Annotated in this window: 61 protein-coding genes and 3 tRNA genes (1 of these 64 cut by a window edge); 8 read left to right on the top strand and 56 right to left on the bottom strand. The window is 43.6% G+C overall.

Features of this window, described 5'->3' with window-relative positions; genetic code table 11:
- The 3 genes from mdh to G457_RS0103535 form a co-directional block, all read left to right on the top strand.
- Positions 1-644 carry the 3' portion of a malate dehydrogenase gene (gene mdh / locus G457_RS0103545; RefSeq protein WP_024284817.1) on the top strand. 292 nt of this gene lie to the left of the window's left edge, so 644 of the gene's 936 nt are visible here — the last part of the coding sequence; its start codon lies off the left edge, out of view; the stop codon is at positions 642-644.
- 93 nt (positions 645-737) lie between these two features.
- Positions 738-3,434: a hypothetical protein gene (locus G457_RS0103540; RefSeq protein ID WP_026945232.1), complete on the top strand. Its 2,697-nt coding sequence runs from the start codon at positions 738-740 to the stop codon at positions 3,432-3,434.
- A gap of 35 nt (positions 3,435-3,469) precedes the next feature.
- Positions 3,470-5,128, top strand: a complete 1,659-nt coding sequence (locus tag G457_RS0103535; RefSeq protein WP_026945231.1) for a mechanosensitive ion channel family protein — start codon at positions 3,470-3,472, stop codon at positions 5,126-5,128.
- Here G457_RS0103535 and G457_RS0103530 read toward each other — a convergent pair.
- From G457_RS0103530 to G457_RS20970, 4 genes are read right to left on the bottom strand one after another with little or no spacing between them, the layout of a single operon-like run.
- Positions 5,125-6,744, bottom strand: a complete 1,620-nt coding sequence (locus G457_RS0103530) for a TonB-dependent receptor plug domain-containing protein (RefSeq protein WP_026945230.1) — start codon at positions 6,742-6,744, stop codon at positions 5,125-5,127. The genes G457_RS0103535 and G457_RS0103530 overlap by 4 nt on opposite strands.
- On the bottom strand, positions 6,744-7,901 hold the full coding sequence (locus tag G457_RS0103525; RefSeq protein ID WP_026945229.1) for a DUF4249 domain-containing protein: 1,158 nt from the start codon (positions 7,899-7,901) through the stop codon (positions 6,744-6,746). The genes G457_RS0103530 and G457_RS0103525 overlap by 1 nt, the downstream gene beginning before the upstream one ends.
- The gene (locus tag G457_RS0103520) at positions 7,901-10,645 is read right to left on the bottom strand and encodes a TonB-dependent receptor (RefSeq protein WP_155847072.1); all 2,745 of its coding nucleotides are present in this window, start codon (positions 10,643-10,645) and stop codon (positions 7,901-7,903) included. The genes G457_RS0103525 and G457_RS0103520 overlap by 1 nt, the downstream gene beginning before the upstream one ends.
- Complete coding sequence (locus G457_RS20970) at positions 10,642-11,355, bottom strand: hypothetical protein (protein ID WP_051260689.1); 714 nt, start codon at positions 11,353-11,355, stop codon at positions 10,642-10,644. Before G457_RS20970 ends, G457_RS0103520 begins: the two co-directional genes overlap by 4 nt.
- Before the next feature lie 115 nt (positions 11,356-11,470).
- Here G457_RS20970 and G457_RS0103510 point away from each other — a divergent pair, with 115 nt between their 5' ends.
- Complete coding sequence (locus tag G457_RS0103510; protein ID WP_026945227.1) at positions 11,471-12,382, top strand: sugar phosphate isomerase/epimerase family protein; 912 nt, start codon at positions 11,471-11,473, stop codon at positions 12,380-12,382.
- Between the two features lie 348 nt (positions 12,383-12,730).
- On the opposite strand, the gene cysM is transcribed toward G457_RS0103510, so the two are convergent.
- The 4 genes from cysM to G457_RS0103485 are packed head-to-tail and all read right to left on the bottom strand — an operon-like array spanning position 12,731 to position 15,278.
- Positions 12,731-13,609 (bottom strand): cysteine synthase CysM, encoded by an 879-nt coding sequence (gene cysM / locus G457_RS0103500; protein ID WP_026945226.1) that lies wholly within the window; start codon positions 13,607-13,609, stop codon positions 12,731-12,733.
- 1 nt (position 13,610) lies between these two features.
- Entirely contained in the window at positions 13,611-14,441 is an 831-nt protein-coding gene (locus G457_RS0103495) for a serine O-acetyltransferase (RefSeq protein WP_026945225.1), read from the bottom strand.
- A gap of 20 nt (positions 14,442-14,461) precedes the next feature.
- A complete protein-coding gene (locus G457_RS0103490) occupies positions 14,462-15,010 on the bottom strand; it encodes a hypothetical protein (protein ID WP_026945224.1) in 549 nt (182 codons plus the stop codon).
- Positions 14,991-15,278, bottom strand: coding sequence for an FtsB family cell division protein (locus tag G457_RS0103485; RefSeq protein WP_026945223.1), 288 nt, complete (start codon positions 15,276-15,278; stop codon positions 14,991-14,993). Before G457_RS0103485 ends, G457_RS0103490 begins: the two co-directional genes overlap by 20 nt.
- Before the next feature lie 192 nt (positions 15,279-15,470).
- Here G457_RS0103485 and G457_RS0103480 point away from each other — a divergent pair, with 192 nt between their 5' ends.
- The 4 genes from G457_RS0103480 (at position 15,471) to G457_RS0103460 (ending at position 22,369) form a co-directional block, all read left to right on the top strand.
- Entirely contained in the window at positions 15,471-16,349 is an 879-nt protein-coding gene (locus tag G457_RS0103480; protein WP_026945222.1) for a sugar phosphate isomerase/epimerase family protein, read from the top strand.
- A 54-nt stretch (positions 16,350-16,403) separates the two neighbouring features.
- Positions 16,404-17,762 carry a Gfo/Idh/MocA family oxidoreductase gene (locus G457_RS0103475; RefSeq protein ID WP_026945221.1) on the top strand — a complete coding sequence of 453 codons (1,359 nt, stop codon included), beginning with the start codon at positions 16,404-16,406 and terminating at the stop codon, positions 17,760-17,762.
- A gap of 3 nt (positions 17,763-17,765) precedes the next feature.
- Entirely contained in the window at positions 17,766-18,824 is a 1,059-nt protein-coding gene (locus G457_RS0103470; RefSeq protein WP_081701373.1) for a DUF6807 domain-containing protein, read from the top strand.
- 299 nt (positions 18,825-19,123) lie between these two features.
- Positions 19,124-22,369, top strand: coding sequence for a sialidase family protein (locus tag G457_RS0103460; protein ID WP_026945219.1), 3,246 nt, complete (start codon positions 19,124-19,126; stop codon positions 22,367-22,369).
- Between the two features lie 145 nt (positions 22,370-22,514).
- Here the strand turns inward: G457_RS0103460 and eno are convergent, their stop codons facing one another.
- From eno to G457_RS0103220, 48 genes are all read right to left on the bottom strand, one after another.
- Complete coding sequence (gene eno / locus G457_RS0103455) at positions 22,515-23,798, bottom strand: phosphopyruvate hydratase (protein ID WP_026945218.1); 1,284 nt, start codon at positions 23,796-23,798, stop codon at positions 22,515-22,517.
- A gap of 18 nt (positions 23,799-23,816) precedes the next feature.
- Positions 23,817-24,914 carry a glutamine-hydrolyzing carbamoyl-phosphate synthase small subunit gene (gene carA, locus G457_RS0103450; RefSeq protein WP_026945217.1) on the bottom strand — a complete coding sequence of 366 codons (1,098 nt, stop codon included), beginning with the start codon at positions 24,912-24,914 and terminating at the stop codon, positions 23,817-23,819.
- Positions 24,915-25,027: 113 nt separating this feature from the next.
- Complete coding sequence (gene rplQ, locus G457_RS0103445; RefSeq protein WP_026945216.1) at positions 25,028-25,594, bottom strand: 50S ribosomal protein L17; 567 nt, start codon at positions 25,592-25,594, stop codon at positions 25,028-25,030.
- 5 nt (positions 25,595-25,599) lie between these two features.
- Positions 25,600-26,589: a DNA-directed RNA polymerase subunit alpha gene (locus G457_RS0103440; RefSeq protein WP_026945215.1), complete on the bottom strand. Its 990-nt coding sequence runs from the start codon at positions 26,587-26,589 to the stop codon at positions 25,600-25,602.
- A gap of 36 nt (positions 26,590-26,625) precedes the next feature.
- Entirely contained in the window at positions 26,626-27,234 is a 609-nt protein-coding gene (gene rpsD, locus G457_RS0103435; RefSeq protein ID WP_026945214.1) for a 30S ribosomal protein S4, read from the bottom strand.
- A gap of 18 nt (positions 27,235-27,252) precedes the next feature.
- Positions 27,253-27,651, bottom strand: coding sequence for a 30S ribosomal protein S11 (gene rpsK / locus G457_RS0103430; RefSeq protein WP_024284790.1), 399 nt, complete (start codon positions 27,649-27,651; stop codon positions 27,253-27,255).
- Positions 27,652-27,666: 15 nt separating this feature from the next.
- Complete coding sequence (gene rpsM, locus G457_RS0103425) at positions 27,667-28,044, bottom strand: 30S ribosomal protein S13 (RefSeq protein ID WP_024284789.1); 378 nt, start codon at positions 28,042-28,044, stop codon at positions 27,667-27,669.
- Positions 28,045-28,048: 4 nt separating this feature from the next.
- Positions 28,049-28,165, bottom strand: coding sequence for a type B 50S ribosomal protein L36 (gene ykgO, locus G457_RS22495; protein WP_081701372.1), 117 nt, complete (start codon positions 28,163-28,165; stop codon positions 28,049-28,051).
- A 63-nt stretch (positions 28,166-28,228) separates the two neighbouring features.
- The gene (gene infA, locus G457_RS0103420; protein WP_008202999.1) at positions 28,229-28,447 is read right to left on the bottom strand and encodes a translation initiation factor IF-1; all 219 of its coding nucleotides are present in this window, start codon (positions 28,445-28,447) and stop codon (positions 28,229-28,231) included.
- A gap of 1 nt (position 28,448) precedes the next feature.
- Entirely contained in the window at positions 28,449-29,222 is a 774-nt protein-coding gene (gene map / locus G457_RS0103415; protein ID WP_026945213.1) for a type I methionyl aminopeptidase, read from the bottom strand.
- 1 nt (position 29,223) lies between these two features.
- Positions 29,224-30,543 (bottom strand): preprotein translocase subunit SecY, encoded by a 1,320-nt coding sequence (secY, locus tag G457_RS0103410; protein ID WP_026945212.1) that lies wholly within the window; start codon positions 30,541-30,543, stop codon positions 29,224-29,226.
- A 4-nt stretch (positions 30,544-30,547) separates the two neighbouring features.
- Positions 30,548-30,994 (bottom strand): 50S ribosomal protein L15, encoded by a 447-nt coding sequence (rplO, locus tag G457_RS0103405; protein WP_024284786.1) that lies wholly within the window; start codon positions 30,992-30,994, stop codon positions 30,548-30,550.
- A gap of 2 nt (positions 30,995-30,996) precedes the next feature.
- Positions 30,997-31,176 carry a 50S ribosomal protein L30 gene (gene rpmD, locus G457_RS0103400; protein WP_024284785.1) on the bottom strand — a complete coding sequence of 60 codons (180 nt, stop codon included), beginning with the start codon at positions 31,174-31,176 and terminating at the stop codon, positions 30,997-30,999.
- A 4-nt stretch (positions 31,177-31,180) separates the two neighbouring features.
- Entirely contained in the window at positions 31,181-31,699 is a 519-nt protein-coding gene (rpsE, locus tag G457_RS0103395; protein WP_024284784.1) for a 30S ribosomal protein S5, read from the bottom strand.
- A gap of 6 nt (positions 31,700-31,705) precedes the next feature.
- Positions 31,706-32,056, bottom strand: a complete 351-nt coding sequence (rplR, locus tag G457_RS0103390; protein ID WP_026945211.1) for a 50S ribosomal protein L18 — start codon at positions 32,054-32,056, stop codon at positions 31,706-31,708.
- A gap of 6 nt (positions 32,057-32,062) precedes the next feature.
- Positions 32,063-32,620, bottom strand: coding sequence for a 50S ribosomal protein L6 (rplF, locus tag G457_RS0103385; RefSeq protein ID WP_026945210.1), 558 nt, complete (start codon positions 32,618-32,620; stop codon positions 32,063-32,065).
- A 9-nt stretch (positions 32,621-32,629) separates the two neighbouring features.
- Positions 32,630-33,025, bottom strand: coding sequence for a 30S ribosomal protein S8 (rpsH, locus tag G457_RS0103380; protein ID WP_026945209.1), 396 nt, complete (start codon positions 33,023-33,025; stop codon positions 32,630-32,632).
- Positions 33,026-33,107: 82 nt separating this feature from the next.
- A complete protein-coding gene (rpsN, locus tag G457_RS0103375) occupies positions 33,108-33,377 on the bottom strand; it encodes a 30S ribosomal protein S14 (protein WP_024284780.1) in 270 nt (89 codons plus the stop codon).
- A gap of 1 nt (position 33,378) precedes the next feature.
- The gene (gene rplE, locus G457_RS0103370; protein WP_026945208.1) at positions 33,379-33,939 is read right to left on the bottom strand and encodes a 50S ribosomal protein L5; all 561 of its coding nucleotides are present in this window, start codon (positions 33,937-33,939) and stop codon (positions 33,379-33,381) included.
- Positions 33,932-34,276: a 50S ribosomal protein L24 gene (rplX, locus tag G457_RS0103365; RefSeq protein WP_024284778.1), complete on the bottom strand. Its 345-nt coding sequence runs from the start codon at positions 34,274-34,276 to the stop codon at positions 33,932-33,934. The genes rplE and rplX overlap by 8 nt, the downstream gene beginning before the upstream one ends.
- A gap of 2 nt (positions 34,277-34,278) precedes the next feature.
- Positions 34,279-34,647, bottom strand: coding sequence for a 50S ribosomal protein L14 (rplN, locus tag G457_RS0103360; protein WP_024284777.1), 369 nt, complete (start codon positions 34,645-34,647; stop codon positions 34,279-34,281).
- Positions 34,648-34,649: 2 nt separating this feature from the next.
- Positions 34,650-34,913: a 30S ribosomal protein S17 gene (gene rpsQ, locus G457_RS0103355; RefSeq protein ID WP_024284776.1), complete on the bottom strand. Its 264-nt coding sequence runs from the start codon at positions 34,911-34,913 to the stop codon at positions 34,650-34,652.
- Between the two features lie 18 nt (positions 34,914-34,931).
- On the bottom strand, positions 34,932-35,114 hold the full coding sequence (gene rpmC, locus G457_RS0103350; protein ID WP_024284775.1) for a 50S ribosomal protein L29: 183 nt from the start codon (positions 35,112-35,114) through the stop codon (positions 34,932-34,934).
- 8 nt (positions 35,115-35,122) lie between these two features.
- Positions 35,123-35,542: a 50S ribosomal protein L16 gene (rplP, locus tag G457_RS0103345; RefSeq protein WP_026945207.1), complete on the bottom strand. Its 420-nt coding sequence runs from the start codon at positions 35,540-35,542 to the stop codon at positions 35,123-35,125.
- 23 nt (positions 35,543-35,565) lie between these two features.
- On the bottom strand, positions 35,566-36,291 hold the full coding sequence (rpsC, locus tag G457_RS0103340; protein ID WP_024284773.1) for a 30S ribosomal protein S3: 726 nt from the start codon (positions 36,289-36,291) through the stop codon (positions 35,566-35,568).
- Positions 36,292-36,300: 9 nt separating this feature from the next.
- Positions 36,301-36,693 (bottom strand): 50S ribosomal protein L22, encoded by a 393-nt coding sequence (rplV, locus tag G457_RS0103335; RefSeq protein ID WP_024284772.1) that lies wholly within the window; start codon positions 36,691-36,693, stop codon positions 36,301-36,303.
- Between the two features lie 2 nt (positions 36,694-36,695).
- Positions 36,696-36,974 (bottom strand): 30S ribosomal protein S19, encoded by a 279-nt coding sequence (gene rpsS / locus G457_RS0103330; RefSeq protein WP_024284771.1) that lies wholly within the window; start codon positions 36,972-36,974, stop codon positions 36,696-36,698.
- Between the two features lie 2 nt (positions 36,975-36,976).
- Positions 36,977-37,801: a 50S ribosomal protein L2 gene (rplB, locus tag G457_RS0103325; RefSeq protein ID WP_024284770.1), complete on the bottom strand. Its 825-nt coding sequence runs from the start codon at positions 37,799-37,801 to the stop codon at positions 36,977-36,979.
- 13 nt (positions 37,802-37,814) lie between these two features.
- Positions 37,815-38,102, bottom strand: coding sequence for a 50S ribosomal protein L23 (gene rplW / locus G457_RS0103320; protein ID WP_026945205.1), 288 nt, complete (start codon positions 38,100-38,102; stop codon positions 37,815-37,817).
- 4 nt (positions 38,103-38,106) lie between these two features.
- Entirely contained in the window at positions 38,107-38,736 is a 630-nt protein-coding gene (gene rplD, locus G457_RS0103315) for a 50S ribosomal protein L4 (protein WP_026945204.1), read from the bottom strand.
- 3 nt (positions 38,737-38,739) lie between these two features.
- Positions 38,740-39,372, bottom strand: coding sequence for a 50S ribosomal protein L3 (rplC, locus tag G457_RS0103310; RefSeq protein ID WP_026945203.1), 633 nt, complete (start codon positions 39,370-39,372; stop codon positions 38,740-38,742).
- 246 nt (positions 39,373-39,618) lie between these two features.
- Positions 39,619-39,924: a 30S ribosomal protein S10 gene (rpsJ, locus tag G457_RS0103300; RefSeq protein ID WP_024284766.1), complete on the bottom strand. Its 306-nt coding sequence runs from the start codon at positions 39,922-39,924 to the stop codon at positions 39,619-39,621.
- A 12-nt stretch (positions 39,925-39,936) separates the two neighbouring features.
- Positions 39,937-42,060, bottom strand: coding sequence for an elongation factor G (fusA, locus tag G457_RS0103295; RefSeq protein WP_026945202.1), 2,124 nt, complete (start codon positions 42,058-42,060; stop codon positions 39,937-39,939).
- A gap of 6 nt (positions 42,061-42,066) precedes the next feature.
- On the bottom strand, positions 42,067-42,534 hold the full coding sequence (gene rpsG, locus G457_RS0103290) for a 30S ribosomal protein S7 (RefSeq protein ID WP_024284764.1): 468 nt from the start codon (positions 42,532-42,534) through the stop codon (positions 42,067-42,069).
- A 19-nt stretch (positions 42,535-42,553) separates the two neighbouring features.
- On the bottom strand, positions 42,554-42,943 hold the full coding sequence (gene rpsL, locus G457_RS0103285; protein WP_009034221.1) for a 30S ribosomal protein S12: 390 nt from the start codon (positions 42,941-42,943) through the stop codon (positions 42,554-42,556).
- Positions 42,944-43,041: 98 nt separating this feature from the next.
- A complete protein-coding gene (locus G457_RS0103280; RefSeq protein ID WP_026945201.1) occupies positions 43,042-43,356 on the bottom strand; it encodes a DUF3467 domain-containing protein in 315 nt (104 codons plus the stop codon).
- 62 nt (positions 43,357-43,418) lie between these two features.
- On the bottom strand, positions 43,419-47,729 hold the full coding sequence (gene rpoC / locus G457_RS0103275; protein WP_026945200.1) for a DNA-directed RNA polymerase subunit beta': 4,311 nt from the start codon (positions 47,727-47,729) through the stop codon (positions 43,419-43,421).
- Positions 47,730-47,779: 50 nt separating this feature from the next.
- A complete protein-coding gene (gene rpoB, locus G457_RS0103270; protein ID WP_026945199.1) occupies positions 47,780-51,655 on the bottom strand; it encodes a DNA-directed RNA polymerase subunit beta in 3,876 nt (1,291 codons plus the stop codon).
- Between the two features lie 155 nt (positions 51,656-51,810).
- Entirely contained in the window at positions 51,811-52,194 is a 384-nt protein-coding gene (gene rplL, locus G457_RS0103265; protein ID WP_026945198.1) for a 50S ribosomal protein L7/L12, read from the bottom strand.
- A gap of 43 nt (positions 52,195-52,237) precedes the next feature.
- Entirely contained in the window at positions 52,238-52,777 is a 540-nt protein-coding gene (gene rplJ / locus G457_RS0103260) for a 50S ribosomal protein L10 (RefSeq protein WP_026945197.1), read from the bottom strand.
- Positions 52,778-52,780: 3 nt separating this feature from the next.
- Positions 52,781-53,479, bottom strand: coding sequence for a 50S ribosomal protein L1 (gene rplA, locus G457_RS0103255; protein ID WP_026945196.1), 699 nt, complete (start codon positions 53,477-53,479; stop codon positions 52,781-52,783).
- 10 nt (positions 53,480-53,489) lie between these two features.
- On the bottom strand, positions 53,490-53,933 hold the full coding sequence (gene rplK, locus G457_RS0103250) for a 50S ribosomal protein L11 (RefSeq protein ID WP_024284757.1): 444 nt from the start codon (positions 53,931-53,933) through the stop codon (positions 53,490-53,492).
- A gap of 3 nt (positions 53,934-53,936) precedes the next feature.
- A complete protein-coding gene (gene nusG, locus G457_RS0103245) occupies positions 53,937-54,494 on the bottom strand; it encodes a transcription termination/antitermination protein NusG (protein ID WP_026945195.1) in 558 nt (185 codons plus the stop codon).
- Positions 54,495-54,512: 18 nt separating this feature from the next.
- Positions 54,513-54,701, bottom strand: a complete 189-nt coding sequence (secE, locus tag G457_RS0103240) for a preprotein translocase subunit SecE (RefSeq protein WP_024284755.1) — start codon at positions 54,699-54,701, stop codon at positions 54,513-54,515.
- A gap of 17 nt (positions 54,702-54,718) precedes the next feature.
- Positions 54,719-54,789 (bottom strand) — tRNA-Trp (locus tag G457_RS0103235).
- A gap of 111 nt (positions 54,790-54,900) precedes the next feature.
- Entirely contained in the window at positions 54,901-56,088 is a 1,188-nt protein-coding gene (tuf, locus tag G457_RS0103230; protein ID WP_026945194.1) for an elongation factor Tu, read from the bottom strand.
- 59 nt (positions 56,089-56,147) lie between these two features.
- Positions 56,148-56,219, bottom strand: a tRNA-Thr gene (locus G457_RS0103225).
- A 32-nt stretch (positions 56,220-56,251) separates the two neighbouring features.
- Positions 56,252-56,324: transfer RNA gene (locus G457_RS0103220), tRNA-Gly, on the bottom strand.
- Positions 56,325-56,343 lie beyond the last annotated feature (19 nt).

The following is a 56,343-nucleotide window of genomic DNA, read 5'->3' as shown; positions in this document are numbered from 1 at the left end:
GGATCGTGAAGTCTGTAACAGAAAACGTAATCAAGCATTCACCTGACGCCATCATCATCGTAGTATCTAATCCACTCGATGTGATGACTTATCAGGCACACCTCTCTTCCAACCTTCCACGTACCAAAGTGATGGGTATGGCTGGAATTCTCGATACAGCACGCTACAGAGCTTTCTTGGCAGAGGAGCTGAATGTTTCTGCAAAAGAGATTCAGGCTATCTTGATGGGAGGACATGGCGACACGATGGTTCCACTTCCTCGCTACACCACTGTTGCTGGTATTCCTGTGACAGAGCTAGTAGCTAAAGATAAATTGGACGCAATCATCGAGCGAACAAAATTCGGTGGCGGTGAATTGGTAAAATTGATGGGAACTTCCGCATGGTATGCACCTGGTTCTGCTGCTGCTCAGATGGTAGAGGCAATCCTCAAGAATCAGCGTCGCGTATTCCCAGTCTGCATCAAGCTTGATGGCGAATACGGTATTGATGACTGCTATCTTGGCGTACCGGTCATCCTCGGCAAAAACGGAATCGAAAAAGTAATCGAATTGGATCTCAACGAAGAAGAAAAGGCTCTTTTGGAAGTTTCCAGAGGCCACGTGAAAGAAGTAATGCATGTACTTGACAATTTGTCTAAGTAATTTGAACTTCTAAATTCAAAGACCCGGGATCTAGTTTGAAAAAGCTGCATTCCGGGTCTAATTTTTGTACCTTAACCACAAAATTCCAGCCCCTTGAATATTGGTAAAAGTGCATTGATTCTCGCCATTATCCTGGTTGCCACAGTTGCGGGCTACCTGCTTTATTCCGATTATTTTTCCTCATCTACGCTGGAAAACAAACAGTTGATCAGTGATAATGCCGTTTTTGTTCTAGAATCAGATCAAGCTGATCAAAGCTGGAATAAGCTGGTCAATCACCCACTTTGGGAAAAAATCAAAACCATCCCAAGCTTTGAAAAAATCGCCACTAATCTCTCGACCTTAGACAGCCTCACAGGATTCCAGGGTCAAATATCCCGATTACTCAATGGAAACAACCTAACCATCTCCTACCATCCCACAGGAGCTGAAAGCTTTGATCTACTCTATATTTTACAATTGGATAAATCCTCTCTTGAAAACCTTTTATCAAGTATCAAATCCAATATTTCGGGAGAAACCAAACTGGTAGCCAGAACTTATTCTGAAACTGAAATCACTGAAGTCACCCAAGGCCCCGACTCCCGACTGATGAGTTTCACCTATTTAAATGGACTCCTTGTCCTTTCCGAATCATCATTTCTAGTGGAGGAGGCAATTAGAAAGTCTCAGGTTCCCGCAGAGGAATTGATCCCGGCTGACTTGACAGCTTCTGGCGAAAAAGGTTTTGCTACGCTTTGGCTCAGAGGAAAAAGCCTTGCAAGCTTTCTGAAAGGAGTAAGCAAGGAAAGAGAAAGTCAGCAAATTCGGGCCTTGGAAAATCTTGATGCATCTGTCGCTTACGAACTCTTTTTGGATGCTAATCAAATCAGATTTGAGGGGAATTTGGATTACAGCGAAGCACCTTCCTTCACCCCTTCCCTTGCTGCGAATATTTCTGAAATTCAGAAAGCTATCTCTGCCAGAACGGTCTCTCTAACCCAATTCAATTTACAAGGGATAGCAGAAATTCAGCAGCTAGAAAATCGAGGTTTCGTCCCAAAATCCACTATCCAAGCCGAAGTGCAGCAAAACTTAATTGATCAAGGATTTTTGGATGGGTTTGGTGGGGAATTTTACCTACAAGAACTTGAAGCAAGAGCTGATGGCAGCTCAAATCTAATCTTGGTAGCGAGACTGCTCAACGACAATGAACCCCTCGAGATTCTAAAAAACTACTTACAAAAAGAAAGTGAAACCTATTCTGATTTTTATGGAAATGATGAAGTTTTCTACGTTCCCACGGAGGAACTTCCCGCTTATCTTTTTTCAGGAAAGTTTGTGGGCTTTCCACAGACTTTTGTGATTCGTCGAGCTAATATCATTCTATTTGCCAATTCGCAAGAAGCGGTCAAAATGCTTCTTGACGATCTTAACAGAGGCTATACCTGGGATAGTAATGCGATTCAAGATTATCTGAGGGCAGCATTAAGCCCAAGTGCTGGTTTCTCGCAGACCTATCGAATCAAGGAAATCTGGAATAAATGGACCACTTTAACCAACACTTCCTGGAGTTCCTATTTCCAAAAATACAGACCAGTATTTAGTGCATTCCCTTATCTGACACTCCGGGTAAATCAAATCGGGGAAGAATCTAAAAGCAGCATTTTGATCACTTTTGATGAGACAGCACCAGAAATAGAAATCGCCGAAAATCAAGTGAATCTCCAATCAGATCAGATCTTGAGATTCAATCAAAGGCTAATTTGGGGACCAAAGGAGATCATCAACTTTCAGGACAACTCAAAAGATTTGATCCTTCAGGACCAGGACCATACGCTATACCTCATAAACTCAGCTGGAGATATAGTCTATCGGTATCCACTATCCGGCCCTATAATCAGTGATGCTTTTCAAGTTGACTATTTCAAGAATGGAAAACTCCAGCTGCTTCTTGCCACCAAGGATAAAATTTACGGAATTGACCGGCTTGGAAATCCATTGACCGGCTATCCTTTTGATCTCAAAGAATCGATTACTCACTTGCAGTTGGTTGATTATGACAATACCCGAGACTATCGGTACTTTGTAGCAACGGAGTCTGCGAACCTCCTTTTACTGGATAAAACCGGAAATAAACTGGAGGGATGGAACCCAAATCCAATCTCGGAGAATAGCCTTCAAAGTCCGCGACACTACCGTGTACCGGGCGTAGGGGACTACATGGGCACGCTCACTTCATCAGGCAAGCTTCATCTTTTCAATCGAAGAGGGGAAAAGCAATCCGGATCGCCTTTCGACCTTAGCGCGAGCTTCCAGTCTGAATTATTCTTTGGAAAATCTACCACCACCAATCGATTTGTCCTCACCGGAGTCAGCACAGATGGCCAGGTAATGGAAGTGAACTTCAACGGAGAAGTGGTCAATCGAAATCAACTGGAAAAAGATGATCGAGACAGCGAATTCAAGTTAATCCCTGATCAAAATCAGAATCAGTTTATCATCCTTTCCAAAACCTTCAACCAGCTCAAGGTCTTCAATTCCAAGCAGGAGGTTTTGTTTAATATCCGCGTCTCTGAAGAAAGACTTGTGTATCAATATTTTGATTTTGGATCGGATAGACAGATTTTTGCAGTGACAGACCCTCTGCAAAACTTCACTTATCTCTATGATCTTTCGGGTAACCTACTGACCAACTTGCCGTTGGATAGTTCAGGTCCGATTCAGATTAGTTTTGACCAAAGGGCAAATCAGTACGCCATACACACCATCATGGGTGATCAAATGATCACTTATTTCCTTTCGGCCTAGTTGATTGGATTTTACATTAGAACTAAACCGGAGCTATGTTTCGCAAAATATTTATAAGTTTTCCCCTTCTATTTGCTATTTCCCTACAGATTCAGGCGCAGTTGATTCGGGATAATACGGCAGCTATCACCGATCCTGCAAGGTCCAACCTGAGTACGCCTTATCATACCACACTGACCTTTTTCTACAATCTGGAGGATTCCAATTTTGCTCCTGAGCAGGCTGCAAAAGCTCTAAATCTCTCGGATGTTTCAAAGGACGAAGGGGAAAGTCTAAGTATCAAGCTTAAGCAGATTTTTGAGGGGCAAGGGATCATTATCCGAGCAAGTCAAATCCCAAGAATCGCCGACTATCAGGACACAACAGGAATAGTCGCAGAGAAAATCTACTATTTTGACCGCAATAAGCTTCCGGGAGTATTCCTGGAAAAAGTAGGCTCTCAGTGGCAGTTTTCAGCATTTACGGTCAGTCAGATCGAAGAAATGCACAAGAGTACCTACCCTTACGGTACGGATCGATTGCTCAACCTTCTACCTAAGATTGGAAATGAAAAATACCTGGGCTTCTATCTCTGGCAATTAGCAGGGCTCTTTTTCATCATCTTATTTGTTTTTATAGCCCATTTCTTTTTCACCTTTTTGGTTGATAAAGGCCTAGTTTTCTTATTCAGAAAACTAAATATTCAAAAACTCGGAGAGAGTTACCTCCTTCCTGTTGCGAAGGTGGTCAGTTACTTTTTGATAGTTCAAATCCTATCTCTTCTACTTCCGGTGCTACAGCTTCCGGTAGAGATTTGGTCATGGCTCGTGGTGATTCTACGGACGCTTAGGCCACTTTTGATCACCTTGATATTTTACAAGTTGGTCAATGTCCTGGCCATGTACTTTGCCCGATTAGCTACCAAAACAGAGTCCACGCTCGATGATCAGCTCGTTCCGCTTTTGAGAAAAACCCTCAAAGCATTTGTGGTCCTCATTGGTACACTTTTCATCCTAAAAGATGGGTTTAATCTCGATATCATTCCTTTCTTGACCGGTCTTTCCATTGGTGGTGTAGCCATTGCACTTGCCGCCCAAGACACCATCAAAAACTTCTTTGGTTCTGTCATGATCTTTATCGATAAGCCCTTTCAAGTGGGGGATTGGATCACATCCGGAGAAATTGACGGTACGGTTGAGGAAGTAGGATTTCGATCCACCCGGGTTCGAACCTTCCGAAATTCCGTGATGTACGTTCCAAACGGGAAAATGGCTGATGCCATCCTTGATAATCATGGACTTCGCGTCTATCGAAGATTTTACACCACTTTGACTGTCACCTACGACACCCCGCCGGAATTGATCGAGAAGTTTGTCAAAGGGCTTCGAGAAATCGTTTTAGCTCACCCTGATACCCGGAAGGACTATTTTCATATTTACTTCAATAACCTTTCGGCGTACAGTCAGGACGTGATGCTCTACATTTTCTTTACAGTTCCTACCTGGCCGGAAGAGCTCAGGGCTCGGCATGAAATCCTGATAAGCACCGTCAAACTAGCCAATGCGCTTGGAGTTCGATTTGCATTTCCTACTCAGACTCTCCACATGGAAAGTTTCCCCGAGAAAAAATCCTTGGTACCCGAAAATCCGGATGAGGCTACTTACCAAAAGAAGTTGGGCGATTTCCTATCGAAGGAATTGAAGAAAAAGGATTAATCAGGAGACTGAACCCGGAAGTAAGCCCTTCGGATCACTTCCCCATTTTCCCTCAATTCCACTTCAAAAGGCAAGGACAAATCCGGGATTTTAAGGTTTAGTGCATCACCATTCAATTTTGAAGCCTTCGGATCATTTGACCAGAAAAGGACGGATCTAAAATCACCGCGATTTATGCTTGAAGCTCCGAAGGTCTCTTGCTCCAATTGAACCGGCACTTGTATGCCAGGTGTCTGCTTGAAGAAGGCGTTGGTAGGTAAGGGGAAGCCTCCTACATTACTTTGATAGGAAGAGAAGCTCATCACCCCCTCGTAACGCTGATCATTGAGATAGAAGACTCGAGACAGAACCTCCAGCTTTTCAAAGTTCTTAGGATTAAAAGCCGCAAGCTGATCCGAGTCAAAAACCGGCATACCATCTACAAGCATCAGGGGATTTCCGGAGAAGGTATTTCCAAACTCATTAACTGATCGAAACTCCTTTTTTCCCTGCCTAGTCCGAACTGAAACCATCGGAACGTATTCTTTAATGACTGTTTCTACCGATTCAAATCGCGTGTAATCATCCAAGAGAAAAGTCCGATCTGCCACAAAGCCTGTCACGACCGGTATGGGTTCTTGCTCATACTTTTCGGTGTAAAATGTCTGTACTCCACTACTGATCAACAAATCCTGAAGGAAAGGCTGATCATTGGGACTGATTTTCAATTCTGGAAAAGAAAACCCACTCGCAAATTCAGTTCTCACAGCAGGGCTAAGGAATTCAAAGTCTAGCATTTCCCCATTTTGATCTGCCTGAGCAATCATAAAATCCCAATGCTTCAATCCCCCAATATCGAAATACAATTTCCCCTTTTCATCAGGTCTATCCGTGTACAAAGCAGACTCCCTTCCATGCACTGAAAGGAAATAAACCTTCGTCGTATCGACCGTTCTCGGATCAATCTGAGCAGCTACTATATGCCCAAACAACTCAGGCAAAAATTCACCTTGAGCCTTTCCGGAATAAATGGCTGAAGAAGGCAACCCGGCAGAATATTTCAGGTAGGGATTGTAAACTTTCACAAAAAGTTTCGTGGATTCTTTGAAAGCATTTGATCGAATACTAAGCTCCTCTCCTGCTTTGGCAAGAGGCTTCGAAAGGCTGAGATCGGTATCAGATTTAGGCAGATTTTCAAAAAACCCGGGATGATCTTCCGCTATCGCTGGTGGGATTTTTGGATTGAAAATGGTTACAAACTGCTGTTTGAGCCCCTTTTCCAAGTCCACCAAAGGACTAATTCGGGTAAACACCCGCAAAAGATAATGGTCAGAAGGAATATCCTTCGGGATTTCTAAGAAATGAAAAAGCTCCCCCTTTTCAAGTAAGAATTTAGACAAGTAAACGGATTGATTTTCCCGATTGAGGAGCTCCACGTAGAGAACCTGTGAGGTACTTGGCTTATCGTTTTGATACGCCGAAGCTTGAATCCAAACTTTCTCCCCAGTGAAGAAAATATTCTTGGGAACTGAAAAATCTACTGTTTCAGGTACGGCATTTTGTGCAAAAAGAGAAAGCGGAAGGAAAACCAAGCAGCAAATAGGTGCGAAATATTTCAAGCGATAGAATCTATTCATCAGAAGTCCTCCCAAAAATCAGGTTTCACATTTGACCCTCTGCGTGTACAGTCTACACAGGAAGCCCGCGCATAGCGGTAGCCGATCGGAATGAAGCCATTTTCAAGATAGACTGGCGTGGTAGGAATATTTCCTCCAGTTCTAAAATACTGGTCATAGTTAGCAACCAAGACTGTATCCGGCTCCAAAACACATCCAAAATATTCCTCCACTTCTGCTGGCCACGGAGCTACCTCCCGAATATCGATGTAAAGACGTTTTTGCTTAACCACTCCCAAACTGACCTGTCCGATGACTGGCGCATCTGGATTTTGATCCATGGTGATATTCCCCCCGATGATGGATGGAAGCGGGCTGAAAATAGACCCCAAATCATCCGAATTTTCCTTCAAAATCTCCCAAAACTCCACATCATCCTTGCTGATTGCTTTCTGGGAAATCAAAATACTATAGCGAAGCGAAAGTCGCTCGTCTCCCTGATTGATCTGTCGGATAGCCTGCCGGAAAACAAACTGATCCTCGAATCGGGAAGAAGTTTCCAACAAAAGATCCGAATTGGGACGACTCAAGTAGCAACGGTCAATTCGCTCCTCATCCGTACGAGGCACGATCTCTTGGGTCTCTGGCACATATTTGTCTAAAGATGTAAAGGGAGGCCTGAAAGCCCATGTTTCCTCGTAAGTCCAGAGAAAGTCATCGGCATTTTCATCACCCTGTGTGGTCAGGAAAATCTCCACCCCATCTTCATTCTTATCAAATCCCACATCGATGATATCAGGGGTGATAATGGGTCTTAGTTCCTCCGAGGTATAGCTTGCTCCGTTTTGCAAAAAGATCCGAAGCCGATAGACATCCGATTCTGAAATATCATGTGCAAATTCATACTTACCATCTCCCAACTCAGTGAGCGAGAAACGAGCCCCCGAGGTATTTTCCAAATAAATGGTTGCTCCATTGACCAAGTTATTGGTGAATCCATCACTCTGAATATTGGAGGTCAAGCTTAGAGACAGCTCACTGGGAATCCCCTCTGAGTCCAGGTATCCTTCCACCACGAGAACATCCAGATCGACCGGATCGATCTCGGGCTCGAAAGGCTCCCGACAGGCCGAAAACAGTCCAAGGAAAAATAAAATATATAGAAAGTTATACCGCATCAGAATTTGAAATTGTAGGTAATAAAAGGAATAGGTCGGGCGAAAATAGAAAGCTGATAGCCTTGGAGCTGCCCTTCTACTGCTGTGTAATAAACCGAGTAAGGATTGCTTCTTCCTAGCAAATTATAGACACCCAAGGACCAGGAAGAATGTGCCAGTTTCTTAACCTTATGATTTCCCTCCAAATTGACTGAGGCATCCAGTCGAAAGTAATCAGGAATCCGGTAAGCATTTCTTTCGGAGAAATAAACTCGCTCCGAACCGGCGTATTCAAACTTAGCAATCGGCAAAGTCACCGGTCTGCCTGTGCTGTAATTTCCATTCAAGGAGACATTGACCCGTTTGCTTAGCTCATAATTTGTCACCAAGACCACATGATGGGGTTGGTCAAAATTACTGGAGTAAAATTCCCCATTATTGATCTTTTCGATACTTGGTTCATCGGAAGTCCTCAGCAAAGAACGGGAGTAGGTATAGGCCAAGGAGCCTGTCAAAAGGCCGGAAGTCTTTTTCATCAAAAGCTCCACTCCATAGGCTTTACCGATAGAATTCAGGACATCCTGCTCAATATTTTCATTCAGAATCAAATCTGCCCCAGACCGATAATCCAGCAGATTATTCATGTAGCGATAATAGACTTCACCGGAAAACTCCAAGGTATTTCGCGCCATGTTTCGATAATAACCTACAGAAGCCTGACCTCCGGTTTGAGGTTTTAGATAGCGGTCACTCAGCTTCCAGCTATCTGTCGGTGCAATCGCTGAGGTATTGGACAGCAGGTGAAGGTTTTGCCGCATGGTGGTAAAGCCTGCCTTGATTGAGGATTGATTATCCAAGGTGTATCGACCCGATAGTCTAAACTCCGGACCATGATAGGTCTGAACTACCTGACCTGACCCGAAAGTCTCCTCCCCTATCACATTGCTCTCCGTGATTGGAGCTCCAGGCACATATTGATTGACTGTCAAAGGTCCAAGAAGCTGATAGAGCATATAGCGTCCACCATAGCTCAGGGAAAAGCGCTCATTGATCGTCCATTCATCTCCGAAATACACCGCAATCTCCCGCGCATTTTCATCTTCCAAATCCTCCGGGATCACGATAGACTCCGAGCCGAAAGGTAGATTGGTACCGGGATTGAGTTGATATTGAATACCATGCACCCCAAATTTATACAAGTGGTCCTCTCCTTTTCTGTATTCAAAATCCGCACGTAAGTGCCATTGCTTGACATCGAAGCTGAATTCGTAGGCGTTCAGAGGATTGTCTTCTCCGATGATGCCAAACTCATAGCCATCGTAGCCCACTGTAAATCTACCTTCCAGTTGATCATTGAAGTAGTGTCTCCAGGTCGCAGCCAAGTTGGTATTGCGATAGGAATAGGTCGTATCCGCGTCAAAAGCAAAATCATCCTGAGAGATATAGGAAGTGATTTCGAGTTGATTCTTGTCATTGAAGGTATGACGGAGATTGGCATTCAAATCATAAAAGGAAGCATTCGATCCTTCCAAGGCTGCTTCATCCTCCAGGAGATTCAAAGCCCAATCCGAGTAAGTAGTTCTTCCTCCCACTATGAAGGTGGTATTCTCTCCAAGGGGTCCTTCCAAACTCAGTCTACCGGTCATGATCCCAATGCCTCCACTTCCTCCGATTTTATCAGTTCGCCCAAATTTGGGTTCCACCTGAAGCACGGAAGAAAGCCTTCCTCCATAATTGACAGGCACTGAGCCCTTGTAAAGCTCCACCCCTGAAACCATATCGGGATTGAACGCTGAGAAAAAGCCAAAAACGTGTGCAGGATTGAAGACCGTGGACTGATTGTAAAGTATCAAGTTTTGATCGGCCGCACCACCGCGGACATTGAAGCCGACGCTGGCTTCTCCGACGGTATTCACACCCGGCAGGGTCAAAACACCTCTCAAAATATCCACCTCTCCCAGAATCGCAGGTAACTTCCGGACATCGGCTATGCTGATAGCCTGCACGCCCATATCCAATTTATTGATATTGTTCAAAGCACCCGAACTCACGACTACTTCGTCAAGGGAAAGGAAATTCTCCTGCACCTCCATATCCAATACTCCATCCCCAAAGAGCTCGATTTGACGTTGCTCTTGATAGCCTCCTGGATTTTGGACGATCAAGGTATGTCGACCCTTCGGCAGCTCCAGTCGGTACATTCCATTTTCGTCGGTAATGGCTTTCTGGTAATCTACCTTTTCGAAGATCACTGTCCCCAACATCGGTTCACCATTGTCGATATTGGTGATTTTCCCTCGTAAGACGGCCGTCCTCTTTGCTGGATCTTCATTTTCCTTACCAATTTCAAAGCGCATATTTCGGGCAAAGGCACCCATGGCAGAAGCATTCTTCCCGGAGGTACTTTCCACATCTACTTTCGGGTCAAAATATCCTCTAGCGAAGTCCACAGTGAGCTTTTCACCTTTGGTTATAAAAACCTTTCCATCAGGAGAAATAGAAAATTCCAAATCCGTTTCTTCCAAAACGCTACTCAAAAGATCCGAAAGCCCGGTTTCATTTACCTGAATATTGACCGTAATTCCTTCCACCAGCATGGGGTCGAAATAAAAGCGAAAATCGCTCTCGGACTCGATCTTTTCGGCAAATCGCTCAAAGCTCAAGCCTGCGTAGAAACCGGTAAACTTTGCCGAAGTCTGTGCCCAAACCTGCGTCACAGCGAGTCCAATAATTAAAATAAGTGATATTCGTATCGCTTTCATCATTGATCAGTTCTGGGTGAGTTGGCGAGCTGGAGCAAAGCGGTCAGATACTTTCTTCGATCCTTATTGTAATAGATTCTTTGGCGAGTAAGATTTTCGCGAATCGCCTTTTTTTCTACTCCGAGCACCTTGATCGCATCTTTCTTTTTCTTGACTGGGTAAAAAGTTCCTGCTTTGTACAAAAAGAAATCTTCGTACTCATCGTAATAGCCAATATAATCCCCCAATTCCCTTGCTCGTCTATCTAGTTTGTAATGCTTGGACAGAAGCCTGAAATCCCCGGAAGCAATCACTTCATAAAAACCATTTTTGTCATACAGATATCCTTCATTCCCGCTCAGCTGCACAAACTCTTTCCCGTCAGACAGGACAAAGCCGTCAATTTTGGAGGGCTTGATCAAAAGCTTCTGCGAAAAGAGGGGATGAAAAGTGATCACCTGATCATAGCGAATATCATAAAGCAAAGGTACATCGGGATAAAAAACCCGATTGATGGTCAGTCCCCCATTTTCGAAAGAACGGGTATCCAAAAAAGGAAACCCATCATAATTCCTCGGAGGCTCCGGATACTGCGCACCAGTGATGAGCTCCTGAAAGAAAGGAAGCTGCTCCTGGTACTTATCCAGATTTTGAAGATTCTCGCTGACAGCTTGACCGAATGACGAAACCGTCAAAAATACCCAGCTACCTAAAGAAAAAATTATTTTACGCATGGTCGAAATTACAAGAGTTTCTAATCCGAGATTTTCTATTTTTAAAAATATCTTTAAGTGGCTTCCTTTATCGATAGAAGGGAAAATGCCTCCACCAAATTGTTAAAAACCTATTATGACCAATCGCCGACAAGCCCTCAAGACCCTCGCCCTTACCTCCCTAGCCGCAACAGCACCACTGATACAGACGAAGGCAAAAGACAAAAAGCTACAACAGTTTCGATTTTCATTGAACACCTCCACTATACGGGGGCAAAAGCTGAGCCTCTCAGAAATGATTACTATCACCGCGCGGGCAGGCTACGATGGAATCGAACTGTGGATGATGGAAATCGATGCCTATTTGGAGTCTGGAAAAAGTCTCCAAGCCTTGAAAAAGGAATTGGACGATGCGGGAATAGAAGCGGTGAATGCCATTGGATTTGCGACATGGATGGCGCAGGACCAGGAGAAAAGCAAAAAAGGCTTTGCCCAAATCGAAAAGGAAATGAATCAGCTCGCAGCCATTGGTTGCAAGCGCATCGCCGCTCCTGCAATCGGTGCAGAAGCGCCGGTGGACTTATTTGAAGCTGGAGAAAAGTATGCTCAACTTCTGGAGCTTGGCCGCAAAACCGGCTGTATGCCACAATTGGAGTTTTGGGGAGCCTTTCCACCTTTCTATCAGTTGGGGCAGGCTCTGGCAGTCGCAGCCATGGCCAATGACCCGGATGCCCGATTGCTGCCGGATATTTATCATCTTTTCCGTGGAGATTCCGGTTTTGATGGGCTCAAACTTCTCAGTGGGAATGCAGTAGAAGTCTTCCATATGAATGATTTCCCCGGCACCCTGGCCCGAACAGAGCAAGAGGACAAGCATCGGGTATATCCTGGGGATGGTGTGGGGCCTTTGGCGGAAGTGGCACAGACCTTAAAGAATATGGGCGGAAATAAGATTCTCTCCCTTGAGCTCTTCAATCCAAGTCTATATGCCATGGATGCCGATGTCGTCGCCCGGACAGGTTTAGAAAAAATGAAGCAGTTTTTTTAAAAAGCACCAAGCCTTGGGGTTTTAAAAAGCTCGAGGGTATACTATGTTTTTCTTTTTATCCTTGATCATGCATTTGCCATATTTTCTTTGCTTGGCTTGTTGGAAGACCGATGACCGGTGACCGAAGTCCCAGCCACGGCTGGCAGGCGAAGCTTACGGATTCGGATCTTTTCAGCAGAAAACAAGCCTTCTTTTTGTCAATTCTGATAAGAAATCCGATAGCCTTTCGCCGATGTGAGTATCTCCACTCACGTGGACGTAAATAGGAAGTTTATCGGCTCGTGAAGACGCGAACCTGGGCATGGAGCTTTCCAAAAATTTTTCAATCTTCTAATTTTCCAATTCCCCTCACCCAAACAAATCCGAACTCAAATACCGGTCTCCACGGTCGCAGGTGATGCAGACAATTAGGCCTTCTTCGAGTTCTTCGGAAAGTTTGATAGCCGCGGTCAAAGCTCCTCCGCTACTCATGCCGGCTAGAATTCCTTCTTCCTTAGCCATTCGACGTGTCATTTGCGTAGCCTGTTCTTGGGACACATCGATCACCCGATCTACCCGTTCCTTTTCAAAAATTGCCGGCAAAAACTCTGGTGACCATCTTCGGATGCCGGGGATACTGGATCCATCCGTTGGCTGCGTACCTACGATCTGAATAGCTGGATTTTTTTCTTTCAAAAAGCGAGATACTCCCATGATAGTCCCGGTCGTCCCCATTGCCGAAACAAAATGAGTAACTTTTCCATCGGTATCATTCCAGATTTCGGGTCCAGTGGTTTTGTAGTGAGCTAGGTAATTATCCGGATTGGCAAATTGATTGAGCATGAAATATCCCTCTTTCTCGTTCATCTCTTCTGCAAGGGTACGGGAATACTCGATGGTTTTGGCAGCAGGTGTCAAGATGACTTTCGCTCCGTAAGCTTCCATGGAAAGTACCCGCTCCCGGGTAGAATTATCGGGCATAATCAGGGTCATATCCAGACCCAAGACCTTTGCCACCATCGCAAGGGCAATTCCGGTATTTCCGCTGGTAGCTTCCACCAATTTATCGCCCTTTTTGATCTCCCCTCTATCCAAGGCAGATTGGAGCATATTAAAAGCAGCTCGGTCCTTCACACTTCCTCCAGGGTTTTGACCTTCCATTTTGCAGAGGATCTTGACCTTGGGATTGACAGGAATATGCTGGAGCTCCACCAGAGGTGTATTTCCAATTAATTCAAAAAGCTTCATACTAGTCGTTTTTAAAGATATACAAATCCGTTTTGGATGAGTCGGCGTGGTGCATTTGGGCTTGGTAGTAAACCTTTGAGCCCGGATCAACTGACTTGGTAAGCCAGACATTTCCACCAATCGTACTGCCTTTTCCGATGACGGTCTTCCCTCCCAAAATTGTCGCCCCTGCATAGATCACCACTCCGTCTTCAATGGTTGGATGTCTTTTGCTATCGGCATCGGCCTTGTCCACACTCAATGCCCCAAGGGTAACGCCCTGATAGATTTTGACATGATTTCCGATAATCGTTGTTTCTCCGATCACCACTCCTGTCCCGTGATCGATACAGAAGTGTTGCCCAATTTGAGCTCCCGGGTGAATATCAATTCCGGTTCGGCTGTGAGCGATCTCCGTGATCATCCGAGGAATCAGTTTAATCCCCAAAAGATGAAGCTCATGGGCGATTCGATAGGCAGCAATGGCATAAAACCCTGGGTAGGACCTCAAAATCTCTGTTCGGGACTTGGCTGCGGGGTCACCTGCATACATGGCGTCCACATCCTGATTGATCCAATCGTAGATTCGCTCTAGATTGTCGAAAAACTGTCTTCCTAACTCCAGTCCGTCCTGCTCATGCAGATGGGTATTTCTCTGAAGAATCTTTGAAAGCCGCTCCTGAAGTTCCTCCATTCGGGCTTTGAGCTTAGATTTTTCCTTGATTTTCTGCACAGAATGCTCTGGAAAAAGCAATCCCAATAAGCTTTCAAAAAACTGTTGGATGACCTGTGGGGAAGGGCAATCCGAGCATTCTTGATGAGATTGATGGAGTTTTTCGAGAAATGAATTCATAGAATAGGCTTGATGTGCATTTACAACACAAAACCCACTCGAATCACATAAGGTTCACCATAAGGCGAGCGTCGATTATCATGGAGGACATTGTAGAGAAAGGTAAAATTGGCTCCGCCCCTACCTCCTCCGAAGGGTGCAAAATAACCACCTCCCAGAAAAAGTCCATTTACCCAAATGCGCTCAAACCGTTCAGAGGCCAGATTGTAATTCTCAAAATTGATGGATTCATACTCGGCATGTAGGAAAATATTGGGGAGGACATTGTAGCGATTGAACAAGCGCCCGCCATAAGTGGAAGAGGATCCTCCTATAAATCTGCGGTCGTCAAAATATTGATAAGTGATTCCAATACCTGCTGAATATTTATCAGTAATCATCACCCCCGCCAAAGGAGAGACATCGATCAAAGTTACAGTTCCGAACTGCATCCCGAAATTTCCTCCGAAATACAATCTATCCTTGAATGAGGTGCTGTCGCTATAGATCGGGCGCTGCGCATAAGCTAAGCTTGAAAACAAAAAAAGGCCAAAGAAGATGGCCAGGAATTTATTTTTTGACAATGACATAGAGATCTTCGCTTTCTTTCTTCATCAGGTATTTTTCACGGGCAAACTTCTCCATAAGTTCCGGATTGCTCATCAATTCTTCCCGCTCAGCTTTAATTTTTTCCTTCCGCTTCAGGTAATACTCTTTTCTATCCTCCAATTCAGAAAGCTTTCTGCTCAGTTTGAATTGATTGATCAAATTATTGGAGTCGATAAAAATCATCCAGCAAAGAAAGAAAGCCCCTGCCAAGAAATAGAAATTGGTGGTGAGTTTGAAAAATCTCTTCATGATGCTACAATTTAAAACAAAGGAGTGCAAAGTTCATGCAAATTTTAAAAGATCGTGGAAAAAAGAATCGCAATCTCTTTGATCATAGCTCCTGACTCATGCATGATAAATAGCCCGATTTTCCCGAATCGATTCCGAAGATTTTCAGGCCTTTAGGAATATTCTCCTCTCTTTTATCTGTATTTTAAGTGCATGGAAGTAGAAAAAATACATCGGAGAACATTCCTTAGAAATACTGTTTTGGTCACCGGATCTCTAGGCTTGCTGCCCTTTTCACCGGCTTTATCGGCAGAAAAGCGGTCCAAAATGCACTTTGGGCTAGTTACCTATGAGTGGGGCAAAGATTGGGACCTTCCTACCCTCATCAGCAATTGTGAAAAGACAGGCGTACTCGGGGTAGAACTTCGCACTCAGCATGCCCATGGTGTAGAGAGCGGCCTGAGTAAAGCCCAAAGAGCAGAAGTCAAAAAGCGATTTGCAGATAGTCCAGTCACTTGCTTAGGCTATGGAAGCAACTATGAATACCATAGCCCTGACCCGGAGAAGCTAAAGCAAAATATTGAAGGAACTAAGGCTTACATCCAGCTATGTCATGATATCGGCGCCACTGGCATCAAAGTCAAGCCCAACTATTTGCCTCCTGAGATCCCTCGAGAAAAGACCATCTCCCAAATTGCTGCTTCCTTCAATGAAGTGGGAAAGTTTGCTCAGGATTATGGACAAGAAATCCGGGTGGAAGTTCATGGACAGTACACCCAAGAGCTTCCGGTGATGAAAGCGATTTTTGACCAAGTCACCGAACCCAATGTGAAAATCTGCTGGAATTGCAATGAGGAGGATCTTCTTTCCCCGGGCTTGGGAGCCAATTTTCATTCAGTGAAAAAGTGGTTTGGGGATACCGTGCATGTACGGGAATTTAACGTTGGGAACTACCCCTACCCGGACTTATTCAGGCTTTTCAAGGAAATGGATTATGAAGGTTGGATTTTGCTCGAAGCCAGAACCAAGCCAGCCGATCGAATAGAAGCCCTACAAGAGCAACACGAGCTTTTTAATGCACTAGTCAAATAGATCAATGTCCAAATCATTAAATCAGAACCCAAAACACCAAAACCCATACTAACCATGAACGATCAATCCAGAAGAGATTTTCTGAAAAAGTCCGCTTTGACCACTGCCGGAATAGGCTTTGGTGCGATGGCTTTTTCCCCGAAAAGTTACAGCCGAATCATTGGAGCAAATGATCGGGTAAATGTCGGCATAGTTGGCTTTTCCGACCGCGCCAAATATGCCTTGATACCGGCTATGCTTGTCCACGCCAAAGAGATGAATTATCAGTTTACTGCAGTATCAGACATCTGGAGTCGGCGTCGAGACGAATGCCAGGCTTACCTGAAGGATAAGGCGGATTTGTCTATTGCTGCCTGTAGAAATAATGATGAACTCTACGATCGAAAAGATGTGGATGCCGTCATCATCAGTACTGCAGATTTTCAGCATGCTCTTCATTGCAAAGAAGCAGTGGAAGCCGGAAGGGATGTGTATGTGGAAAAACCATTTGCCGAAACAATGGCGGATAATCGGGCAGCAAAAGAGGCGGTCCTCCGCACCGGAAAAATAGTACAGGTTGGTTCTCAGCGAAGAAGTGGCGCCAATTACCACGCTGCCAATAAATTTATCAAAGACGGAAAATTCGGAGATATCGTAGCAGTGGAAATGACCTGGAATGTCAATCAACCGGGCCGCTGGAGACTACCCGAATTGACACAGGAAATCCGCAAGGAAGATACAGATTGGGATAGATTCCTTATGAATCGACCTAAAGTGGCCTGGGACCCTCGAAAGTACCTGGAATTCCGACTCTTTTGGCCTTTTTCTTCTGGGATTCCAGGACAGTGGATGGCTCATCAGATTGATACCGTGCATTGGTTTACCGACTTGCCGCATCCAAGAAGTGTAGCAGCCAATGGAGGAATTTACCTTTGGAAAGACGGACGGGAAAATTTTGACACCATGACTGCTGTATTTGATTACGGACCTTTAAACGATGCCAGTAAAGGCTTTCAGGTAATTTATTCGTCCCGATTCACTAATTCGGCGGGCGGAACGAAGGAGATTTATTACTCCAATTCGGGAGAGCTCAATCTGGATACAAATAAAATAACTCCAAATGGCGGACTTCGGGAAAATCATGCAAAACGGATGGGGATGAAAGAAAATCTACTTCCTGAAATGTCCCTTGCAGAGGCTGCTGCAGTGGAGACAGGTGCTAATACGGGTGTAGATAATCTCACTTCTGCTCATATGCGAAACTGGATGGAATGTGTTCGTTCTCGCCAAAAGCCCAATGCAGATGTCATGGCTGGCTACAATCATTCCATCGCCAATATCATGACCACCGCTGCACTTCGCACCGGTCAGTTTGTAACCTTCGATGAGGAAAAGCAAGAGGTCTTGGCAGGAGGTAAACCTTTCCAATATTAGGCCATGCTTTGGATCAAAAAAATCAACTGGGGGACAGTAGCCATACTGCTGTCCCTCTTTTTGGGTACTCAAGGAACACTTCAGGCACAAGCAGATCAAATTAAACTGCTCCAAAAGGATGCTGAGAAAAAAGTGGAGGTACTAATTGGAGACCAGCTTTTTACCAGCTACTACTATCCAGAATCCATCGCAAAGCCAGTATTATACCCTATCATTAGCTCAGGAGGAAAGGAAATCACCCGAGGATTTCCACTAGCTCCAAGACCAGGAGAACGAGTGGACCACCCTCATCATGTTGGACATTGGATGAATTATGGGGATGTAAATGGACTTGACTTCTGGAATAATTCAGATGCTATACCTGCTGATAAAAAAGAGCGCTATGGAACAATCAGGCATGCGGGAATCTCCGAGATAAAGGAAAATAAAAATAGCGCAGAGTTAGTGGTGACCATGGATTGGTTAACTCCCGATGGCAAAGTTTTATTGAAAGAAAAAACCCGGTTTGTATTTTTCTCCGAAGGAAAAAAACGAGGTATAGACCGAATTTCTACCCTGACTGCTCAGGGAGAGCCAGTTTTCATGAAGGACAACAAAGAGGGTGTCTTTGCTATTCGTGTGGCAAGGGAATTGGAGCACCCTTCTGATAAGCCCGAGCTATTCACTGATGCAAACGGTAATCCTACCACGGTTCCCTCCCTAAACAATGAAGGAGTTACGGGAAAATATCGAAGTAGCGCCGGAAAAGAAGGGGATGAGGTTTGGGGAACGCGAGGGGAATGGGTGACGTTGGACGGGGAAATTGATCAGGAAAAAGTCTCTGTAGTAATTTTGGATCACCCTGACAATCCGGGTTATCCCACCTATTGGCATGCTCGGGGCTACGGACTTTTTTCAGCCAATCCTTTGGGTCAAAAAGAGCTGAGTGGTGGAAAAGATATTCTGGATTTCAAATTAAGCCCGGGAGAATCCGTCACCTTTCGATACCGGATTTTGCTTTACTCAGGAAAGCATCCCGATGACAAAAAATTGAATTCGGAGGCGAAGAGCTTTGCAAAGTAATCTTTACTTTAATTCGCAAAAAATCACCCGTTAGCGGTCAGTTTTAGCTTCAAAATGGGACATTCTATCATTTTACTAGAATTTTCATTTCCCGATTTCAAGCTTGAATCGATCTCGCTGCTGGCAATTCTTGATAGTTTTTTGAAGGATCTTTAAAAGAGCATCCGGTATTTTTTTTAATGAAAGCTCTCCAAAAACACAATCAGAAATTACCGCCTAGCGAATTGAATTATTTAGGTTGAGAAAATTTAGCGATATTAATTGCTAATGAAAAAAATCACTCACCTAGCAACAATACCATGCGTAAACTTTATCTAATCATTTTGTCCTTTGCGCTTCTTTGGAGTCCTTCTTTTGCACAAAAGAAAAACTCCGAGGAAAAAGCTAAGGATCTCGCTTCTCAAAGTTTCTCGGCATTTGCCTGGAGAAATATCGGGCCTGCATTTACCTCAGGCCGAATTGCTGATATTGCCATTCACCCAAACAACCGTAATGTCTGGTATGTAGGCGTAGCATCTGGTGGCGTCTGGAAAACAGAAAATGCAGGTACCACCTGGACTCCTATTTTTGACGATCAGCCAGTATTTGCCATTGGCTGTGTCACTATTGATCCTGTCAACCCTAACCGTGTTTGGGTGGGAACCGGGGAAAACAACGGCGGTCGACACATCTCTTTCGGGGATGGGGTCTACCTCAGCGAAGACGGTGGATCCACTTGGAAAAATATGGGACTGAAGAATTCGCAGCACATTGGAAAAATCATCGTTCATCCCGAAAATTCAGACGTAATCCTAGTTGCCTCTCAGGGTCCACTTTGGAGTAGCGGTGGAGATCGTGGATTCTATCGCTCCGAGGATGGGGGGAGAACTTGGGAAAAGACTCTCGGAGATGAGGAATGGACAGGAGTAGCAGATGCCGTGATCGACCCAATAAATCCTGATGTCGTGTATGCTGCCACTTGGCAAAGACACAGAACGGTAGCCGGATATCTTGGCGGCGGACCTAAATCTGGAGTTCACAAATCGACAGATGGAGGAAAAACCTGGACCGAATTGACTAATGGTATTCCTGGAGGAATCAAAGGAAAAATCGGTTTGGCGATAAGCCCTCAAAACCCAGATTATGTATATGCTGCGATTGAATTGATTAGAAGAACCGGCGGGGTATTCTTGAGTACCAATCAAGGCGCTTCCTGGACAAAAATGTCAGATACCGTATCTGGAGCTACTGGTCCTCACTACTATCAGGAACTAATTGCAGACCCACATCGCTTCGGTGCGATTTACTTGATCGATGTTCGCATGCAGGTTTCCTACGATCATGGAAAAACCTTTGCTCTTTTGAACACTGACGCTACTCACTCAGATAGTCATTCCTTGAATTTCATTGCCGATGAGCCTGACTTTATGCTTTTGGGTACAGATGGCGGTATTTACGAGACCCTAGACGGCACCAAATCTTGGAGATACATTAAAAATCTGCCGGTGACGCAATACTATAAAGTGGCTGTGGATGATGCGGCACCTTTCTACAATGTCTATGGAGGTACACAAGACAACGGATCCCATGGAGGCCCTTCCAGAACAGACGATGAAAATGGAATTCGCAATGCCCACTGGTCAAGAGTGCTGGGTGGTGACGGTCATCAGTCTGCTGTAGAGCCCGGTAATCCTGATATCGGGTATGCTGAGTCTCAGCAAGGCTACCTACATCGTCTGGATCGAATCACTGGTGAATCGGTATACATCCAGCCACAGCCTGGACCGAATGAAGGGGAAGAGCGTTTCAACTGGGATTCTCCGATTTTGCCAAGTCAGCATGTACCTAGCACCATTTACTTTGCTTCGCAAAGAGTCTGGAAATCCACAGATCGAGGAGATTCCTGGACGGCGATTTCCGGAGATCTTACGACCGGAAGGGATCGAATTACTGAGCCCATCATGGGTAAAAATCAAAGTTGGGATCATGCCTGGGATATGTATGCTATGTCTGAATTCAGCACTATTTCTTCGCTTGGTGAATCCCCAATCAATCCCGATGTCCTTTATGCAGGTACGGACGATGGACTGATTCAATACACCACAGATGGTGGAGAAAACTGGAACAAAGTGCCTGTCAGTAGCATCCCTGGCGTTCCTAAAAATGCCTTTGTAAACGATATCCGTGCGGATTTATTTGATGAAGCCACAGTCTATGTGGTCTTAGATAATCATAAGGAAGGCGATTTCAAGCCTTATGTCGCAAAGAGCACCAACTATGGGGCTAGCTGGACTTTGATTACAAATGGACTCCCTACTCCCCTACTTACTTGGAGAATCGTGCAGGATCATGAGAAAGAAGGGCTTCTATTCTTGGCAACCGAATTTGGGGTTTACTTTTCCATCAATGGAGGAGGAAAATGGATGGAGCTGAATGGTGGCTTACCGACCATTTCTTTCAGAGATATCACTATACAGCGTAGAGAAAATGATCTGGTAGGAGCTTCATTTGGAAGAGGCTTCTTCGTGTTGGATGATTACAGTGCCTTGAGAGAAATCTCAGAGGAGATGCTGGATCAGGAAGCACAACTTTTCACTCCTAGAGATGGCTATTGGTACGTACCCAAAAACGCTGTACGATATATGGGTGACGACTATTGGTCAGCTCCAAATCCTGAGTTTGGGGTTACTTTCACCTATTTTATCAAAGAAGGTATGAGTACCCTAAAGGCCGATCGACAGAAGGCCGAAAAAGAAATGGGTGATGCCTCGATACCTTTCCCTGGCTTTGATGCTATTGAAGCAGAGATGATGGAAAAAGCTCCAGAGGTCCACCTTGAGATTTATGATACCGATGGAAACTTTGTACAACGGGTGAAGGCAAAAAATGCTACCGGCATTCATAGAATGACTTGGGATCTGACGATGGCAAGTCAGGGAGTCATTGATCCAGACCGTCTTCGAGCAGGAGGTTTTGGTGGAATGATGGCCTTGCCTGGCACTTACTCTGCCAAATTAATAGCCTACAAGGATGGGGAAATAACCCCGATGGGAGCCCCCGTCTCTTTCGAAGTAAAACCTCTTCGTGAGGGTGCCCTTCCTGGTAAGAGTCTTTCTGAAATAAAAGCCTTCCGAGCTGAGATAAGTGAATTTGCCAACGAATTGACTTTGGCTGAATCCGACCTGGAGAAAGCTCTCAAGCAAGTTCAGGCAATGCAAGTGGCCGTCAGCAGGTCTGAAAAAATGGATGCAGCTTTGGTCAAGGATCTCCACGAAGCTGAGATGGATTTGAAAATGCTGGAAAGCAAAATGAATGGAAACCTGGCTAAGCGAGAGCTACAGGACAATAAAGCACCAACAGTCACTGATAGACTCTATGCTGCATACGGTGGAGCAACAGGAACTTATGGTCCAACAGGCATGCAAAAAGGAGCTCTTGAAGCTGGTAAAACAGAATTTGCTCCAATTAAGGCCGAGTTGGAGCAGATGAATGGAAATACAATCCCTGCACTTGCTGCTAGGGTAAGAGCATTGGGTGCACCACCCATTGATGGATTGGACAACTAATGAAAAGCTCGGGCATCTATTATTCCAGTACTTGAAGAATTTTAAGGGACTTGGGGTAAAATAAAAGACGGCAAAAAAGCCGTCTTTTTTCTTGTTAAGCCACCTCCTAGCAATATTTACTGGAGAGGGAAATTACTTGTTAGAATTACTTTAAGCGCCCCTTAAATACAGCCGATTCGCCCAACTGCTCTTCGATTCTTAGCAATTGATTGTACTTAGCCATACGGTCAGATCGAGAAGCAGACCCGGTTTTAATTTGTCCAGTATTTAAAGCTACAGCCAAATCTGCGATGGTAGAATCTTCAGTTTCACCAGATCTGTGAGACATCACAGCAGTAAACCCAGCTTTATGAGCCATATTCACTGCATTGATCGTCTCAGTTAATGTACCGATCTGATTAACCTTGATTAAGATAGAGTTGGCAGATTTCTCTTTGATTCCACGCTCCAAAAACTTCACATTAGTCACGAAAAGATCATCACCAACTAACTGAACACGATCACCGATTTTGGCAGTCAGCATTGCCCAACCTTCCCAGTCATCTTCTGCACATCCATCCTCGATCGAGTCGATTGGATACTTTTCAGTCAACTCAGCCAAATAAGCCACTTGCTCTTCTCTTGAACGAACTTTACCAGATGGACCTTCAAATTTTGCATAATCGTACTTGCCATCCACAAAAAACTCAGAAGCAGCGCAGTCCAAAGCGATTGTGACTTGCTCGCCAGCTTTGTAGCCAGCTTTTGAGATTGCATCTAGAATACTTCCTAGTGCTTCCTCAGTTCCACCAGAGAAATTCGGCGCAAATCCACCTTCATCCCCTACTGCAGTCACCAAATTTTTATCGTGAAGAATCTTCTTCAAGTGATGGAAAATCTCTGCTCCCATTCGGATGGCCTCAGAGAAACTTTCTGCTCCTACGGGACGAATCATAAACTCCTGGAATGCAATAGGTGCATCAGAGTGGGATCCTCCGTTAATGATATTCATCATTGGAACTGGAAGTGTATTGGCATTTACGCCACCGATGTATCGGTATAAAGGCTGTCCTGACTCCATCGCAGCAGCTTTTGCCACAGCAAGAGAAACACCCAAAATAGCATTTGCACCCAATTTGCCTTTGTTTGGAGTGCCATCAAGCTCAATCATGATCTGATCAATCAAATTTTGCTCAAAGACATCAAAGCCAACAAGCTCGGATGCGATGATATCATTGACATTGGCAACGGCTTTTAGAACGCCTTTGCCCAAATATACATTTTTGTCTCCGTCTCTAAGTTCTACAGCTTCATTTGCACCGGTAGAAGCACCACTAGGTACTGCAGCTCGGCCAAATGCGCCATTTTCAGTAACGACATCTACCTCGATAGTAGGATTTCCTCTAGAGTCGAGGATTTGTCTTGCATGAATTGATTGAATCAAAGTCATAGTATAAAAGGTTTGAGATTAGTTTTTATTGATTAATGCGATAAAGTCATCGAAAAGATAGCGAGAATCATGGGGTCCCGGAGAAGACTCGGGGTGGTACTGTACAGAGAAAGCGGGTTTGTTGTTAAGCTTAATCCCAGCCACGGTATTATCATTCAGATGAACATGTGTGATTTCAACTTCTGCATGTTTTTCGGCGTCCTCTCTTACGATATTGAAACCATGGTTTTGAGAGGTAATTTCACTTTTCCCTGTAAAGAGATTCTTAATCGGATGATTGATGCCTCTATGACCATGGTGCATCTTGAATGTAGAAATTCCCACCGCTTCTGCAAGCAATTGATGTCCAAGGCAGATCCCAAAGACAGGCTTATTCGTAGCCAAAACATCCTTAACAGTTTCCACTGCATAATCCATAGCAGCAGGATCACCAGGTCCATTGGATAGGAAGTATGCATCAGGTGCCCAAGTCTCCATTTCGGCTAGCGATGTTTTAGCGGGGAAAACCTTGCAGTAGACACCACGCGAAGCGAGGTTTCGAAGAATATTCTTTTTGATTCCGAAATCCAGACACGCAACGCGGATAGGAGCATCCTCATTGCCAAAAAAGTAAGGTTCCTTTGTACAGACTTGAGAGGAAAGTTCCAGTCCATTCATATCTGGAAGCTTTTCTAATTCAGCTTTAAGACCTTCCAAATCTCCTTCATACTCAGAACTAATGATAGCATTCATCGCCCCCTGAGAACGGATATGCCTCACGAGCTTTCTGGTATCAATATCTGCAATTCCGGTAATGCTATTGGAAACCAAATAGTCCTGCAACGAACCATGACCATCTAGTCTAGAGTAGATCTCGGAAAAACTATTCACCACAATACCACCAATCGTTGGGTGGTCTGATTCTACTTCTTCATTATGGACACCGTAATTCCCAATATGGGAGGTAGTGGTCACAATCACCTGTCCGGTGTAGGATGGGTCGGTATAAATTTCTTGATATCCAGTCATACCGGTGTTGAAGCAAATTTCTCCACCATTTGTACCTGGATTTCCGATCAGCGAGCCATGGAAAATTGTTCCATCTGCAAGTAATAGGGTAGCTTTCTTTTTTATCATGATGTGAAGGATTGGCCAAAGTTAAATATTTCTGAGAAGGTGAGGAATCTATGGGCATAAAAAAAGGATTGAACTAACGTCCAATCCTTTAATTATATTCAGAGATCAACCATTTAGTTTTTCTCAGATTCTTCATTTGACTCATTAGAAGCATCATCTGCCTCGTTTGTAGACTCTTCAGTTGAAGTTTCAGCTGCTGGAGCTACTTCCTTCTTCTCAGCCGCTGGAGCTGCAGATGCAGTTTCAGCAACCTTAGAACCTGAACCTCTACGAGATCTTCTAGTAGTCTTCTTAGCTGGCTTGCTGTCTTTCAACATTAGCTCATTGAAGTCAACCAATTCGATGATACACATCTCAGCGTTATCACCAAGACGAAATCCAGTTTTGATGATTCTAGTATAACCACCTGGACGAGTACCCACTTTCGCGATTACTTCACCAAATAGTGCTTTGATACCATCCTTATTTTTAAGGTAAGAAAATGCAACTCGACGATTGTGAGTAGTATCTTCTTTTGCTCTCGTGATAAGAGGCTCTACGTATTTTTTTAATTCTTTAGCCTTTGCAAGCGTGGTAGAGATACGCTTGTGAAGAATCAAGGACGTGGCCATATTGGAGAGCATTGCTTTCCTGTGGGCTGCCTTTCTTCCAAGGTGGTTGAATTTCTTGCCGTGTCTCATTTTATTTATTCTTCATCAAGTTTATACTTTGAAATATCCATCCCAAAGGTCAAACCTTTGTCTTGGATCAACTGCTCCAATTCTGCAAGTGACTTCTTACCAAAATTTCTGAATTTCATCATGTCAGAAATTTCCAACTTAGCAAGATCACCCAAGGTCTTCACGTCAGCTGCTTTGAGACAATTGAATGCTCTAACAGAAAGGTCAAGATCACTCAATGAAGTTTTAAGAAGCTTACGCATGTGAAGGAATTCCTCATCAATTGGCTCTGGCTCAGCAATTCCTGTTGAATCCAAAACCATGGTCTGGTCAGAAAACAACATGAAGTGTTGAATCAGAATTTTAGCAGATTCTTGAAGTGCTTTCTCAGGGTGGATAGATCCATCTGTAGAAACTTCCAAGATTAGTTTTTCGAAGTCAGTCTTCTGCTCAACTCGCGTATTTTCTACACTATACTTTACATTCTTAATCGGTGTAAAGATGGCGTCGATTGCGATTTGACCGAAAACTTGCTCCTTTGGTTTGGACTCTTCAGCAGGTAGGTATCCTCTACCCTTTTCGATAGTGAGTTCAATTTCGAAAGTTTTGGACTCGTCAATGTGACAGATTACCAAATCCGGATTCAAGATCTCAAAAGAAGAGGTGAACTTGGCAATGTCCCCAGCAGTGAAGACAGACTGGTTTTTTACCTCCACAGTGATTTTTCCGTCAAAAGCTTCGTGAACTTTCTTGAAACGCACCTGCTTCAGGTTCAAAATAATGTCGGTCACATCTTCCACTACACCTTCGATGGTAGAAAACTCATGCACCACTCCAGGAATCTTGATGGAAGTGATGGCATAACCCTCCAGCGAAGAAAGCAATATCCTTCTCAGAGCGTTACCGATAGTAACTCCATACCCTTTTTCTAGTGGCTTAAAAGTGAAGAGGCCATGGAAGTCATCGGCTTTCTCCATTACCACTTTCTCGGGCATTTGAAATGCTAATATGGACATATATTGTTCGTTGTTTTATGCTGAAAATAGGAAATATTACTTAGAGTAAAGTTCGACGATCAGCTGTTCTTTGATATTCTCAGGAATATCGTCACGAACAGGGATGCTAACAAACTTACCCGTCAAAGTAGGCTTATCAAACTCAAGCCAAGAGTATCTCTGCGCACCAGAGTTGCCAGCAAGGCTACTCGTGATAGCTTCAAGAGATTTCGAACGCTCACGTACTGAAACCACGTCTCCAGGCTTCAATGAGTAAGACGGAATATTTACCACCTCACCATTCACAAGGATATGCTTGTGAGAAACAAGCTGTCTTGCACCTCTACGAGTAGGAGCGATTCCCATTCTGTAGACTGTGTTGTCAAGTCTTGCCTCTAGGAGTTGAAGAAGGTTTTCACCGGTGATACCGCCCTTACGAGATGCGATGTCAAACATTTTGGCGAATTGACGCTCCAATACACCATAGATGTATTTTGCTTTCTGCTTTTCAGCAAGCTGGATTGCGTATTCAGATTGTTTCTTTCTTCTACCTCTTCCGTGCTGTCCAGGAGGATAGTTTTTCTTCTGAAGTGCTTTGCTGTGCCCTTCGATAGGCTCGCCAAATTTTCTGGCGATCTTGGATTTAGGACCTGTATATCTAGCCATTCTTTTTCTTTTTTAAAATTAAACTCGTCTACGCTTAGGAGGTCTACAACCGTTATGTGGCATAGGAGTCACGTCGATAATGGTAGTCACATCCAATCCCACATTTTGCAACGTACGAATAGCTGATTCACGACCGGAACCAGGACCTTTGACAAAGACCTCAATTTTTCTCATTCCCAAGTCATAAGCAACTTGTCCGCAATTTTGAGCGGCCATTTGCGCAGCATAAGGAGTGTTTTTCTTCGAACCTCTGAATCCCATTTTACCGGCAGACGCCCAAGAGATCACTTGTCCAGCATTGTTGGTAATGGAGATGATGATATTGTTGAATGAGGCTTTGATATGAGCCTGGCCTACTGCTTCAACTTTTACAACTCGCTTTTTACCTTTCGATTTATCGTTTCTTTTCTGAGCCATAATCTAATTCAGGTTTTATTTAGTTGCCTTCTTCTTGTTAGCAACAGTTTTACGCTTACCCTTTCTTGTTCTGGCGTTGTTTTTGGTCTTTTGACCACGCACAGGAAGGCCTTTTCTGTGTCTCAAGCCTCTGTAGCAACCGATATCCATCAATCGCTTGATGTTCAGTTGAACTTCAGATTTCAAAACACCTTCAGTCCGGAATTCTTCCGAAATGATATTTCGGATAGTAGTGGACTCGTCGTCATCCCATTCGCCAGCCTTCTTGTCAAAGGAAATTCCAGCTTTACTTAGGATCGCTCTGGCTGAGCTTCTACCGATACCGAAGATATAGGTAAGCCCGATTTCGCCTCGCTTATGGTCTGGTATATCTACACCTGCAATTCTAGCCATAATCTTAACCTTGTCTTTGTTTAAACTTAGGATTCTTTTTGTTGATGACGTAAAGCTTTCCTTTTCTTCTGATCACCTTACAGTCAGCGCTTCTCTTTTTGATAGATGCCCTTACTTTCATATGCTTATTAGTTGTTTTTTTAAGGCAATATAAAACCTGGTTTGAGGCCAGACTTTATTGCTTTTACTTATATCTGTATACAATTCTGCCTTTTGAAAGGTCGTATGGAGAAAGCTCCAGCTTAACCCGGTCACCTGGAAGGATCTTGATATAATTCATCCTCATCTTTCCAGATATGTGTGCAATGAGCTGATGTCCATTTTCCAGCTCTACTTTAAACATCGCGTTGGACAAGGCCTCGATAATAGTACCGTCCTGTTCGATTGAAGTTTGTTTAGCCATATTAGAATTTATAGTTCTCTTCTATGTACTTATGCGAAGTCAATATTTCTGTACGATCTTCAAAGATCGCAACCGTATGCTCATAATGTGCTGACGGCTTTCGATCGGCAGTCCGAATAGTCCAACCATCTCGTTCTTGCACGATATTTCGTGTACCAAGATTGACCATCGGTTCGATAGCTATGACCATGCCGTCTTTAAGCAATGGACCACTACCTTTTTTGCCATAATTAGGGACTTCAGGTGCTTCATGAAGATTCTTTCCTAGACCATGTCCCACCAGCTCGCGAACGACGGTATAACCTTTGGCCTCTACAAACTTCTGAATGGCATTCCCAATATCTCCAATACGATTGCCAAAAACTGCCTTTTCAATTCCCAGATATAATGAATCTTTGGTGGCGCGCAATAAATCTAAGACTGGGGATGATACTTCACCTACGGGATACGTATAAGCGGAATCGCTATGAAAACCTTGGTGAAAGACTCCACAATCTATCGAGATTATATCGCCATCTTTCAATTCATACTCGCTGGGAAATCCGTGAACTACTACTTCATTCACAGAAATACAGAGTGAAGCAGGGAAACCGCCATAACCTTTGAAAGAAGGAACGGCTTGATGATCCCTGATAAACTCCTCAGCAATTTTATCTAAGTAAGAGGTCTTTACCCCTACTTTGACATGCTTGGCTACTTCCCCGTGGGCTTTCGCCAAGATATCAGCACTCTCTTTTATCTTTTGAACCTCCTCAGAGGTTTTATAATGAATCATGTTAAGCTACTTGGTAATTCGAAGCGTTGTTCTTCATATTACCGCTCTTCATCATTCCTTCATAGTGACGCATTAGCAGATAACTCTCAATCTGTCTAAGCGTATCCATAATCACGCCTACCATAATCAGGAGTGATGTACCTCCATAAAACTGCGCAAACTCACCACCAACACCTGCGATGATCGCAAGAGCAGGAAGAATGGCAACTACAGCTAAAAGGATAGAACCTGGAAGCGTAATCTTAGAAATGATACCATCGATGAATTCAGAGGTAGGCGCACCAGGCTTGATACCAGGTACAAAACCTCCATTTCTCTTCATGTCTTCAGCTATTTGCTCAGGATTAACTGTAATAGCGGTATAGAAGAAAGTAAAGACGATGATCATCACTGCGAATACAAGATTGTACTGCCAAGAAGTAAAATCAGAGAAGGTAGTACCTATGTAATTGGCAATATCACTCTCGCCAGCCCAAATCTGAGCAATCAAGGCAGGAACAAACATCAATGACTGGGCAAAGATAATTGGCATCACACCAGAAGCATTAACCTTGATAGGAATGTACTGCCGCTGTCCTCCATATACCTTACCCCCTACAACTTGCTTTGCGTATTGTACAGGAATTCTACGTGTAGCTTCTGTCAATGCCACTACACCTACAACTACAAAGAAGAGTACGGCAGCTTCGATCAATAGCAGTAGTAATCCAGAAGACCCCTTTTCAAGAACCTCGGCGATAATTGCACCTGGGAATCTAGAGATGATACCGATCATGATCAGCATGGAAATACCATTACCAATTCCCTTTTCAGTAATCTTCTCTCCCAACCACATACAGAACATAGTACCTGCAGAAAGCAATACCAATGAACTGAACATGAACAATCCGGTACTTACCATAACTGCGCCTGTCGGCAAAATAGTAGCAGTAACGTAACCGATACCTTGAGCAATAGTGATCAGAATTGTCAAAACTCGGGTTATCTGATTGATTCTTTTACGACCAGATTCACCTTCTTTTTGCATCTTCTGAAAATAGGGTACTCCGACAGTCAAAAGCTGCAACACGATGGAAGCAGAGATGTAGGGCATGATACCCAATCCGAAGATGGATGCATTACTAAAAGCACCACCTAGAAACGTATCAATCAAACCGAAAATACCCTCCTGAGGACCACCCAACTTAGAGGGGTCAACACCAGGTAAAACGATAAAGGAACCTAATCGGAAAATAATTAGGAACCCAACCGTATTGAGAATTCTCACCCGAAGGTCTTCGATTGAAAAGATATTCTTAACTGTCGAAATAAACTTTTTCATTTAATCAAATCTTATTGACGGAACCGCCTGCTTTTTCAATAGCTTCAACGGCAGATGCCGAGAAAGCGTGTGCAGAAACAGCAACTTTTGAATTCAATTCACCACCACCTAGAACTTTTACTCTGTCATTTTTAGAAGCAACGCCATGTGCAACCAAAGTAGCAAAGTCAAGGGTTTCTAGATTGTGAGTTTCTGCAAGGGCCTGCAAGGTATCCAAATTAATTGGCTTGTACTCTACCCTATTCAAACTTTTGAATCCAAATTTAGGAACTCTTCTTTGAAGTGGCATCTGACCACCTTCAAATCCAAGCTTCTTCTTATATCCAGATCTAGATTTAGCACCTTTGTGACCTCTTGTGGAGGTACCGCCTCGTCCAGAACCAGGACCTCTACCGATTCTCTTTCGGTTTTTAGTAGATCCTTCTGCTGGTTTTAATGTATGTAATTTCATGATTAAACCTCCTCTACTTTTACTAGGTGATTGACTTTCTTAACCATCCCTGCAATCTGAGGTGTATTTTCTACCTCTACAGATTTACTAATTCGTCCAAGGCCCAAAGCAGTAATCGTAGCTTTTTGATCCTTTGGTCTTTTGATGGTAGATCTAACTTGCGTGATTTTTATCTTGGCCATGAGATTATCCGTTAAAAACTTTAGACATTTTCACTCCTCGCTGCTGAGATACTGCAATAGCATCACGCAAATTCATCAAAGCATCGATAGTAGCCTTCACTACGTTGTGAGGATTGGAAGATCCTTTAGATTTAGCCAAAACGTCAGTGACGCCAGCTGATTCCAATACTGCACGCATCGCACCACCGGCAATTACACCTGTACCTGCTGCTGCTGGCTTGATAAGAACCAAACCACCACCGAATTTGCCAATTTGCTCGTGAGGAATTGTACCCTTAAGTACTGGAACTTTCACGAGGTTCTTTTTAGCATCTTCGATTCCTTTTGTAATTGCATCAGTTACCTCATTGGCCTTACCCAATCCGTAACCTACTACACCGTTACCGTCACCTACTACCACAATAGAAGAGAAAGAGAATCGGCGTCCACCTTTCACTACTTTCGCTACTCGGTTGATAGCAACGACTTTTTCCTTAAGTTCTGTATCTGTAGCCCTGATAGGCTTTTTTCTTAGTTGAGACATCGCTGATTAAAATTTAAGGCCACCTTCTCTGGCTCCATCGGCCAAGGCTTTGATATTACCGTGAAACAAATAACCGTTTCTGTCAAAAACCACAGAACTTACACCGTTTGCAGTAGCTTTCTCAGCAAGTTTCTTACCTACTTCCTTAGAAATCTCTACATTGATATTACGCTCAACTCCCAATTCTTTGGAAGATGCATGCGCAAGCGTATGTCCTTTAAGGTCATCGACCAATTGTGCATAGATACCCGTGTTACTTTTGAACACAGATAAACGAGGTCTGGAATCGGTACCGAAAATTTTTCTACGGATACCCTGCTTGATTCTAAGTCTTCTGGAATTCTTATTAAATGCCATAACCTATTATTTTTTAGCGGCAGTTTTACCAGCCTTACGTCTAATTTGTTCACCAACAAATCGAACACCTTTACCTTTGTAAGGCTCGATTTTTCTAAGAGACCTAATTTTAGCAGCTACTTGTCCGATCAATTCCTTATCGATTGCCTCGAGGGTGATGATCGGATTTTTACCTTTAGCAGTCTCAGTCTTCACATTAATAGTCTCCGGCAAAGCGAAAAAGATATTGTGTGAATACCCTAAGTTCAACTCAAGAACTTGTCCTTGGTTAGTGGCTTTGTAACCTACACCCACAAGCTCAAGTTCTTTCTTATATCCTTCGGACACGCCGATGACCATGTTATTGATCAATGATCTGTAAAGACCGTGAAGCGACTTATGTCTCTTGGATTCAGTAGGACGAGAAACGACAATATCATTTCCCTCTACTGTCACTTTGATGTCAGGATTGACTTCCTGCACTAGTGTACCCTTTGGACCTTTAACAGTGACTACTCCATGAGCAGACACGTCTACAGTAACACCGCTGGGTAGATTTATTGGTTTTTTACCTATTCGTGACATGATAGTAAATTAATATACGTAGGCAAGTACTTCTCCTCCGATCCCTTCGGAGCGAGCTTCTTTATCAGTCATTACCCCTTTAGAGGTAGAGATGATGGCCACACCCAAACCGTTGATCACGCGGGGTAGCTCATCGTGTTTTGCATATTTTCTAAGACCTGGCTTACTTACGCGAGTCAGGTTTACGATTGCATTTTGCTTAGTAGTAGGATTGTACTTCAAAGCGATCTTAATCGTGCCTTGAGGTCCGTTATCTTCAAACTTATAGTTTTGGATATATCCTTTGTCATGCAATACTTTGGTGATCTCCTTCTTAATGTTAGAAGCAGGGATCTCCACGATACGATGAGAAGCCTTGATGGCATTTCTCAATCGAGTCAAGTAATCAGCTATTGGATCAGTCATGGTATTTTAGTCTAGCTCCACCCTATTTTTGGGCGTGCAAAGTTACGAATTGATTTTTTAAATAAAAACTACTGTCGTGATTTTACCAGCTGGACTTCGTGATACCAGGGATCTTACCGGCAGATGCCATTTCCCTAAATGTCACACGGTTGATACCAAACTTTCTCATGTATCCTTTCGGACGACCGGTAAGTTTGCATCGGTTGTGAAGTCTTACCGGAGAAGCGTTCTTCGGAAGCTTGTCAAGCGCCTCATAATCACCAGCTGCTTTCAGCTCAGCTCTTTTTTGGGCATACTTGGCTACCAAGCGCTCTCTTTTTCTCTCACGAGCTTTGATGGACTCTCTAGCCATATTATTCTGGATTATTTTTGTTTACGAAAGGCATCCCGAAAGCTTTCAAAAGTGCAAAGCTCTCTTCATCTGACGGTGCAGAAGTCACGAATGTGATGTCCATGCCTGAGATTCGATTTACTTTTTCGATAGAGATTTCAGGGAAAATGATTTGCTCAGTTACTCCCAAAGTATAATTTCCTCTTCCATCGAAACCTTTGTCAGAAATTCCTTTGAAGTCACGTACACGTGGCAAAGCCACTGTCATCAAACGATCAAGGAATTCATACATTCTGTCGCCACGCAAAGTCACTTTCGCTCCGATAGGCATTCCTTCACGAAGCTTAAAGTTGGATACGGATTTCTTAGCAATCGTAGCAACGGCACGCTGACCGCTGATCAATGAAAGCTCTTCTACACCCTGGTCAACCAACTTCTTGTCAGCTACTGCAGCTCCGATACCTTTACTGATAACAATTTTGCTCAGCTTAGGAACTTGCATCACAGACTTGTACTGAAACTTCTCTTTTAGACCTGGAACGATTTCGCTCAGGTACTTATCTTTCATTCTAGGATTAGCCATTGATCACCTCCCCAGTTTTCTTTGCGTATCTTACTAATTTACCGTTGTCGCCCATTTTCCGACCTATTCGGGTAGCTTCACCGCTTTTAGGGTCTACAAGCATCAAGTTACTGATGTGTACAGAAGCTTCCTTCTTTTCGATTCCACCCTGTGGTTTAGCGGCAGTAGGCTTGACATGCTTGGTCACCATATTGATTCCTTCTACAAATGCTCTTTGCTTTTGGGTATCAATAGCCAGGATTTTGCCTGTTTTCCCTTTATCATCACCAGCGATCACTTTTACGGTGTCTCCGGTTTTCACGTGCAGTTTTGTCTGCTTGTTGATTTTACTTGCCATGATTATAGTACTTCAGGGGCCAAGGAAACGATTTTCATATATTGCTTTTCACGGAGCTCACGAGCAACTGGGCCAAAGATACGGGTACCTCTTGGCTCATCGTTGTTGTTCAACAATACCGCAGCATTGTCTTCAAAACGAATGTAAGATCCATCTTTACGTCGTATTTCTTTACGAGTACGGACGATAACCGCTTTAGAAACGGTACCTTTTTTCATATTGCTGGAAGATAGGGCTGATTTAACAGTCACAACCACCTTGTCGCCGATGGAAGCATAACGCTTTCGCGTACCTCCCAAAACACGGATCACCAATACCTCTTTGGCACCGGAATTATCCGCCACGCTTAGTCTTGATTCTTGCTGTATCATGATTATTTAGCCCTTTCAATAATTTCAACTAATCTCCAACGCTTGTTCTTACTCAGCGGACGAGTTTCACTGATCTTAACGATGTCACCTGTGTTACACTCGTTTTTCTCGTCATGAGCCATGAATTTGGTAGTCTTTGCAACGAACTTGCCGTAGATGCCGTGCTTCACACGACGCTCTACTGCTACAGTAATGGACTTATCCATTTTGTTGCTGATGACCTTACCTACTCTTTCTTTTCGAAGGTTTCTTTCGATCGTAGCCATTTTCTTTTCTGTTAGCTATTATTTGGATGCTAATGCAGTCTTCAATCTTGCGATAAGACGCTTAGTTTCACCAATTCGGTTAGGATTTTCAATTGGAGAAATTGAGTGAGCAAATTTCAACTTGCTCAGGTTCGCTTTCTCAGTGCTGATTCGCTCAGCAATTTCACTTGCGGAAAGTGAAGATATTTCTGCGTATTTCATTGTTCTGATTATTCTGCGTAATCTCTACGGACAATAAACTTTGTGCTAACTGGCAATTTCTGCTGAGCTAATCGGAGTGCCTCTTTGGCAGTCTCAATTGAGACTCCGGTAGCTTCAAACAAAATAGTTCCAGGCTTGATCACGGCTACCCAATACTCAGGAGCACCTTTACCTTTACCCATACGTACTTCAGCAGGTTTCTTGGTCACAGGCTTGTCCGGGAAAATCCGGATCCATACCTGACCTTCACGCTTCATAGCACGGGTCATTGCGATTCGGGCTGCCTCAATCTGACGGGATGTAATCCATCCTGCTTCTAGAGACTTGATGCCAAAGTTGCCAAAAGCGAGCGTATGCCCTCTTTGTGCAATGCCTTTGACACGGCCCTTTTGCATTTTTCTATATTTAGTTCTTTTCGGCTGTAACATGATTTCTCACTTATCGGTGAAAATTAGCTATTTCTTTTTCTACGTCTTGGGGCTCTATCTCCTTTACCTGGTCCACGGCCCTTAGGATCCTGACCGGCACCTACGTTTGGAGAAAGGTCACGCTTTCCATAAACTTCCCCTTTGAAGATCCAAACTTTGATACCGATGATTCCATACACAGTCTGTGCTTCGGAGATCGCGTAATCAATGTCTGCTCTTAAAGTATGAAGTGGAATTCTTCCTTCTTTGTACATCTCAGATCGAGCCATTTCTGCTCCACCTAGACGACCGGAAAGCTTCACTTTGATCCCCTCGGCTCCTACTCGCATAGAGGCAGCTATAGCTTGCTTCATAGCGCGACGGAAAGAGATACGTGCCTGTAGCTGCTGAGCGATAGACTCACCTACTAGTTTGGCATCCAGTTCAGGTCTTTTGATTTCAAAGATATTGATCTGAATGTCCTTGTTAGTAAGCTTTTTCAATTCCTCTTTCAGCTTATCTACTTCGGCACCACCTTTACCAATCACTACTCCTGGACGGGCTGTGTGAATTGTCAAGGTGATTCTCTTAAGCGTACGCTCAATGATCACTTTTGAAATTCCACCCTTAGGAATTCTGGCAAGGACGTACTTTCGGATTTTTTGATCTTCGTATAGTTTGTCAGCAAAGTCCTTTCCTCCGTACCAGTTGGAGTCCCAGCCCTTGACAATACCAAGTCGCAATCCTATTGGGTTGATCTTTTGTCCCATAGTTTGTTCTTAATTTGCCTGTTCGTTTGTTTCAACTATATCAGCGGTAACGTCCATATCGTTGAATGCATCAACTACAAGAGTCACATGATTTGATCTTTTGCGGATTCTATGTCCACGGCCTTGGGGAGCAGGTCTCAATCTCTTGAGCGCTCTTCCTTCATCTACCATGATGGTTTTGATGTATAGGTCTGCTTCTTCCAATTTGGCATCAGGATTCTTAGCCTGCCAATTGGCCACTGCGGAAAGAAGAAGTTTCTCCAGACGGATTGCCCCGTGATTTGGAGTGAACTTCAAAATGCTGAGGGCCAACCCTACTCTTTTACCTCTGACCAAGTCAGCGACAAGTCGCATTTTGCGCGGAGAGGTAGGAACGTTTTTTAATCTTGCTACTGCTTCCATGATTATCTCTTTCCTTTATCTTTTTTGGCAATGTGGCCTCTGAAATTTCTCGTCGGAGCAAATTCACCCAGCTTGTGTCCTACCATATTGTCTGTGACAAATACAGGAATGAATTTATTTCCATTATGCACAGCGAAGGTATGACCTACGAAATCCGGAGAAATCATGGAGCGTCGAGACCAAGTCTTGATGACAGATTTTTTGCCGGACTCGTTCATCGCGTCCACTTTCTTTAGAAGGTGATGCTCGATATAAGGACCTTTTTTTAATGAACGTGCCATGATTATTTAGATCTTTTACTAATGATGAACTTGTTTGAATACTTCTTAGGCGAACGAGTTTTCTTACCCTTGGCAAGAAGTCCGTTACGTGATCTTGGGTGACCTCCGGATGAACGTCCTTCACCACCACCCATTGGGTGATCGACAGGGTTCATTGCTACACCTCTTACTCGAGGTCTTCTTCCGAGCCATCTCTTACGACCAGCCTTACCAAGCACCACGTTCATGTGGTCTCCATTAGATACTGTACCAATAGTGGCCATGCAAGTACCTAATACCATTCTCATTTCACCAGAAGGGAGTTTCAAAGTCACATATTTGCCCTCACGAGCAACGATCTGAGCATATCCACCAGCACTTCTTACCATTGCTGCACCTTTACCTGGCTTCAATTCCACACAGTGTACAATTGTACCCATTGGGATATTAGCCATTGGCATAGCATTACCCACTTCAGGAGCTACGCTTTCGCCAGCGATGACAGTCTGTCCTACTTGCAATCCTTCCGGAGCAATGATATAGGCTTTCGCACCATCGGCATAGTAAAGAAGTGCCAAACGGGCAGTTCTATTTGGATCATATTCGATCGCTTTGACTGTAGCAGGTACTCCAAACTTATTTCGCTTGAAGTCTACAATTCTCAGTCTTCGCTTGTGACCACCACCGATATAGCGGGCAGTCATTCTCCCTTGATTATTTCTACCGCCTGATTTCTTCAGTGGAGCAAGAAGGGATTTCTCTGGCGTTGACTTGGTGATCTCGTCAAATGCCGGAGCTACCCTGAATCTCGTTCCTGCTGTTACAGGCTTCAATTTTTTAATTGCCATGATCTTGATTCAATTAAATTTCTCCGTAAAAGTCGATTACCTCTCCGTCAGCTACCTGTACGAAGGCTTTCTTGAAAGCATTGGTAAATCCTGAAACGATACCTGCTTTGGTGTAGCGATTCTTACGCTTCGCAGCGTAACGCATGGTACGAATTGATACCACTTTGACACCATAAGTCTTTTCTATAGCGTTTTTAATTTCCGGCTTTTTGGCGGAACGGTCTACGACGAATCCATAGACACCACGCTCGTTCATAGCGGAAACTTTCTCTGTGATCAAAGGCTGCTTTAGAATGTCCATTGTCTTATTTTGATAAAATGGTTTCCAACTTACTTACAGAACCTTCGCAAAGCACCAAGTGGTCTGCATTAAGGACAGCGTAAGTATTTACATCATTTACATTGACAACTTTTGCCTTTGGGATATTACGGCTGGACAGGTAAACGTTTTTGTTGTCTTCTGGGAGAACCAACAGCGTCTTCTTATCGGATAGCGCCAATCCATTAAGCAATGCCAGGTAGGATTTAGTCTTGGGTGCTTCAAAGCTGAAGTTTTCCAAAACAGAAAGACTATTTTCTTTCACCTTGTATGCAAGGGCAGACTTTCTGGCAAGTTGTTTTACTTTTTTGTTCAATTTGAACGAGTAGTTTCTGGGCTTAGGACCAAAAACTCTACCTCCACCTCTGAAGATCGGAGACTTCAAAGATCCCGCACGAGCTGTACCGGTACCTTTTTGCTTCTTGATCTTCTTGGTAGATCCTGCGATTTCGTTTCGCTCTTTTGATTTATGTGTTCCCTGTCTCTGATTAGCCAGGTACTGCTTCACATCCAGATAGATGGCGTTGTCATTCGGCTCAATCCCGAAGATTTCGTCTGACAATTGTACCTTTCTACCGGTATCTTGGCCTTGTTGATTTAATACTGCTAATTCCATGGCTTACTTCTCTAGAATTACGAAAGAGTTTTTGTGACCTGGTATTGAACCTGAAACCAACAGGAGGTTTTGCTCAGGGTAAATTTTCAATACTCTGAGGTTCAATACTTTCACACGATTTCCACCGGTTCTACCGGCCATTCGCATTCCCTTAAATACTCGGGATGGCCAAGAACAAGCACCAATGGATCCTGGGTGACGCTGTCTGTTGTGCTGACCGTGAGTTTGACCACCCACACCGGCAAAACCATGACGCTTCACTACACCCTGGAAGCCTTTACCTTTAGAAGTACCGATAGCATCTACGAAGTCTCCTTCAATAAACACCTCTCCGGCCTTCACCGTAGCTCCAAGATCAACCTGGCCTTCAAACTCGACCCGGAAATCCCGAAACTCAACAACTTTCTGCTTTGGCGTGGTGCCGGCCTTTTTAAAGTGACCGATCAGTGGCTTAGGAGTATTCTTCTCCTTTCGCTCCCCATACGCCATTTGCACTGCGTTGTACCCGTCTGTTTCAACGTTTTTTACTTGCGTCACTACGCAAGGACCAGCCTCTATTAGCGTGCATGCGACGTTACGTCCATCGGCACTGAAAATGCTAGTCATTCCTACTTTTTTTCCTATTATACCAGACATCTTTTGGAGATAATTTGATAATCCACAAGCATTTATGCGCTTGGGCCCTTTTTAAGGACTGCAAAGTTACTGAAATAAAATTCTGTAGCAAACCCCAACTCCTATATTTTCAAACAATTAGCTAGAATTTTCCGTAGCAGAGACTAATTTCATTTGGTTTGCAGCCGGATTTCTTCTGGAAATCTTTAGACAAAGAAAAGACCCACCTATTGGTGGGTCTTATTTTCCCTGAAATTTCAGATTCTGTCAGACTTTGATTTCGACGTCTACTCCACTTGGAAGTTCGATTTTCATCAAGGCGTCAACAGTCTTAGATGAGTTTGAGTAGATATCTACCAATCTCTTGTAAGTACAAAGCTGATACTGATCTCTTGCTTTCTTATTTACGTGTGGAGACTTCAATACGGTGAATTTCTCCTTTTTGGTAGGCAAAGGAATCGGTCCGACTACCACAGCACCCGTCGCTTTGACGGCTTTCACGATCTTCTCTGATGACTTATCCACCAGGCTGTGATCGTATGATTTTAGTTTTATTCTGATTTTCTGATTCATCACAAATATTGATTAGGCATTCTGACCTTTTACGTTTGCTATTACAGTTTCCGCGATGTTGTTCGGAACAGGCTCATAGTGAGAGAATGTCAATGAAGCTGTAGCTCGACCTGAAGAGATGGTTCTCAAATCAGTGATATAGCCAAACAGTTCAGACAATGGAACAGAAGCTTTCACTACTGTAGAAGTCCCTTTGGTATCCATTCCTTTCATTAATCCTCTTCTTCTATTCAAGTCACCAGTGATAGGACCTGTGTACTCATCTGGAGTTACCACGTCTACTGACATGATAGGCTCAAGCAATTGAGGCTTACACTTTTTAGCAGCTTCTTTGAATCCAAGTCTTGCAGCCAATTCAAAAGAAAGGGCGTCTGAATCGACGTCGTGGAATGATCCGTGGAACAATCTCACTTTCATCGCCTCGATTGGGTATCCTGCCAAAGGACCATTCTTCATCGCTTCAGCAAATCCTTTCTGGATAGATGGAATAAATTCTTTTGGAATTACACCACCGACGATACCGTTAACGAAATCCAAACCTGGCTTAATTTCTCCAGTCTCAGCATCCGCTTCGCGTGGACCTAGTTCAAAAACGATATCGGCAAATTTACCTTTACCCCCAGTCTGCTTCTTGTAAACTTCTTTATGCTCAACAGAGCCAAACAAAGCTTCTTTGTAAGCAACTTGAGGAGCACCTTGGTTGATCTCAACCTTGAACTCACGCTTCAAACGGTCGATGATGATATCTAGGTGAAGTTCTCCCATACCTCTCAAGATAGTCTGACCAGTTTCGTGATCAGTATTTACTTGAAGTGTTGGATCTTCTTCTACTAGCTTGGCGATAGCCATACCCAATTTATCTACGTCAGCCTGAGTTTTTGGCTCGATTGCGTATCCAATTACAGGCTCAGGGAAGATCATAGACTCCAATACAACTTTACGCTTTTCGTCGCAAAGGGTATCACCAGTCTTGATGTCCTTAAATCCTACTACCGCACCAATATCACCTGCACGAAGTGCATCGATTTGATTTTGCTTATTGGCGTGCATTTGGAATACACGAGAGATACGCTCTTTATTTCCAGAACGGCTATTAAATACATAAGAGCCAGAATCCAATCTACCGGAATAAGCTCTTACGAAGCATAGACGTCCTACGAATGGGTCAGTAGCAATTTTGAATGCTAGACCAGAGAAAGGCTCGTCCTCATCTGGAGCGATTCTCACCTCTTTCTCTTCGTCGTCCAGATCATGAGCGATGATATCGTCTTTGTCCATTGGAGAAGGAAGTAATTCCATCACCAAGTCAAGCATGGTCTGAACTCCTTTGTTTTTGAATGAAGATCCACAAACCATCGGAACAATCTTCATGTCAATGGTTGCTGCACGAAGTGCTGTAAGGATTTCTTGCTCGGAGATCGAATCAGGATCGTCGAAGAATTTCTCCATCAACGATTCGTCATACTCAGCAACAGCTTCTAGCAAATGCTCTCTCCACTGGTCAACCTCTTCTTGCATATCTTCAGGAATTGGAACCTCTTCGAAAGTCATTCCCATATCCTCTTCATTCCATACAATAGCTCTGTTATTGATCAAATCAACAACACCTTTGAACTTATCTTCTGCTCCGATAGGCAACTGCAAAGGAACTGCATAGCTACCCAACATCTCCTTCACTTGCTTACACACGTCAAGGAAGTTGGCACCAGCACGGTCCATTTTGTTGACAAATCCGATACGAGCTACTTTGTAGTTATCTGCTAGTCTCCAGTTAGTCTCCGACTGAGGTTCTACACCGTCAACGGCACTGAAAAGGAATACCAATCCATCCAATACACGCAAGGAACGGTTTACCTCTACGGTAAAGTCCACGTGTCCCGGAGTATCGATGATGTTGATTTGGTATTTTTGATCTCTGTAGTTCCAGAATACGGTAGTCGCAGCTGAAGTAATAGTAATACCTCTTTCCTGCTCTTGAGCCATCCAGTCCATGGTAGCTGCGCCGTCGTGAACCTCACCGATTTTGTGAGATACACCTGAGTAAAAAAGAATCCGCTCAGTGGTGGTAGTTTTACCGGCATCAATGTGAGCGGCGATACCGATATTTCTGGTGTACTTTAAGTCTCTTTTAGCCATCCTTAATTAAAATCTAAAATGTGAGAATGCTTTGTTGGCTTCTGCCATTCTATGCGTATCATCTTTCTTCTTGACGGCGGCACCTTCACCTTTAGCAGCAGCCATAATTTCGCCTGCTAGTCTATCCATCATGGTCTTTTCACCTCTTTTTCTTGCATAGTTGATCATCCACTTAATTCCAAGGGACATCTTCCGCTCTGGTCTGACTTCCATTGGAACTTGGAATGTAGCACCACCAACTCTACGACTCTTCACCTCTACGGATGGAGCAATATTGTTAAGCGCTTTTTTCCAAACTTCAAGACCATTCTCACCTACTTTTGCCTCCACTTTCTCGACTGCGTCGTAGAAAATGTTGTAAGCAATACTCTTCTTCCCGTCGATCATTAGACAGTTTACAAACTTGGTCACCAAAGTGTCATTGAACTTTGGATCGGGAAGAATATATCTCTTCTTTGGTTTCGCTTTTCTCATTTCTTTCTCTGATTACTGATTATTTTTTGGCTGCTGCAGCCTTTGGTCGTTTCGCACCGTACTTGGATCGGCCCTGCTTTCGGTCCTTCACACCAGCGGTATCTAGTGCACCTCGGATGATGTGATATCTCACACCTGGTAGATCTTTCACACGACCACCTCTGATCAATACGATAGAGTGCTCTTGTAGATTGTGACCTTCACCTGGAATGTAAGCGTTCACTTCTTTTCCATTTGTCAATCTAACCCTTGCCACCTTTCTCATCGCTGAGTTAGGCTTCTTAGGCGTGGTAGTGTATACTCTGGTACAAACCCCTCTTCGCTGTGGACATGCATCCAAAGCTCTTGATTTTGATTTGGTTTCCAGTGTAGTTCTACCTTTTCTTACTAACTGTTGAATAGTAGGCATTAACTGAAATTATTTAGTTGTCTTGTAAACTGTTGAATTTTGGACTGCAAAGGTAAATAAAGTAATAAGACTAACAAAATTAAGCAGTTATATTTTTGTTAGGCTTCTCCGGGCGTTCCAAAGCTAATCGGGAACTTCGGCTGCTCATCATTCGGATTGATTTTTCCAAAAGCGGCCTCATACTTATCAATGTTGTCTTTTAATGCAGCCAGCAATCGCTGGGCATGTTCCGGAGTAATTATCACTCTGGATTTCACTTTTGCCTTTGGAACACCAGGCATCATCCGGATGAAATCTATCACAAACTCTGAATTGGAGTGGGCGATCATGGCCAAATTACAATAAACGCCTTCTGCCACTTCTTCGCTCAATTCGACATTGATCTGTTGATCTGGTTTCTTTTGCTCGCTCATTTTCTTAGGATTAAAAAAGGCCTGCTCGACGCAGGCCTTTCACTTAAGACTAATTATAAATTTTACAGAATTGCTTCGCTGGACTTTGAAGAAGTCATCTCCATGTTTTCAGAAAGCTTTTCGTACTCCTCTTGAGATCCAACGATCATCTTCTGGAAGTTACGCTGACCTGTACCGGCTGGGATCAAGTGACCTACGATCACGTTTTCCTTCAGACCTAACAACTCATCACGCTTACCTCGGATAGACGCTTCGGAAAGTACCTTGGTAGTTTCCTGGAAGGATGCTGCAGAGATAAAGCTCTCAGTACCCAAAGAAGCTGCCGTGATACCTTGAAGTGTTGGCTTAGAAACCGCAGTTTCTGCATCCCTCACTTGTACCAATTTCAAATCCTTACGCTTCAGACTGGAGTTTTCGTCTCTCAATCTTCTTGCAGAAATGATCATACCTGGCTTCAAAGTACTAGAATCACCTGCATCCATGACGACTTTCTTATCAAGAATCATATCGTTTTCTTCTCTGAAAGCCCACTTGTCTACAGTCTGACCCTGAAGGAAGCTCGTGTCTCCTGCATCCAGAATTTCGACTTTTTGCATCATTTGAGATACAATCACCTCGATGTGCTTATCATTGATTTTCACACCTTGAAGTCGGTATACTTCTTGGATTTCGTTGACCAAGTATTCCTGAACAGCCGTCGGCCCTTTGATTGCCAAGATATCATTTGGAGTAATCGCTCCATCAGATAATGGCTCACCAGCACGGATGAAATCATTCTCCTGTACCAAAATATGCTTAGAAAGCGACACCATGTATTTCTTGATCACACCATCTTTAGATTCGATGATGATCTCTCGGTTACCACGCTTAATACCTCCGTAAGAAACCACTCCGTCGATTTCAGAAACTACCGCCGGATTAGACGGGTTACGTGCTTCGAAAAGTTCGGTTACTCGTGGAAGACCACCGGTAATATCTCGAGTTTTACCTACAGATCGTGGAATTTTAACAAGTATTTGACCAGCCTTCACTTTGTCGCCCAAGTCAACTGCCAAGTGGGCACCTACTGGGATATTGTAAGACTTGCTATCCTCGCCGTACTCAACTACGATCGCAGGGTTCTTCGTTCTATCTTTGGTTTCGATGATTACTTTCTCACGGAATCCTGTCTGATCATCGGCTACTTCTTTGAAGGTAACACCTTCAACAATCGACTCAAAATCAATCTTTCCATCAAATTCGGAAAGAATCACTGCGTTGTATGGATCCCAAGTACAAAGTGAATCACCTTTCGCTACCTTCTGACCATCTTTCACATTCAAGATAGCTCCATAAGGAACGTGGTTCGACACTAAGGTCTTGCCGCTTTTCGCTTCATTGATTCGAATCTCACCGGATCGTCCCATTACTACTGTAACAGGCTCTCCATCCTTATTGGTGGTCTCGATGAATCTCAATTCCTCGTCGAATTCAACAACTCCTTCAAATTTAGCATTGATACTTGCATCAACTGCCATGTTGGAAGCTGTACCACCGACGTGGAATGTACGAAGTGTCAACTGAGTACCTGGTTCACCGATGGACTGTGCAGCAATTACACCAACAGATTCACCTGTATGAGCCATTTTACCAGTAGCAAGGTTTCTTCCGTAGCACTTAGAACAAACTCCTCTACGAGTTTCGCAAGTCAACACGGATCGAATCTCTACTTCTTCGATTGCGGAATCATCTACTTTAGCAGCGATTTCGTCGTCAATCTCTACTCCAGCAGGAATGATCAATTCATCTGAAATCGGATCATACACGTCATGAACAGATACTCGTCCTAGGATTCGCTCAGAAAGTGGTTCTACAATGTCTTCATTGTCTTTGAGTGGCTGTACAACCAATCCTCTTAGCGTACCGCAATCATCTTCAGTGACGATCATATCTTGAGCTACGTCAACCAAACGACGAGTCAAATACCCCGCATCGGCTGTTTTCAAGGCTGTATCTGCAAGACCCTTTCGAGCACCGTGTGTGGAGATAAAGTACTCCAATACATCAAGACCCTCTTTGAAGTTTGAAAGGATTGGGTTTTCGATGATTTCACCTACAGAACCCTGAAGATTCTTCTGTGGCTTGGCCATCAAACCTCTCATACCACCCAACTGACGAATCTGCTCACGAGAACCTCGGGCTCCGGAGTGCATCATCATGTAGATCGCATTAAATCCTTGCTTATCTTCCTCCATCTGCTTCATCAAGATGTTCGTCAGATGAGAGTTAGTTCTTGTCCAGATATCAATTACTTGGTTGTATCGCTCATTGTCTGTGATAAGACCCATTAGATAGTTGTTCCAAACAACATCTACTTCTTCTTTTGCCTTATCGATCATCGGATCTTTCTCATCCGGAATGATGACATCATTCAGACCCATAGACAATCCACCTTGATAGGCCATTTGGAAACCAAGGTGCTTGATATCATCCAGGAATTGAGCAGTTCGGGCTACACCGCAAACCTTCACAACTTTAGCAATGATTTGCTGAAGCTTTTTCTTAGTCAATAGTTCGTTGACATAGCCTACTTCTTCTGGTACAAATTGATTGAAAATCAATCGTCCTGCTACCGTGTCAATAAGCTCAGATTTGATCTCTCCATCTGCAGAGCGAACATTTACCTTACACTTAATGTGAGCATGTTTGGAAATTTGCCCCTCGTTAAGAGCAATAATTACTTCCTCTTGACTGTAGAAGGTCATTCCCTCTCCAGCTACAGGCTCTTCCTCAGTAGATTTTTTACCCTTAGTCACGTAGTAAAGACCCAAAACCATATCCTGAGAAGGAACAGTAATTGGAGCACCGTTTGCCGGGTTCAAAATGTTGTGCGAAGAAAGCATCAAGGTAGATGCCTCTAGGATAGCTTCATGTCCAAGTGGAACGTGTACTGCCATTTGGTCACCGTCAAAGTCAGCGTTGAATGCTGTACAAACTAGTGGGTGCAATTGGATCGCTTTTCCTTCGATCAATTTTGGCTGGAAAGCCTGAATACCCAAACGGTGAAGAGTTGGAGCACGGTTAAGAAGAACAGGGTGCCCTTTCAACACATTTTCCAAAATATCCCAAACGACAGGATCTTTACGATCCACAATTTTCTTAGCAGATTTTACCGTTTTAACAATTCCTCTTTCGATCAGCTTTCTGATGATAAAAGGCTTGAAAAGCTCTGCTGCCATATTTTTAGGAAGACCGCACTCGTGAAGCTTCAATTCAGGACCTACTACGATCACCGAACGACCGGAGTAATCCACACGCTTACCGAGCAAATTCTGACGGAATCGACCTTGCTTACCTTTCAACATATCAGAAAGAGACTTCAAGGCACGGTTTCCATCGGATCTTACCGCGTTTACTTTTCTTGAGTTGTCAAATAGTGAATCGACAGCTTCCTGAAGCATTCGCTTTTCGTTTCTCAAAATCACCTCAGGTGCTTTGATATCGATCAAACGCTTCAATCGGTTGTTTCGAATAATTACACGACGGTAAAGGTCATTCAAATCAGAAGTTGCAAATCGACCTCCATCCAAAGGAACCAATGGTCGCAATTCTGGCGGAATAACAGGCACCATGCGGACGATCATCCACTCAGGTCTGTTTTCGATTCGCGTACGTGCATCACGGAATGCCTCTACTACTTTCAATCGCTTTAGCGCTTCTGCCTTCCGCTGCTGGGAAGTATCTGTAGCCGCCTGGTGGCGAAGAGAGTAAGATAGATCATCCAAATCCAAACGAGCAAGAAGCATTTCCAATGCCTCCGCACCCATTTTAGCAATAAATTTATTTGGATCATCATCATCCAAAAGATGGTTTTCTTTTGGAAGCTTATCCATGATATCGAGGTATTCGTCCTCCGTCAAAAAGTCAAGATATTGAATACCGTCTTCAGCTTTAATACCAGCTTGAACTACCGCATATCGCTCATAATATACGATTTGATCTAGCTTTTTGGTAGGAAGTCCCAATAGGTAACCAATTTTGTTTGGAAGGGACTTGAAATACCAAATATGGGCAACGGGAACTACCAATTCGATATGTCCCATTCGCTCACGTCGTACTTTCTTCTCGGTCACCTCTACACCACAACGGTCGCAGATAATGCCCTTGTATCTGATGCGCTTGTATTTGCCACAATGACACTCCCAGTCTTTGACCGGACCAAAAATCCGCTCACAGAACAACCCGCCCATTTCAGGCTTGTAAGTTCTGTAGTTGATAGTTTCTGGCTGGGTCACTTCACCATTTGAGCTATCCAGAATAGATTCTGGGCTAGCCAAACTGATGGTGACTCTCGAAAAGTCATTGTTGAGTTTTTTGTTTTTTCTGAACGCCATAGTTTATAGAAAGATATGTGAAGGGCGGTTACCCGCCCAATTGAGCCAAATTAGTCTAAGGTGATTTCTAGTGCCAAACCTCTCAATTCGTGAACCAATACATTGAATGATTCAGGGATATTTGGTTTTGGCAGATTCTCACCCTTAACAATCGCTTCGTATGCTTTTGCACGGCCAATTACGTCATCAGACTTAACCGTCAAAATTTCCTGCAGCACGTGTGATGCACCGAATGCTTCCAATGCCCATACTTCCATCTCTCCAAATCGCTGTCCACCGAATTGGGCTTTACCACCCAATGGCTGCTGCGTGATCAAAGAGTAAGGACCGATGGATCTTGCGTGCATTTTGTCGTCTACCAAGTGACCTAGCTTCAACATGTAAGCTATACCTACGGTCACCGGCTGATCAAATCTGACGCCTGATAGACCATCGTATAGGTAAGTTCGGCCATATGGAGGTAAACCTGCTGCTTCCAACTCTGCAGAAACCTCTTCCATAGAAGCTCCATCAAAGATTGGAGTGGCATATTTCTTACCAAGTTTCTGACCAGCCCATGCCAATACAGTTTCGAAGATCTGTCCGATGTTCATTCGGGAAGGTACGCCCAGTGGGTTCAATACAATGTCCATTGGAGTACCATCTTCCAAGAATGGCATATCTTCATCTCTTACGATTCTTGCCACGATACCTTTGTTACCGTGACGACCTGCCATCTTATCTCCTACTTTCAGTTTACGCTTCTTGGCTACGTATACTTTTGCCAACTTCACGATACCTGCAGGAAGCTCATCACCTACCTCCAATGTAAATCGCTCACGCTTAAATTGACCGGAAATCTCATTACGAGCATTGGTGTAATTTTTCACCAATTGTACAATGAGTGAATTGGTATGTGCATCATCTGTCCAGTCATCTAGGATGATGTCTGAGATCAAATTCGCTTCTTCTGGCACATTGTAGTTAGACTCATCCCGATAAGGGTTCTTAGCTGGGAAGAGGTTATTTTCAATGTTTTTATGATTGAATTTCTGTCCCTTGCTGATAATCTCATCACCAAACTTATGCTTGACACCCAAAGAGGTCTTTCCGTCAAGAATATTGACCAACTTGTTGATCATTCGAGCGCGGATTCCAAGAAGGTCTTTGGAGTATTTTGCCTTCAGTTTTTCAACCTCAGCTTTTGCCTTAGCACGTACATCCTTGTCCTTCTTAGGTCTGGAGAATAGTTTGGTCTCGATTACCACTCCGTTCAATGATGGAGAAGCCTTCAAGGAAGCATCTTTTACATCACCTGCTTTATCACCGAAGATGGCTCTTAGAAGCTTCTCTTCTGGGGTAGGATCAGTTTCACCTTTTGGAGTAATCTTACCAATAATGATATCGCCTTCTTTGATTTCCGCACCTACAGTGATGATACCGTTTTCATCCAAGTGCTTGACAGCTTCCTCGGAAACGTTTGGAATTTCAGAAGTCAATTCTTCCTCTCCACGCTTAGTATCCCGAACTTCTAGTTGGAATTCTTCTACGTGAATGGAAGTAAATATATCCTCACGAACAACTCGTTCAGAAATAACGATCGCATCCTCGAAGTTGTAACCCTGCCAAGGCATGTAAGCTACTCTTAGGTTTTTACCCAGTGCAAGCTCACCATTATTGGTGGAGTAACCTTCTACCAAAACTTGACCTTTTTCCACTTTTTGACCATGCAAAACAAGTGGTGTCAGGTTTATCGTTGTGTCTTGGTTAGTTCTTCTGAATTTGATCAGATCATATGTTTTATATTCATCCGTGAAGTTGACCAACAACTCATCGTCAGATAGGTCATACTTGATTCGGATTTTTGTAGCATCTACATAGTCAACCACACCGCTTGCCTCAGCAATAATCAGTGATCTAGAATCGATAGCAGCTTTTCCTTCAAGACCAGTACCTACGATAGGTGCTTCAGCTTTCAACAATGGAACTGCCTGACGCTGCATGTTGGAGCCCATCAAGGCTCGGTTTGCATCATCATGCTCCAAGAATGGAATCAACGAAGCAGCTACAGATACAATCTGATTAGGAGCTACGTCCATGTAACTGATTTCGTTTGGCTCCAACACAGGGAAATCACCCTCATATCTAGCCTTCACACGATCATTTACAAAAGATCCTTTCTCATCCAAAGGTGCATTGGCCTGAGCGATGTTATGATTATCCTCTTCTTCTGCAGTAAGGAAGACAATATCCTCCTTCTTCATCCCTACTTTGCCTTCTTTTACTTGGCGATAAGGAGTTTCCAAGAAGCCCATTGAATTCACTTTTGCGTGAACACATAGAGAGGAAATCAATCCAATATTTGGACCTTCAGGAGTTTCGATCGTACAAAGACGCCCATAGTGCGTATAGTGAACGTCACGAACCTCGAAACCTGCACGCTCTCTAGAAAGACCACCAGGACCTAAGGCAGAAAGTCTACGCTTGTGGGTCAACTCAGCCAATGGATTGGTTTGATCCATAAACTGAGAAAGTTGGTTGGTTCCGAAGAAAGAGTTGATTACTGAAGAAAGCGTACGCGCGTTGATCAAATCAACTGGCTTGAAATCTTCGTTGTCACGAACGTTCATTCGCTCACGGATGGTTCTAGCCATTCTAGCCAAACCTACACCAAATTGGCTGTAAAGCTGCTCGCCTACAGTACGAACACGTCTGTTTGACAAGTGATCAATATCATCGACAACTGCTTTAGAGTTAATCAAACCGATCAAGTATTTAACGATATTGATGATATCCTCTTTGGTAAGGACGATTTTCTCCGAATCGATGTCGAGACCCAGTTTTTTGTTGATTCTATAACGACCAACTTCTCCTAGATCATAACGCTTGTCAGAGAAGAACAAGGAGTGAATTACCTCACGGGCAGTAGCCTCATCAGGAGCTTCAGTATTTCTCAACTGACGATAAATGACTTCTACCGCTTCCTTCTCAGAGTTTGAGTTATCTTTTTGTAAAGTATTGTAGATGATGGAGTAGTCAGCAATGTTGACATCTTCTCTGTGGAGAATGATGCTCTTAGAGCCTGAATCCAAGATCATTTCAATATCTTCCTCGGTAAGTACCGTATCACGTTCTAATAGAACTTCATTTCGGTCGATAGAAACTACCTCTCCAGTATCCTCATCCACAAAGTCCTCTACCCATGTTCTCAAAACACGAGCTGCCAACTTTCTACCAGCTGCTTTTTTAAGAGCGGTTTTAGTGGCATTGACTTCTTCAGAAAGACCAAATAGATCCAAGATGTCCTTATCTGAACCGTATCCAATCGCTCTAAGAAGAGTAGTTACCGGAAATTTTTTCTTACGATCGATATAAGCATACATGACATTGTTGATGTCAGTTGCAAACTCGATCCAAGAACCTTTGAAAGGAATAATTCGAGCGGAATAAAGCTTGGTACCGTTGGTGTGCTTACTTTGAGCAAAGAAGACACCTGGAGATCGGTGAAGCTGGGAAACGATCACTCGCTCAGCCCCATTGATCACAAATGAACCTTTTTCGGTCATGTATGGAAGATTTCCTAAAAATACTTCCTGCTCGATAGTTTCAAAGTCCTCATTATCTTCATCGTGGCAAAGCAACCTCAATTTTGCCTTGAGCGGCACAGAGTAGGTTAGTCCGCGCTCGATACACTCTCCGACGCTGTATTTAGGAGGGTCAACTGCATAGTCAATAAACTCCAAGGTGAAGTTTTCACGGGAATCAGAAATTGGGAAATTCTCTGAAAAAACCTTGAATAATCCGTCTGCTCTTCGCTTCTCAGCAGGTGTATCCAGTTGGAAAAAGTCCTTGAAGGACTGCAACTGAATATCGAGAAAATCCGGATAGTCTTTGACCACCTTAATGGAGGAGAAACTTTTCCTTTCGGTTTGATTCTTGATAGCCAAGGTAGTGTGTGTTTTAGTGATATTTAATAAAGGAATGCGACAATTATCGCTTGGAATAATGCAATTTTTACCCTGTGCATAAACAGGAAAAGACCTGACTTATTTTAGTCAGGTCTTAGGGCAATACCTAAACCAAGGGTTCAGGTTTTGCCAAATTATTTGATCTCTACTTCAGCACCAGCTTCTTCAAGAGACTTCTTCAAAGCCTCAGCTTCGTCTTTAGCGATACCTTCTTTCAATGCTTTAGGAGCGGAGTCAACCAATTCCTTTGCATCTTTCAATCCAAGACCAGTCAATTCTTTCACAAGCTTAACTACTGCAAGCTTCTGACCACCGGCTGCCTTCAATACCACGTCAAAAGAAGTTTTCTCTTCTTCTGCAGCGCCACCATCAGCACCACTAGCAGCTGGTCCAGCTACTGCTACAGCTGCAGCTGCAGGCTCGATACCATACTGATCCTTAAGGATATCTGTCAATTCTTTAACCTCTTTTACAGTCAAGTTAACCAACTGATCTGCAAGTTGTGTTAGATCTGCCATTTTATTGTAAAGTTTAAATTTTCGTTGTTAAATGTGTGAATTTTTACTGCTCGCCTCTTTCTTCCAAAGCCTTCAAAACACCTCCTAGGTTGTTTTGACCACTCTGAAGTGCGGAGATCAAGTTCATAGCAGGAGATTGCAACAGACCCAAAAGGTCTCCAAGCAATTCTTGCTTAGATTTAAGGTTGGACAGCATTTCAAGATTTGCTTCACCTACGATTACATCTGAATCGATGGAAGCTCCTTTGAATACTGGTCTGGTTTCTTTTTTACCTAACTTCTTACGGAAGTCAAGTAAAACTTTCGCCGGTAAATTGCTGATCTCTTTGGAGAAAATAATACCAGAGAAACCTTTCAATGTATCATCCAACTGAGAGAAATCTGCATCGAGATTCTCCAATGCTTTTTTGATCAAGGTGTTTTTGTACACTTTGTACTCCACTCCTTTTTCAAAGCATGTACGTCGGAAAGCATTCACCTGTGCTACAGTAAACCCGGAAGCATCTGTAACATAGAAGAAAGGGTTTTCTCTGAATTTCTCGGTAAGACCGTCGATTATTTCTTTTTTCTCTTCTCTAGTCATGATTTAGATACCTTGAAAACTACCCTTGTCTAGTTTGATACCCGGAGACATCGTACTGGATAGATGAATACTTCTAAAATAAGTTCCCTTTGCGGAAGCTGGTTTCAGCTTGGAGATGGTTTGGATAAGTTCATTTACGTTCTCCTGAATTTTCTCAGGGGTAAAAGATACTTTTCCTACGCTTGCGTGAATAATTCCAAACTTATCTACCTTGAAATCAATCTTACCAGCCTTCACCTCTTTTACAGCTTTACCCACTTCTAAGGTTACTGTTCCTGCTTTAGGGTTTGGCATTAGGCCTCGAGGACCCAACACTCTACCTAGTCTACCTACTTTTGCCATTACGTTAGGCATAGTGATAATGACATCAATGTCAGTCCACCCACCTTCGATCTTAGCAATGTAGTCGTCCAATCCAACGTAGTCTGCGCCTGCTTCTTTCGCCTCTTCCTCTTTGTCCGGTGTACAAAGAACCAATACTTTGGTGTCTTTACCAGTACCATGAGGTAGAGCTACTACACCTCTGACCATTTGATCTGCTTTACGAGGATCTACACCAAGGCGTACATCCACATCCACAGATGCGTCAAATTTTGTGTTAGTAATCTCTTTTACGATCGTAGAAGCGGCCTCCAGGGAGTACACTTGGCTTGGGTCGTACTTAGAAAGAGCTTCTTTTTGCTTTTTTGTTAACTTAGCCATAGTTGTATAATTATTCTTCCCAAGGGGCTTTTCCAGATACTGTGATACCCATACTACGTGCAGTTCCTGCTACCATTCGCATGGCAGACTCCACTTTGAAAGCATTTAAGTCAGGCATTTTCACCTCCGCTATCTCCTTTACCTGATCCCAGGTAACAGATCCTACCTTCTTACGGTTAGGCTCTGCAGATCCTCCTTTGATTTTTGCTGCTTCCAAAAGCAGGTTTGCTGCTGGTGGAGTTTTTACAACAAAATCGAAAGACTTATCCGAGTAGATTGTAATCAATACAGGACACGTTTGACCCATTTTGTCTTGGGTACGTGCATTGAATTGCTTACAGAACTCCATGATGTTCAGACCCTTGGAACCAAGAGCTGGACCTACTGGAGGCGACGGGTTAGCCTGGCCACCTTTCACTTGCAGTTTTAAATAACCAGTGATTTCCTTAGCCATTGCTTAGTCTTGTTTTTCTACTTGTATAAAGTTTAATTCAACAGGAGTATTTCGTCCGAAGATCTTGACCATAACATTCAATTTCTTCTTGTCATCAAATATCTCCTCAATCGTCCCGGTAAATCCACTGAAGGGTCCATCCATTACTTTTACGGACTCTCCGACTATAAATGGTGTATCCAGCTTCTCGGCAAACTCGTCAATCTCCTCAACCTTTCCTAAGATGCGGTTGATTTCTGATTGGCGTAATGGTTCAGGGGTTTTGGAAGCTCCCCCCTGGCTTGATCCAAGAAACCCGATTACTCCCGGAATACTCGTTATTACGTGATTGGCCTCTCCATTCGATAGATCTGCGTTGACAAGCACATAGCCCGGAAAGAAGTTCTTCTCTCGGACTCGCTTTTTGCCATTTCGCATTTCATATACTTTCTCAGAAGGAATCAGAACATCTGGAATAAATTCATCCAACTTTTGCCTGACAATTTCATTGTCAAGGTAAGTCTTTGCTTTTTTTTCCTGTCCTGCTACTACTCTGAGTACGTACCACTTATGTTCGGCCATGCTGTAATTTCAATTCAATTAAAACAAATCATAAAACCATGTCATGATATTTTCGAATCCTAGATCCACTCCACCAATAAACAGTGCAAAGATCAGTGACGCTACCAATACCAATACGGCAGAATTCTGGAGAAATGAGTACTTCGGCCAGGTGACCTTGTTCTTCATTTCGTCGTAAGACTCGAGGACAAAGTTTTTTAAATTCATATTGATTCGCTTGCTAGCACGGGCAGAGAGATTCGAACTCCCATCAACGGTTTTGGAGACCGCTATTCTGCCATTGAACTATGCCCGTGTGTTTGATCGCTCTCCAAACGGGAACGCAAAATTAGATATAAGTGCCTTAAGAAACAAATGCGATCCCAAAAAACTTTAGGATCGCATTGTTAATTAAGTATAATATGTATTAGTCTAGGATTTCAGTAACCTGACCGGCTCCTACTGTACGACCACCTTCACGGATCGCAAATCGAAGACCTTTCTCCAAAGCAACTGCGTTAAGCAAGTTAACTTCGATCGTTACGTTGTCACCAGGCATTACCATTTCAACGTTTTCTGGAAGTTTGATCTCTCCAGTTACGTCAGTAGTTCTCAAGTAGAACTGTGGACGGTACTTGTTGAAGAATGGAGTGTGACGTCCACCTTCTTCTTTTGAAAGAACGTAAACCTCAGCCTTGAAGTGAGCGTGTGGAGTTACAGATCCTGGCTTACAGATAATCATACCACGCTTGATTTGCGCTTTTTCAATACCTCTAAGCAATAGACCTACGTTATCTCCAGCTTCACCTCTGTCCAAAATCTTACGGAACATCTCAACACCAGTAACAGTAGACTTCAATCCTTCTGCACCCATACCGATGATATCAACTGGATCACCAGAGTTGATTACACCTCTTTCGATACGTCCGGTAGCTACAGTACCACGACCTGTGATAGAGAATACGTCCTCTACAGGCATCAAGAAATCTTTGTCAGTCAAACGCTCTGGAAGTGGAATGTGGTTATCAACCGCATCCATCAATTCCATTACTGTATTAACCCACTTCTCTTCTCCGTTCAATGCTCCAAGAGCAGAACCTTGAATAACTGGAATATTATCACCGTCGAATTCGTAGAAAGAAAGCAATTCTCTAACTTCCATTTCTACTAGCTCAAGAAGTTCCTCATCGTCAACCATGTCAACTTTGTTAAGGAATACAACTAGAGCAGGTACACCTACCTGACGAGCCAAAAGGATGTGCTCACGAGTTTGTGGCATTGGTCCGTCTGTAGCTGCTACCACTAGGATAGCTCCGTCCATTTGAGCGGCACCTGTAACCATGTTTTTCACATAGTCAGCGTGACCTGGACAGTCTACGTGTGCATAGTGTCTGTTTGCTGTTTGATACTCTACGTGAGAGGTGTTGATAGTAATACCTCTTTCTTTTTCTTCTGGCGCGTTGTCGATAGAAGAGAAATCTCGTAGTTCGGAAAGACCCTGCTTAGCCAACACTGTAGTGATAGCTGCAGTCAATGTAGTTTTCCCATGGTCCACGTGTCCAATCGTACCGATATTTACGTGCGGCTTGGAACGGTCGAATGTTGCTTTTGCCATGCTTGAAAATCCTCAGTTTAAGTTTAAAGATATGTTTAGTTTAATTATAAGCCGTTAAGAGCCAACGACGGGATTTGAACCCGTGACCCCTTCCTTACCAAGGAAGTACTCTACCCCTGAGCTACGTCGGCTTTTACCCGATGCCCTCCTCAGAAAGGCATTGAGCGGGAGACGAGGCTCGAACCCGCGACCTGCAGCTTGGAAGGCTGCCGCTCTACCAACTGAGCTACTCCCGCTTTTAATCTTTAGAGAATA

The organism is Algoriphagus marincola DSM 16067, from assembly GCF_000429405.1.
Classification (GTDB): Bacteria; Bacteroidota; Bacteroidia; order Cytophagales; family Cyclobacteriaceae; genus Algoriphagus; species Algoriphagus marincola.
This window is presented reverse-complemented; position numbering and strand designations above follow the sequence as displayed.

What these genes read in the sequence shown, in the direction of transcription:
- G457_RS0103535 (WP_026945231.1), top strand. Translation starts at nt 3,470, where the DNA reads ATGTTTCGCAAAATATTTATAAGTTTTCCCCTTCTATTTGCTATTTCC.
- G457_RS0103530 (WP_026945230.1), bottom strand. Translation starts at nt 6,744, where the DNA reads ATGAATAGATTCTATCGCTTGAAATATTTCGCACCTATTTGCTGCTTG.
- G457_RS0103525 (WP_026945229.1), bottom strand. Translation starts at nt 7,901, where the DNA reads ATGCGGTATAACTTTCTATATATTTTATTTTTCCTTGGACTGTTTTCG.
- G457_RS0103520 (WP_155847072.1), bottom strand. Translation starts at nt 10,645, where the DNA reads ATGATGAAAGCGATACGAATATCACTTATTTTAATTATTGGACTCGCT.
- G457_RS20970 (WP_051260689.1), bottom strand. Translation starts at nt 11,355, where the DNA reads ATGCGTAAAATAATTTTTTCTTTAGGTAGCTGGGTATTTTTGACGGTT.
- G457_RS0103510 (WP_026945227.1), top strand. Translation starts at nt 11,471, where the DNA reads ATGACCAATCGCCGACAAGCCCTCAAGACCCTCGCCCTTACCTCCCTA.
- cysM (WP_026945226.1), bottom strand. Translation starts at nt 13,609, where the DNA reads ATGAAGCTTTTTGAATTAATTGGAAATACACCTCTGGTGGAGCTCCAG.
- G457_RS0103495 (WP_026945225.1), bottom strand. Translation starts at nt 14,441, where the DNA reads ATGAATTCATTTCTCGAAAAACTCCATCAATCTCATCAAGAATGCTCG.
- G457_RS0103490 (WP_026945224.1), bottom strand. Translation starts at nt 15,010, where the DNA reads ATGTCATTGTCAAAAAATAAATTCCTGGCCATCTTCTTTGGCCTTTTT.
- G457_RS0103485 (WP_026945223.1), bottom strand. Translation starts at nt 15,278, where the DNA reads ATGAAGAGATTTTTCAAACTCACCACCAATTTCTATTTCTTGGCAGGG.
- G457_RS0103480 (WP_026945222.1), top strand. Translation starts at nt 15,471, where the DNA reads ATGGAAGTAGAAAAAATACATCGGAGAACATTCCTTAGAAATACTGTT.
- G457_RS0103475 (WP_026945221.1), top strand. Translation starts at nt 16,404, where the DNA reads ATGAACGATCAATCCAGAAGAGATTTTCTGAAAAAGTCCGCTTTGACC.
- G457_RS0103470 (WP_081701373.1), top strand. Translation starts at nt 17,766, where the DNA reads ATGCTTTGGATCAAAAAAATCAACTGGGGGACAGTAGCCATACTGCTG.
- G457_RS0103460 (WP_026945219.1), top strand. Translation starts at nt 19,124, where the DNA reads ATGCGTAAACTTTATCTAATCATTTTGTCCTTTGCGCTTCTTTGGAGT.
- eno (WP_026945218.1), bottom strand. Translation starts at nt 23,798, where the DNA reads ATGACTTTGATTCAATCAATTCATGCAAGACAAATCCTCGACTCTAGA.
- carA (WP_026945217.1), bottom strand. Translation starts at nt 24,914, where the DNA reads ATGATAAAAAAGAAAGCTACCCTATTACTTGCAGATGGAACAATTTTC.
- rplQ (WP_026945216.1), bottom strand. Translation starts at nt 25,594, where the DNA reads ATGAGACACGGCAAGAAATTCAACCACCTTGGAAGAAAGGCAGCCCAC.
- G457_RS0103440 (WP_026945215.1), bottom strand. Translation starts at nt 26,589, where the DNA reads ATGTCCATATTAGCATTTCAAATGCCCGAGAAAGTGGTAATGGAGAAA.
- rpsD (WP_026945214.1), bottom strand. Translation starts at nt 27,234, where the DNA reads ATGGCTAGATATACAGGTCCTAAATCCAAGATCGCCAGAAAATTTGGC.
- rpsK (WP_024284790.1), bottom strand. Translation starts at nt 27,651, where the DNA reads ATGGCTCAGAAAAGAAACGATAAATCGAAAGGTAAAAAGCGAGTTGTA.
- rpsM (WP_024284789.1), bottom strand. Translation starts at nt 28,044, where the DNA reads ATGGCTAGAATTGCAGGTGTAGATATACCAGACCATAAGCGAGGCGAA.
- ykgO (WP_081701372.1), bottom strand. Translation starts at nt 28,165, where the DNA reads ATGAAAGTAAGGGCATCTATCAAAAAGAGAAGCGCTGACTGTAAGGTG.
- infA (WP_008202999.1), bottom strand. Translation starts at nt 28,447, where the DNA reads ATGGCTAAACAAACTTCAATCGAACAGGACGGTACTATTATCGAGGCC.
- map (WP_026945213.1), bottom strand. Translation starts at nt 29,222, where the DNA reads ATGATTCATTATAAAACCTCTGAGGAGGTTCAAAAGATAAAAGAGAGT.
- secY (WP_026945212.1), bottom strand. Translation starts at nt 30,543, where the DNA reads ATGAAAAAGTTTATTTCGACAGTTAAGAATATCTTTTCAATCGAAGAC.
- rplO (WP_024284786.1), bottom strand. Translation starts at nt 30,994, where the DNA reads ATGAAATTACATACATTAAAACCAGCAGAAGGATCTACTAAAAACCGA.
- rpmD (WP_024284785.1), bottom strand. Translation starts at nt 31,176, where the DNA reads ATGGCCAAGATAAAAATCACGCAAGTTAGATCTACCATCAAAAGACCA.
- rpsE (WP_024284784.1), bottom strand. Translation starts at nt 31,699, where the DNA reads ATGTCTCAACTAAGAAAAAAGCCTATCAGGGCTACAGATACAGAACTT.
- rplR (WP_026945211.1), bottom strand. Translation starts at nt 32,056, where the DNA reads ATGGCATTTAATAAGAATTCCAGAAGACTTAGAATCAAGCAGGGTATC.
- rplF (WP_026945210.1), bottom strand. Translation starts at nt 32,620, where the DNA reads ATGTCACGAATAGGTAAAAAACCAATAAATCTACCCAGCGGTGTTACT.
- rpsH (WP_026945209.1), bottom strand. Translation starts at nt 33,025, where the DNA reads ATGACTGATCCAATAGCTGATTACTTGACTCGATTGAGAAATGCCATC.
- rpsN (WP_024284780.1), bottom strand. Translation starts at nt 33,377, where the DNA reads ATGGCTAGAGAGTCCATCAAAGCTCGTGAGAGAAAAAGAGAGCGCTTG.
- rplE (WP_026945208.1), bottom strand. Translation starts at nt 33,939, where the DNA reads ATGGCTAATCCTAGAATGAAAGATAAGTACCTGAGCGAAATCGTTCCA.
- rplX (WP_024284778.1), bottom strand. Translation starts at nt 34,276, where the DNA reads ATGGCAAGTAAAATCAACAAGCAGACAAAACTGCACGTGAAAACCGGA.
- rplN (WP_024284777.1), bottom strand. Translation starts at nt 34,647, where the DNA reads ATGATACAGCAAGAATCAAGACTAAGCGTGGCGGATAATTCCGGTGCC.
- rpsQ (WP_024284776.1), bottom strand. Translation starts at nt 34,913, where the DNA reads ATGGCTACGATCGAAAGAAACCTTCGAAAAGAAAGAGTAGGTAAGGTC.
- rpmC (WP_024284775.1), bottom strand. Translation starts at nt 35,114, where the DNA reads ATGAAATACGCAGAAATATCTTCACTTTCCGCAAGTGAAATTGCTGAG.
- rplP (WP_026945207.1), bottom strand. Translation starts at nt 35,542, where the DNA reads ATGTTACAGCCGAAAAGAACTAAATATAGAAAAATGCAAAAGGGCCGT.
- rpsC (WP_024284773.1), bottom strand. Translation starts at nt 36,291, where the DNA reads ATGGGACAAAAGATCAACCCAATAGGATTGCGACTTGGTATTGTCAAG.
- rplV (WP_024284772.1), bottom strand. Translation starts at nt 36,693, where the DNA reads ATGGAAGCAGTAGCAAGATTAAAAAACGTTCCTACCTCTCCGCGCAAA.
- rpsS (WP_024284771.1), bottom strand. Translation starts at nt 36,974, where the DNA reads ATGGCACGTTCATTAAAAAAAGGTCCTTATATCGAGCATCACCTTCTA.
- rplB (WP_024284770.1), bottom strand. Translation starts at nt 37,801, where the DNA reads ATGGCAATTAAAAAATTGAAGCCTGTAACAGCAGGAACGAGATTCAGG.
- rplW (WP_026945205.1), bottom strand. Translation starts at nt 38,102, where the DNA reads ATGGACATTCTAAAGCAGCCTTTGATCACAGAGAAAGTTTCCGCTATG.
- rplD (WP_026945204.1), bottom strand. Translation starts at nt 38,736, where the DNA reads ATGGAATTAGCAGTATTAAATCAACAAGGCCAAGATACCGGTAGAAAG.
- rplC (WP_026945203.1), bottom strand. Translation starts at nt 39,372, where the DNA reads ATGTCTGGTATAATAGGAAAAAAAGTAGGAATGACTAGCATTTTCAGT.
- rpsJ (WP_024284766.1), bottom strand. Translation starts at nt 39,924, where the DNA reads ATGAATCAGAAAATCAGAATAAAACTAAAATCATACGATCACAGCCTG.
- fusA (WP_026945202.1), bottom strand. Translation starts at nt 42,060, where the DNA reads ATGGCTAAAAGAGACTTAAAGTACACCAGAAATATCGGTATCGCCGCT.
- rpsG (WP_024284764.1), bottom strand. Translation starts at nt 42,534, where the DNA reads ATGAGAAAAGCGAAACCAAAGAAGAGATATATTCTTCCCGATCCAAAG.
- rpsL (WP_009034221.1), bottom strand. Translation starts at nt 42,943, where the DNA reads ATGCCTACTATTCAACAGTTAGTAAGAAAAGGTAGAACTACACTGGAA.
- G457_RS0103280 (WP_026945201.1), bottom strand. Translation starts at nt 43,356, where the DNA reads ATGAGCGAGCAAAAGAAACCAGATCAACAGATCAATGTCGAATTGAGC.
- rpoC (WP_026945200.1), bottom strand. Translation starts at nt 47,729, where the DNA reads ATGGCGTTCAGAAAAAACAAAAAACTCAACAATGACTTTTCGAGAGTC.
- rplL (WP_026945198.1), bottom strand. Translation starts at nt 52,194, where the DNA reads ATGGCAGATCTAACACAACTTGCAGATCAGTTGGTTAACTTGACTGTA.
- rplJ (WP_026945197.1), bottom strand. Translation starts at nt 52,777, where the DNA reads ATGACTAGAGAAGAGAAAAAAGAAATAATCGACGGTCTTACCGAGAAA.
- rplA (WP_026945196.1), bottom strand. Translation starts at nt 53,479, where the DNA reads ATGGCTAAGTTAACAAAAAAGCAAAAAGAAGCTCTTTCTAAGTACGAC.
- rplK (WP_024284757.1), bottom strand. Translation starts at nt 53,933, where the DNA reads ATGGCTAAGGAAATCACTGGTTATTTAAAACTGCAAGTGAAAGGTGGC.
- nusG (WP_026945195.1), bottom strand. Translation starts at nt 54,494, where the DNA reads ATGGCCGAACATAAGTGGTACGTACTCAGAGTAGTAGCAGGACAGGAA.
- secE (WP_024284755.1), bottom strand. Translation starts at nt 54,701, where the DNA reads ATGAATTTAAAAAACTTTGTCCTCGAGTCTTACGACGAAATGAAGAAC.
- tuf (WP_026945194.1), bottom strand. Translation starts at nt 56,088, where the DNA reads ATGGCAAAAGCAACATTCGACCGTTCCAAGCCGCACGTAAATATCGGT.